The sequence below is a fragment of the Thioalkalivibrio sp. XN279 genome, assembly GCF_011089885.1.
Lineage (GTDB): Bacteria > Pseudomonadota > Gammaproteobacteria > Steroidobacterales > XN24 > XN24.
In genome coordinates this window covers 505,173-555,672 of record NZ_JAANBD010000027.1, presented here as the reverse complement: position 1 = coordinate 555,672, position 50,500 = coordinate 505,173, and the positions used below count along the sequence as shown (strand labels likewise).

Here is a 50,500-nt window from a genome sequence, read left to right as displayed (position 1 = left end):
TGTCCAAGGCGAAATTCGAACGTACGAAGCCGCATGTGAATGTGGGGACGATTGGTCATGTTGATCATGGCAAGACGACCTTGACGGCGGCGTTGACGAAGGTGATGGCGGAGAAGTTTGGTGGTGAGGTGAGTGCTTACGACCAGATTGACAAGGCGCCGGAGGAGAAGGCGCGCGGCATCACGATTGCGACGGCGCACGTGGAGTATCAGTCGGCGGCGCGTCATTACGCGCACGTGGACTGTCCTGGGCATGCGGACTACATCAAGAACATGATCACGGGTGCGGCGCAGATGGACGGCGCGATCCTGGTGGTGTCGGCGGCGGATGGTCCGATGCCGCAGACGCGCGAGCATATTTTGCTGGCGCGGCAGGTGGGTGTGCCTTACATCGTGGTGTACCTGAACAAGGCGGACATGGTGGACGATGCTGAGCTTCTGGAGCTGGTTGAGCTCGAGGTTCGGGATCTTTTGAGCACGTACGAGTTCCCTGGCGATGACACGCCGATCATTACTGGTTCGGCGCTGAAGGCGTTTGACGGTGACACGAGCGAGATCGGGGTGCCCTCGATCGAGAAGCTGGTGGCGGCGATGGACGATTACATTCCGGAGCCGGAGCGTGCTGTGGATGGTGCCTTCCTGATGCCGATCGAGGACGTGTTCTCGATTTCGGGTCGTGGCACGGTGGTGACGGGGCGCATTGAGCGCGGCATCGTGAAGGTGGGTGACGAGGTGTCGATTGTAGGCATCCGTGACACCACGAAGACGACGGTGACGGGTGTGGAGATGTTCCGCAAGCTGCTGGACCAGGGCCAGGCGGGTGACAACGTGGGTGTGCTGCTGCGCGGCACGAAGCGTGATGACGTGGAGCGTGGCCAGGTGCTGGCGAAGCCGAACTCGATCACGCCGCACACCAAGTTCCAGGCCGAGGTTTACATCCTGACGAAGGAAGAGGGTGGACGTCATACGCCGTTCTTCAAGGGATACCGGCCGCAGTTTTATTTCCGCACCACGGACGTGACCGGGATGGTCGAGCTGCCGGAGGGTGTGGAGATGGTGATGCCTGGCGACAACGTGCAGATGCAGGTGGAGCTGATTGCGCCGATCGCGATGGAAGAAGGCTTGCGCTTCGCCATCCGCGAGGGCGGCCGCACCGTCGGCGCCGGCGTCGTGGCGAAGATTTACGAATAAGCCCGCAGGGCTCACTGGATACAGACCATGGCTAACCAGAACATCCGCATCCGGCTCAAGTCTTTCGATCACCGGCTGATCGACACCTCCGCCAAGGAGATCGTCGAGACCGCGCGGCGCACGGGCGCCCAGGTCCGGGGTCCGATCCCCCTGCCGAGCAAGACGGAGCGGTTCACCGTCCTGGTCTCCCCGCACGTCAACAAGGACGCGCGGGACCAGTATGAGCTGATCACGCACAAGCGCTTGATGGACATCCTCGATCCCACCGACAAGACGGTCGACGCCCTGATGAAGCTGGAGCTTCCGGCCGGGGTGGATGTGCAAATCAAGCTGAACTAGGTATTGAACCTGAGGGGTCGCCCGCGTATAGTAGCGGGCTCCCTGCGGCCCGGTGCGGAAAACCCCGCGCCGGGCCGCTGATTTCCGGGCGCAGCGGCGCCTGAACCCGCCCCCCGCCATGGGCGGCCCGGTTTTCGGGCGCATGCGGGAGACGGCATGAACCCAAGGTGCAGCGCCGGCCAAACGAAGTCGGCGCGGTGATAGAGGAACAGACAAGATGGCAATCGGTCTGGTAGGCCGCAAGTGCGGCATGACCCGCGTGTTCACGGAAGACGGCGCCTCGGTGCCGGTCACCGTGATCGAGGCGTTGCCCAACCGGGTCGCGCAGGTCAAGACGGAAGAGACGGACGGCTACCGGGCCGTGCAGGTCACCATGGGCAGCCGCAAGCCGTCCCGCGTGACCAAGGCCCAGGCCGGTCACTACGCGCGCGCCGGCATCGACGCGGGCGAAGGGCTGTGGGAGTTCCGCCTCGGGGCCGACGAGGGCGCCGACCTGGCCCCGGGCGCCGAGATCAAGGTCGACGCTTTCAGCGACGGCCAGGTGGTGGACGTCTCCGGCGTCACCATCGGCAAGGGCTTTGCCGGCACCGTCAAGCGCCACAACTTCCGCATGCAGGACGCCACTCACGGCAACTCGGTGTCGCACCGCGTGCCGGGCTCCATCGGTCAGAACCAGACGCCGGGCCGCGTGTTCAAGGGCAAGCGGATGGCCGGCCACATGGGCGCTGCCAAGGCGACCGCCCAGAACCTCACCGTGGTCCGCGTCGACGCGGAACGCAACCTTCTCCTGGTCAAGGGCGCCGTGCCAGGCGCGCGTGGCGGACGCGTGATCGTCCGTCCGGCCGCCAAGGCGCGGGGTTAAGGACATGGCGATGAAACTGCAGCTGCATGGCGCCGACGGCAAGGACCTGCAGGTCTCCGAGCTGGCCTTCGGCAAGGAATACAACGAGCCCCTGGTGCACCAGGTCGTGACCGCCTACATGGCGGCCGGCCGTGCCGGCACCAAGGCGCAGAAGAACCGTTCCGAGGTGTCGGGCGGCGGCATCAAGCCGTGGCGCCAGAAGGGCACCGGCCGGGCCCGCGCCGGCTCCATCCGCAGCCCCATCTGGGTCGGCGGCGGGCGCGCCTTTGCCGCCAAGCCGCGGAGCTTCGAGCAGAAGGTCAACCGCAAGATGTACCGGGGCGCGATGTGCGCCCTGCTGTCCGAGCTGATCCGGCAGGAACGCCTCCACGTGGTGGAGTCGCTGGAGCTGGCGGAGCCGAAGACCAAGCAGTTCGTGGCGCTGATGAAGGGCCTGGGCGTGGATTCCGGCCTGTTCGTCATCGAGGCCTTCGAAGAGAAGGTCTGGCTGGCCTCGCGCAACCTGCCCCGCGTCGAGGTGCTGGAAGCGGCCGCGCTGGACCCGGTCAGCCTGCTGCGCCACGAGCACGTCGTCATGACCGTCGCCGCGCTGCGCAGTGTCGAGGAGAAGCTGGGATGAGCCAGGAACGACTGATGACCGTGCTGCTCGAGCCGCACGTTTCCGAAAAGGCGACCCTGGCCAACGAGCAGGGCAACCAGGTCGTGTTCAAGGTGCGCCGCGACGCCACCAAGGCGGAGATCGGCAAGGCCGTCGAACTGATGTTCGAGGTCAAGGTCGAGGCCGTGCAGATCGCCGTGGTCAAGGGCAAGACCAAGCGCTTCGGCGCCATGACCGGGCGTCGCTCGGACTGGAAGAAGGCCTACGTCAGCCTGGCTGCAGGCCAGACCATCGATTTCCTGGGCGGCGAATAACCCCGTCGCGCAAGGACAGGACTGAGACTCATGGCAGTACATAAGACAAAACCGACGTCGGCAGGCCGCCGCTTCGTCGTGCAGGTGAAGACCCCGGGCCTCCACAAGGGCGAGCCCTACGGCCCGCTGCTGGCGAAGAAGAACCGCAGCGGTGCCCGCAACAACGTGGGCCGGATCACCGTGCGCCACCAGGGCGGCGGTCACAAGCAGCGCTACCGGATCGTGGACTTCAAGCGCGACAAGGACGGCATCCCGGCCCGCGTCGAGCGCCTCGAGTACGACCCGAACCGCAGCGCACACCTGGCACTGCTGCTGTACGCCGACGGCGAGCGCCGTTACATCATCGCGCCGAAGGGCCTGCAGGACGGCGATACCGTGCTGTCCGGCACCGAGGCGCCGATCAAGACGGGCAACACGCTGCCGCTGCGCAACATCCCGGTCGGTTCGACCGTGCATTGCGTCGAGATGAAGCCGGGCAAGGGCGCCCAGCTGGCCCGCAGCGCCGGCGCGTCGGTGATGATCGCCGCGCGCGAGGGTATTTACGCCACGCTGCGCCTGCGTTCAGGCGAGACCCGCAAGGTGCACGTCGACTGCCGCGCCACGGTGGGCGAGGTCGGCAACGGCGAGCACTCGCTGCGCAAGCTCGGCAAGGCGGGCGCGACGCGCTGGCGGGGTATTCGCCCGACCGTGCGCGGTACCGTCATGAACCCCGTCGACCACCCGCACGGTGGTGGCGAGGGTCGCAACTTCGGCAAGCATCCCACCACCCCGTGGGGCGTGCCGACCAAGGGTTACAAGACCCGCAAGAACAAGCGCACCGACGCGATGATCGTTCGTCGTCGGGGCCGCAAGTAAGGGAACGGAGAGGTAATAGCCGTGCCACGTTCGGTCAAGAAGGGCCCATTCATAGACGCCGCGCTGCTGAAGAAGGCGCGCGAGGCGCAGGACAGGAACGATCGTCGCCCGATCAAGACCTGGTCGCGTCGCTCGATGGTCGTCCCCAACATGGTGGGACTGACGATTGCCGTACACAACGGCCGGCAGCACGTGCCGGTGCTCATCTCGGAAAACATGGTGGGGCACAAGCTGGGCGAGTTCGCGCAGACCCGCACCTTCAAGAGCCACTCCGGCGATCGCAAGGCCAAGTAGGAGTCATTGAGATGCAGGTAGCAGCCAGGCTTCGCTACGCCAGGATCTCGCCGCAGAAGTGCCGGCTGGTCGCGGACATGGTCCGCGGCAAGCCCGTCGGCGCCGCGCTGCAGACCCTCGAGTACACGCCGAAGAAAGCGGCGCGCATCGTGAAGAAGGTGCTGGAGTCGGCCATTGCCAACGCCGAGCACAATCACGGCGCGGACATCGATGAGCTGAAGGTCGCGACGATCATGGTTGACGAGGCGCCGACCTTCAAGCGCTTCCGCGCGCGGGCCAAGGGCCGCGGCAACCGCATCATCAAGCGCAACAGCCACATCACCATCCAGGTGGCGGACGAGTAGACGGGAAAGTATCCATGGGTCAGAAAGTACATCCGGTAGGCATTCGGCTCGGCATCACGCGGGAGTGGGACTCTCGCTGGTTCGCCGACACGAAGAACTTCCCCGACTACGTGCAGAGCGATTTCCAGATCCGCGAGCTGCTGCGCAAGCGCCTGGCGCAGGCGTCGGTGAGCCGGATCCAGATCGAGCGTCCCGCGCGCAAGGCCCACATCACCATCCACACGGCGCGGCCGGGGATCGTGATCGGCAAGAAGGGCGAGGACATCGAGAAGCTGCGCACCGAGGTGGCCCAGATGCTGGGCCTGCCGATGGGCGACGTGCGCATCAACATCGCCGAGATCCGCAAGCCGGAGCTCGACGCCCAGCTGGTGGCCGAGGGTATCGCCCAGCAGCTGGAGCGCCGCGTGATGTTCCGCCGCGCCATGAAGCGCGCCGTGACCAACACCATGCGCCTGGGCGCGCAGGGCGTGAAGATCAAGGTCGGCGGCCGCCTGAACGGCGCCGAGATCGCACGCTCGGAGTGGTATCGCGAGGGGCGCGTGCCCCTGCACACCTTCCGGGCCGACATTGACTACGGCTTCGCCGAGGCGAAGACCACCTACGGCGTCATCGGCGTCAAGGTGTGGATCTTCAAGGGCGAGGTCATCGAGAAGCCCGCGGCCGCGCCGGCTGAAGCCGCGGCCAGCTAGGAGTTACGAGGATGCTGCAACCAAAGCGCACCAAGTACCGCAAGCAGTTCAAGGGCAAGAACCGTGGTCTCGCCCAGCGCGGCGCGGACGTGTCCTTCGGCGAGTTCGGCCTGAAGGCGACCACCCGCGGGCGGCTGACTGCGCGCCAGATCGAGGCCGCTCGTCGCGCCATGACGCGCCACGTCAAGCGCGGCGGCAAGATCTGGATCCGCGTGTTCCCGGACAAGCCGATCACCGCCAAGCCCATCGAGGTCCGCATGGGCAAGGGCAAGGGCAACGTCGAGTACTGGGTGGCCGAGATCAAGCCCGGCAAGGTGCTGTACGAGATGGAAGGCGTGTCGGAAGAGATCGCGCGCGAGGCGTTCCGGCTGGCGGCCTCCAAGCTGCCCTTCGGCACCACGTTCGTGTCCAGGCAGGTGATGTGATGGAAGCGAAGGATCTGCGCGGCAAGACCGCGATCGAGCTGAACGAGGAGCTCATCAAGCTCCGCCGCGAGCAGTTCAACCTGCGCATGCAGCGGGCCACCGGCCAGATGGCCCGCCCGGACCAGTTCGGCAAGGTGCGCAAGGACATCGCGCGTGTGAAGACGGTGCTCGGCGAGAAGGCCCGGGCCGAAGTAAAGGATAAGGCGTGATGAGCGAGACCATCGAGAAGGCGGCCGAGACGACGGCGCGGACCCTGACGGGCCGCGTAGTCAGCGACCGCATGGACAAGACGGCCGCGGTGTCGGTGGAGCGCCGGGTAAAGCACCCGGTTTACGGCAAGTACATCCGCCGCACCACCAAGCTGCTGGCCCACGATGAAAACAACGAGTGCCGCATCGGCGACACGGTGAGCATCGCCGAGACCCGGCCCCAGTCCAAGCGCAAGGCGTGGCGGGTGGTCGAGATCCTCGAGCGGGCCCCCGAGCGTTGAACGGAAGCGGGACGACTTAAGAGAGTGCAGTCATGATCCAGATGCAGACCGTACTGACGGTGGCCGACAACAGCGGGGCGCGTCGCGTCCAGTGCATCAAGGTGCTGGGCGGGTCGAAGCGCCGCTACGCCGGTGTCGGCGACGTCATCAAGGTGAGCGTCAAGGACGCCATCCCGCGCGGCAAGGTGAAGAAGGGCGAGGTCTACAACGCCGTCGTGGTGCGTACGCGCAAGGGCGTGCGCCGTCCGGACGGTTCGCTGATCCGCTTCGACGGCAATGCGGCCGTGCTCCTGAACAACAAGCTGGAGCCGATCGGCACGCGTATTTTCGGGCCCGTTACGCGCGAACTGCGTACCGGGAATTTCATGAAGATCATCTCGCTCGCGCCTGAAGTTATCTAGGGCGCCGGGGAGCCAGGAATGAACAGGATCAGGAAAGGCGACGAAGTCATCGTCATCGCGGGGCGCGACAAGGGTCGGCGCGGGACGGTGCTGCGGGTTTTCGACGACGAACGTGTGCTCGTGGAGAACATCAACGTCGTCAAGAAGCACCAGCGCCCCAACCCGCAGCGTGGCGTGGCCGGCGGCATCGTCGAGAAGGAGATGCCCCTGCACGCGTCCAACGTGATGCTGTGGAACCCCGTCGCCAAGAAGGGCGACCGGGTCGGCATCCGCGCGCTCCAGGACGGCAAGAAAGTGCGTTACTTCAAGTCGAACAACGAGGTCGTGGACGTCTGACGGCGTCCGGGTGAAACATGGCCAGGCTGAAAGAACATTACGAGCAGAAACTCACCCCCGCGCTGATGGAGCGCCTTGGGCTGAAGAACCCCATGGAAGTGCCGCGGATCAGCAAGATCACGGTGAACATGGGCGTGGGCGAGGCCGTTGCCGACAAGAAGATCGTCGACAACGCCGTCAAGGACATGGAGGCGATCACCGGCCAGAAGGCCGTGATCACCAAGGCCCGCAAGTCCGTGGCCGCCTTCAAGCTGCGCGACGGCATGCCGATCGGCTGCAAGGTCACGCTGCGCCGGGAGCGCATGTACGAGTTCCTGGACCGGCTGATCAACGTCGCCATCCCGCGCGTGCGCGATTTCCGCGGCCTGTCGGTGAAGTCCTTCGACGGCCGTGGCAACTACAGCCTGGGCGTGAAGGAACAGATTATTTTCCCGGAGATCGACTACGACCAGGTCGATGCCATCCGGGGCATGGACATCACGATTACGACGACGGCGAAGGACGACGTGGCGGGCAGGGCTCTGCTCGAAGCGTTTGAATTCCCCTTCAGGAAGTAGAGGACCGCAAGCCTATGGCCAAGAAATCCATGCTCGAGCGCGAGGTTCGCCGTGCGAAGCTGGTGGCGAAGTACGCCGCCAAGCGCGCGAAGCTCAAGGCGATCATCGTCGACGAGAACACCACCGACGAGGAGCGCCTCGAGGCGGTCGCCAAGCTCGCCGCGTTGCCGCGCGACGCCAGCCCGTCGCGGATGCGCAACCGGTGCTCGATCACGGGACGGTCACGGGGTTACTACCGCAAGTTCGGGCTCGGCCGCAACAAGCTGCGCGAGAGCACGATGAGCGGCCAGATCCCGGGCCTGCGCAAGGCCAGCTGGTAAGCAGGCGAGAGACAGGGCAAGGATTCTGACATGAGCATGACCGATCCCATCGCGGACCTCCTGACGCGGATTCGCAACGGCCAGAAGGCGGGCAAGGCGCAGGTGCGCATTCCTTCCTCCGGCGTCAAGCAGGCCATCCTGAAGGTGCTGCAGGACGAAGGCTACATCGACGGTTTCAGCGTCGAGGAGGCCGGTCCCGGCAAGCAGGACCTGGTCGTGGCGCTGCGTTACCACGACGGCCGGCCCGTGATCGACGCGGTGCAGCGCGTGAGCCGGCCCGGCCGGCGCGTGTACAAGAGCAAGGATGAGCTGCCGACGGTGTTCGGCGGCCTGGGGGTGGCCATCGTGTCGACCTCCGAAGGATTGATGAGCGACCGCCAGGCGCGCGCCAAGGGTCGCGGCGGTGAAATTATCTGCGTCGTGTCCTGATCCGGACCGACCACGGAAAGCGAGATAGAACGATGTCCAGAGTCGCCAAGATGCCGGTGCAGCTGCCCAAGGGTGTCGAGTTCAAGCTCGACGGCCGGCGCGCCGTGCTCAAGGGGCCGAAGGGAGAGCTCTCCCTCGAGGTGGATGCCTCGGTCGAGGTGGTGCAGGAAGGCGCCGAACTCCACGTGCGCACGCCCGGCACCGAGAAGCCGAAGGGCGCCATGGCCGGTACCGTCCGCGCCCTGCTCGCCAACATGGCGAAGGGTGTCTCCGAGGGGTTCCAGAAGAAGCTCGAGCTGGTCGGCGTGGGATACCGCGCCCAGGCGCAGGGCAAGGTGCTGAACCTCACCCTCGGCTTTTCGCATCCGGTGGCCTACCAGGTCCCGGAGGGCATCACCATCGAGACGCCCAGCCAGACGGAAGTCCTGGTGACGGGAATTGACCGGCAGAAGGTCGGTCAGGTGGCCGCCGATATCCGCGGTTATCGCCCGCCCGAGCCCTACAAGGGCAAGGGCGTGCGCTACTCGGATGAGCGCGTGGTCCTGAAGGAAGCGAAGAAGAAGTAAGGCAGGGCGAGGCATGGAAAAGAAAGTTGCACGCATCCGGCGCGCGCGCCGCGCCCGGTCAAAGATCCGGGAGTTGGGATATAACCGTCTCAGCATCCACCGCACGCCGCGCCACATTTACGCGCAGGTCCTGTCGCCCGACGGCGGCAAGGTGCTCGCGACGGCGTCGACGTTGCAGCCGGCGGTGCGCGAAGGCATCGAGAAGACCGGCAACATCGCAGCCGCCCAGGCCGTGGGTCGTGCGATCGCCGAGGCCGCAAAGGCGGCCGGCGTGAGCAAGGTGGCATTCGACCGTTCCGGGTTCCGCTATCACGGCAGGGTCAAGGCCCTGGCCGACGCGGCCCGCGAAAACGGTCTCGAGTTCTAGGCATACGCCCGGGGACAGTTGAACAATGGCAGCACCAGAAAGAAATAGCGCCGGCGACGACCTGATTGAAAAGCTCGTCACCGTCAACCGCGTCGCCAAGGTCGTGAAGGGCGGCCGCCAGTTCGGTTTCACCGCCCTCACGGTGGTGGGCGACGGCGCCGGCCGGGTCGGCTACGGCTACGGCAAGGCCCGCGAGGTACCGGTCGCCATCCAGAAGGCGATGCAGTCCGCGCGCAAGAACATGCGCCGCATCCAGCTCAGGGACGACACCCTGCAGTACGCCACCGAGGGCCATCACGGCGCCACCAAGGTGTACATGCAGCCGGCCTCGGACGGTACCGGCGTCATCGCCGGCGGCGCCATGCGCGCCGTGTTCGAGTGCGCCGGGGTGCGCAACGTGCTGGCCAAGAGTTACGGCTCGCGCAACCCGATCAACGTGGTGCAGGCCACCATCAACGGACTGTCGGGCATCCGCTCGCCGGAGCAGATCGCGGCGAAGCGCGGCAAGACCGTCGCAGAGATCCTGGGTTAATACCATGGCTGACAACAACGCAAACCCCCGCCAGGTCCGCGTGAAGCTGGTGAAGAGCATCAACGGCCGCAGCGCCAAGCACAAGGCTTGCGTGTCCGGCCTGGGTCTGCGGCGCATGCATCACAGCGTGGTCGTGGCCGATACCCCCGAGAACCGGGGCATGATCAACAAGGTCTCGTACCTGTTGCAGGTAGAGGAAGTCTGAGATGCGTCTCAATGAAATCAAGCCCGCCGAGGGCAGCCGCAAGGAGCCTAAGCGGCTCGGTCGCGGCCATTCCGCCGGCCAGGGCAAGACCAGCGGCCGCGGCGTCAAGGGCCAGCACGCCCGTTCCGGCGGCTACCACAAGGTCGGCTTCGAAGGCGGCCAGATGCCGCTGCAGCGCCGCCTGCCGAAGGTCGGCTTCAACTCGCGCAAGAGCCGCTACGCCGGCGAGTTGCGCCTGGGCGAGCTGGCCAAGCTGGACGGCGAGGTCGACCTGCTGGCGCTCAAGGCTGCCGGCCTGGTGGGCCAGGAAGTCAAGCGCGTGAAGATCATCGCCTCCGGCAAGATCGAGAAGGCTGTAACCGTCAAGGGGCTGGCCGTGACGGCCGGCGCGCGTGCGGCGATCGAGGCCGCCGGCGGCAAGATCGAGGAATAGAGTGGCGAAGTCACCCTCCAACATGAACCCGGCTGCGGCCCTCGGCCAGGCTGCCCGCCTGGGCGACCTGCGCAAGCGGATCTTTTTCCTGCTTGGCGCCCTGGTCGTTTACCGCATCGGGACTTTCATCCCGGTGCCGGGCATCGATCCGGTGGCGTTGGCCCGCTTCTTCCAGGAGCAGCAGGGCACCATCCTGAGCGTGTTCAACATGTTCTCGGGCGGCGCGTTGGAGCGCCTGTCGATTTTCGCCCTCGGCATCATGCCCTACATCTCCGCCTCCATCATCATGCAGATGATGGCGGTCGTGGTGCCGTCGCTGGCCGCCATGAAGAAGGAAGGCGAGTCCGGGCGCCGCAAGATCACCCAGTACACCCGCTACGGCACGCTCGGACTGGCGACCTTCCAGTCCATCGGCGCGGCCGTCGCGTTCCAGAACCAGGGCGTGGTGATCGCGCCCGGCCCGCAGTTCGTGTTCATCGCCTGCGTCACCATGGTGACCGGCACCATGTTCCTCATGTGGCTGGGCGAGCAGGTCACGGAGCGCGGTATCGGCAACGGTATCTCCATGATCATCCTCGCCGGCATCGTGGCCGGCCTGCCTTCCGCCCTCGGCGGGACGCTCGAGCTGGTGCGTAACGGCGAAATGCCCGCGGCGCTGGCGCTGATCCTGTTCTTCCTGGTGCTGGCCGTGACCGCCTTCGTCGCCTTCGTCGAGCGCGGGCAGCGCCGCATCGCGGTGAACTACGCCAAGCGCCAGCAGGGCCGGCGCATGTACCAGGGCCAGACCACCCACCTGCCGTTCAAGCTGAACATGGCCGGCGTGATCCCGCCCATTTTCGCCAGCAGCCTGATCCTGTTCCCGGCGACCGTGGCGCAGTGGTTCGGCACTGCCGACAGCATGGGCTGGCTGCAGGTGATGGCTTCCAGCCTGTCGCCGGGGCAGCCGGTATACACGCTGATCTATGCGGCCCTGATCATCTTCTTCTGTTTCTTCTACACCGCGCTGGTGTTCAACTCGCGCGAGACGGCGGACAACCTGAAGCGGTCCGGCGCCTTCATCCCGGGCATCCGCCCCGGGCAGCAGACGGCGGAGTACATCGACAGCGTGCTGACGCGCCTGACTTTCTGGGGCGCCATGTACATCACGGCGATCTGCCTGCTGCCGGAATTCATGATCATGTACTGGAACGTGCCGTTCTACTTCGGCGGCACGTCCCTGCTCATCATCGTGGTCGTCAGCATGGACTTCATGTCCCAGCTGCAGGCGCACATGATGAGTCACCAGTACGACGGCCTGCTGAAGAAGGCCAACCTCAAGGGCTACGGCCGTGCCGGGCAGATTCGCTGAGCGGCGCGGAACCAGGAGAGAAAGATGAAAGTGCGTGCATCGGTCAAGAAGATCTGCAGGAACTGCAAGATCATTCGCCGCGGCGGGGTCATCCGGGTGATTTGCTCGGATCCGCGCCACAAGCAGCGGCAAGGCTGAAAGACATTGAAGGCGACTGCCGAATCAGGCACAATGATCGGCTTCGCGTGAGCGATAGGAGACGGCGTTAATGGCCCGTATTGCCGGGATAAATATCCCAGCCAACAAGCACACTGTGATTGCGCTGACCCACATTTATGGGGTCGGCAACACGCGCGCGAAGCAGATTTGCGAAGCCGCCGGCATCCCGCCCGACACCAAGGTGAAGGACCTGACGGAGCCGGAGGTGGAAAAGCTGCGTGCCGAGGTGGCGCGGATGGTCGTGGAAGGCGACCTGCGTCGCGAGACCTCCATGAACATCAAGCGCCTGATGGACCTCGGTTGTTACCGCGGTATCCGTCATCGCCGCGGCCTGCCGATGCGCGGGCAGCGTACGCGCACCAACGCCCGGACGCGGAAGGGTCCGCGCCGCCCGGTGAGGAAGTAAGGAATGGCGAAGCAAGCCCCCAGGGTGAGAAAGAAGGTCAAGAAGCAGGTGGTGGATGCCATCGCGCACATCCACGCCTCTTTCAACAACACCATCATCACCATCACCGACCGCCAGGGGAACACCCTGTCGTGGGCGACCTCCGGCGGCTGCGGCTTCCGTGGTTCGCGCAAGAGCACGCCCTTCGCCGCCCAGGTGGCGGCCGAGAAGGCCGGCAATGCTGCGGCCGAGTACGGCGTCAAGAACGTGGAAGTCCGGGTCAAGGGCCCGGGCCCGGGCCGCGAGTCGGCCGTCCGCTCCCTCAATGCCGTGGGATTTCGCGTCACGAACATCGAGGACGTGACCCCGATTCCCCACAATGGCTGCCGGCCGCCCAAGAAGCGCCGCGTCTGATCCCCAGAGGCTCGAATTATGGCTAGATATCTCGGACCGAAGTGCAAGCTCTCCCGCCGGGAGGGTACGGACCTGTTCCTCAAGAGCAGCGTCCGTCCGCTCGAGTCCAAGTGCAAACTCGAGGTGCCGCCCGGCGGTGCTCCCCAGCGTCGTCCGCGCGTTTCGGACTACGGCCTGCAGCTGCGCGAGAAGCAGAAGCTGCGCCGCATGTACGGGGTGCTGGAGCGGCAGTTCCGCAACTACTACAAGCGGGCCGCCCAGCAGAAGGGCTCCACCGGTGAGAACCTGCTGAAGCTCCTCGAGGGGCGCCTGGACAACGTGGCCTATCGGATGGGCTTTGCCTCCACCCGTGCCGAAGCGCGCCAGCTCGTGAGCCACAAGGGCGTCACGGTGAACGGCCAGGTGGTGAACATTCCGTCCTACCAGGTCAGCCCGGGCGACGAGATCGCTGTCCGGGAAAAAGCCAAGAAGCAGCAGCGGGTGCAGAACGCCCTGCAGCTGGCCGGGGAGGCAGGCTTCCCGGAGTGGGTCGAAGTGGATCAGACCAAGATGAGCGGCGTGCTCAAGCAGCTGCCCGATCGCGACGACATCCTGCCCGACATCAACGAGAACCTGGTCGTCGAGCTCTATTCCAAGTAATTGCGAGGCACGAAGCCCATGCAGGCATCGGTCAACGAATTTCTGCGTCCCCGCGTCGTCAAGGTCCAGCCGCAAGGCCGGACCACGGCCCGGGTCACCATCGAGCCGCTCGAGCGCGGCTTCGGACACACGCTGGGCAACGCCCTGCGTCGCATCCTGCTGTCTTCCATGCCGGGGTGCGCGGTGGTCGAGGTCGAGATCGACGGGGTGCTCCACGAGTACACCAGCATCGAGGGCGTGCAGGAGGATGTCGTCGACATCCTGCTGAACCTCAAGCAGCTGGCCGTGAAGATGCACCAGCGCGACGAGATCGAGCTCACCCTGGCCAAGAAGGGCCCGGGCGTGGTGACCGCGGCGGACATCGAGACCGGACACGACGTCGAGATCATCAATCCCGACCTGGTCATCGCGACGCTGACCAAGGCCGGCCAGCTGTCCATGCGCCTCAAGGTGCGTCGCGGCCGCGGTTACCAGCCGGTGACCCAGGTCGAGGACGAAGGCGGCCCGATCGGCCGGCTGCAGCTCGATGCCTCCTTCAGCCCGGTGCGCCGCGTCTCCTACACGGTCGACGCCGCCCGCGTGGAGCAGCGTACCGACCTGGACAAGCTGATCATCGACGTCGAGACCAACGGCACCATCGACTCGGAAGAGGCGATTCGTCGCGCCGGCGCCATCCTCAAGGACCAGCTGGCCGTGTTCGTCGACCTGCAGGGCGAGGGCCTCGGCCCCGAGCCGGGCGACAAGGCCATCGATCCGATCCTGCTGAAGCCGGTGGACGAGCTCGAGCTGACCGTGCGCTCGGCCAACTGCCTCAAGGCCGAGAACATCAACTACATCGGCGACCTGGTCCAGAAGACGGAAGTGGAGTTGCTCCGCACCCCGAACCTGGGCAAGAAGTCGCTCACCGAGATCAAGCAGGTGCTGGACAACCACGGCCTGCAGCTCGGCATGCGCCTCGATGGCTGGCCGCCGGCCACTCTCAGGCACGACGACGACCGGGTCGCCTGAGGCGTCCCAGGCAACAGGATAACGAGTCATGCGTCACCGCAAAGCAGGCCGCCAACTGGGCCGCAACAGTTCCCACCGCAGGGCCATGTACCGCAACATGGCCTCGTCGCTCTTGCTGCACGAGACCATCAAGACCACGCTGCCCAAGGCCAAGGAGCTGCGGCGGGTGGTCGAGCCGCTCATCACCATGGCCAAGGAAGACGGCGTGGCCCAGCGCCGCCGTGCCTTCGACCGCCTGCGTGACAAGGCCGTGGTCGGCAAGCTGTTCAACGAGCTGGGGCCGCGCTACCAGGCGCGTCCGGGCGGCTACCTGCGCATCCTCAAGATGGGCAACCGTCCCGGCGACAACGCCCCCATGGCGCTGGTGCAGCTGGTCGACCAGCCGGAGAAGGCGGAGGCTGCAGGCGAGTAAGCGCGAGCCGCTGGAGCAGACGAAGGAAGGCCGGGCCCACGCCCGGCCTTTTCTTTTCTGGCTGCCCGGCTTTGTACGCCTGGCGGCAGTGGATGCCATAATCCCTGCATGGAGCGGAACATTGGCTGAAGATCTCTCCGAGTGCCTGGTCGTGGGCATTTCTTCGCGCGCCCTGTTCGACCTGCGCCGGGAGGACGCCCTGTTCGTCTCCGCCGGTCTCGACGCTTACCGCGAGGAGCAGCTCAGCCGCGAAGACGAAATCCTGCCCCCGGGCACCGGGTTTCCCCTCGCCCAGGCCGTGCTGGCGCTGAACACCCCGGACGCCCCGCGCCGGGCCGAGGTGGTGGTCATGTCGCGCAACTCCACGGAGACCAGCCTGCGCATCTTCAACTCCATCCGCCACTACGGCCTCGACATCACCCGCGCGGCGTTGTCGGGCGGGGCCTCCTTGGCGCCTTACCTCAAGGCCTTCCACGTCGACCTGTTCCTGTCGGGCTACGAGGACGACGTGCGGCGCGCCCTCGACGGCGGCGTGGCGGCGGCGCTGCTCTACGATCGTCCCGACGACCCGCTGGAGCCGGCGGAGGAGATCCGCATCGCCTTCGACGGCGACGCCATCCTGTTCTCCGACGAGGCGGAGCGCGTCTTCCAGGCCGACGGCCTGGAAGCCTTCGCCCGGCACGAGGCGGAGCGGGCGCGAGAGCCGCTCCCTGCCGGTCCCTTCGCCAACCTCCTGCACAAGCTTTCTCATTTGCAGCAGGCGGCACGGCGCGAAGGCGTGACGCCAATCCGCACCGCGCTGGTGACGGCGCGCGGCGGCCCGGCTCACGAGCGCGTCATCCGCACTCTGCTGGCCTGGGGCGTGGAGGTCGACGAGGCGTTCTTTCTCGGCGGCGTGCCCAAGACCGAGATCCTCGCGGCTTTCCGGCCGCACATTTTTTTCGACGACCAGGCGGCGCATTGCGAGCGGGCGGCGCCGCGCGTGCCCACCGGCCGTGTGCCCCCGGTCGCCGCAGACGGCGAGAGGTGAGTCCATGAGCATCCCCGACCCGCGCGAGTACCGCGCCCTCGGCTACATGATCGACGGCACGCCGTTCTTCCTGCGCGCTGTGCGCGAGTGGGACCGCGAAGTCCTGCGCGACCTGTTCGAACGTTCCAGCCAGCAGTCGCGCTACTTCCGCTATTTCGAGAACAAGAACTCGCTTTCCGACAAGGAACTGGATTACTACACGCGGCTCGATTTCGAGCACCATGCCGCCCTCGCGGCCGAGGCGCCTGAGGAGGACGGCATCATCGCCGTCGGGCGCTACATCGAGATCCAGCCATTAACGGAGCCGCGCCGGGCCGAGGTGGCTTTCCTGGTGCGCGACGACTACCAGGGCAAGGGCGTGGCGACGCAGTTGCTGAAACATCTCACCCGGATTGCGCGTGACAACAACATCGTCGAGTTCGAAGCCGAGATGCTGCCGTCCAACCGCAAGATGATCGAGGTCTTCGACCATTCCGGCTACGAGATGAAACGCAGCCGCGAGCCCGACAGCGTGCGGGTCGTCTTCCCCATCCACGACGAGCGCATCCCCTTCTGAGCCTACGCCCGGAGCACCGAATGTCCCGTAGAATGTCCCGCATCACCGCAACCCTGGTCCTGGGCCTCGCCAGCAGCATGTCCCTGAGCGCCGATCGCGTCACCGGTCCGGAATTCGTCACCCGCTCGGAGGTCATGGCGCCCGGCGTCATGGCGGCGACCAGCCAGCCGCTGGCGACGCAGATCGCGCTTGAAGTGATGCGCAAGGGCGGCAACGCCATCGACGCGGCCATCGCCGCCAACGCGGCGCTCGGCCTGATGGAGCCGACCGGCTGCGGCATCGGCGGCGACCTGTTCGCCATCGTGTGGGACGCGCAGAGCAAGGAGCTGCATGGCCTGAACGCCAGCGGCCGCTCGCCGCGCGGGCTGTCGCTGCAGTGGTTCAAGGACAACGACTACCAGAGCATCCCGCGCTTCGGCCCCTTGCCGGTCAGCGTGCCGGGCGCCGTGGACGGCTGGTTCGAGCTGCATGGCCGCTTCGGGCGCCTGCCCATGAAGGACGTGCTGGCGCCGGCCATCCGTTACGCGCGCGAGGGCTTCCCCGTCACCGAGGTGATCGCGCACTACTGGGCGCTGAACGCGGAGCGCATCGGCGAGTACCCGGGCTTCGCCGCGGTGTTCCTGCCCGGCGGTCGCGCCCCGAAGAAGGGAGAAATCTTCCGCAACCCGGCGCTCGCCGACACCTACGAGAAGATCGCCGCCGGCGGCCGCGACGCTTTCTACAAGGGCGAGATCGCCCGCACCATCGCCGACTACATGCAGGCCAACGGCGGCTTCCTGTCCTACGAGGACCTGGCGACGCACAGTTCCGACTGGGTCGAGCCGGTCGCGGTGAATTACCGTGGCTACGACGTCTGGCAGCTGCCGCCCAACGGCCAGGGCATCGCCGGGCTGCAGATCCTGCAGCTGCTCGAGGGCTACGACGTCGCGAGCATGGGCTTCGGCAGCGCCGATTTCATGCACCTGTTCGTCGAGGCGAAGAAGCTGGCTTTCGAGGACCGGGCACGGTTCTACGCCGACCCCGACTTCATGGACGTGAGCGTGGCGAAACTCATCTCCGACCAGTACGCGGATGCGCGGCGTGCCCTGATCGACCCGGAAAAGGCGGCGGCCATGTACCCGCACGGCGACCCGGAGGTGCTGCGTGACGGCGACACCATTTACCTCACGGTGGCCGACGCCGAGGGCAACATGGTCTCTCTCATTCAGAGCAACTACCGCGGCATGGGCTCGGGCATGACCCCGCCCGGGCTCGGCTTCGTGCTGCAGGATCGCGGCGAGATGTTCAGCCTCGACCCGGCTCATCCCAACGCCTTCGCCCCGGGCAAGCGGCCCTTCCATACCATCATCCCGGCCTTCGTGACGAAGGACGGCGAGCCCTGGCTGAGCTTCGGCGTCATGGGCGGCGGCATGCAGCCGCAGGGACACGCGCAGGTGCTGGTGAACATGATCGATTTCGGCATGGACCTGCAGGCCGCGGGCGATGCGCCCCGCATCCGCCATGACGGTTCCAGCGAGCCCACCGGCGAGCGCATGACCGACGGTGGCGTGGTGCGGCTGGAGCGGGGCTTCCCGCCGGAGGCCATTGCCGAGCTCGAGCGCCGCGGGCATCGCGTCGAGGTGCGCAACGACGGCGGCTACGGCGGTTACCAGGCCATCCGCAAGGACGAGGGCAGCTGGACCGGGGCGTCGGAGTCGCGCAAGGACGGGCACGCTGCGGGTTACTGAAGGCGGCCCGCCGCGGACGCTGCAAAAGGAGCTTGACGAGTATGAAATCGCTGCCGGTGCACCAGGGTGCGTTCAATGTCTTGCTGGTCTTCGACTGCAAGCCAGGTGAGAGCGAGCAATTCGCCAACGAACTGGGGGACTTCGTCGCGCAGCGCATGCGCTTCCATCCGGGTTTCATTTCCGGGCTGGTCTACCTGAGCGAGGACGCCCGCAAGGTCGTAGAGGTGTTCCAGTGGGCGCGTGCGGAGGACTGGCAGGCCTACCGCAGGAGCGAAGACGGCCAGGAAGGGCTGCGCTGGCTGGCTGCGCGCACGCCCACCACCGATTTCCTCGAACTGGTGCGCTGCGTGGACGCGCCGGCGCCCGGCGACTATGCTGGGTCTCCGTATACCATCGAGGAATGAAGCCATGACTCTCTGCCCCGTCGCTCTGGCCACAGGGTGCAAGAACTGCGCAATTTTCTCGATGTGCCCGGTCAAGGGCCTGATTGGCGACTACCGCAAGGATTCCGGCGACGCGCCCAGGGGCGGGGCCGGCTCCGGCAAGAAACCGCGTTGAACTCCGTCCGGACGCGCCAGTGAGCGCGCCCGCGCATAGCCTGGCGTCCGACCTCCGCGGCGCCAGCCGCCTGCTGGTCGACGCGGCGACCGGCGTGACCGACCTGGTGGAATCGATGCACGGCACGATCGCCGGGCTCGCGGGCATCCTGCCTGGATCCAGCAACCAGCGCACGCGCGGCATCACCGGGCTCGTCTATCGCTGTGTCGGCGGCGGCATCCGCCTGGTCGGCGCAGGTATTGACCGGGCGCTCGCGCCCATCTCGGACTGGCACCAGGCCGGCAACGACTTGGCGCAACGCGCGTCGCAACATGAAGCAGTGCTGGGCGTGATCAACGGCGTGCTCGGTGATCACCTGGCCGCCACCGGCAACCCGTTGGCGGTCCGCATGGGGCTGCGCCGGGACGGCGTGCCGCTAGAACTCAGCCGCGCCGCGCTGCGCGAGACGGTGCCCTGTGCCGGTCCCCGCATCCTGCTCCAGGCGCACGGCCTGTGCATGCATTCCGCGCACTGGGGGCGCGCCGGTCGCGACGAGATTGCGGCAGCCGGCGCCGGGCTGGGCTACACCTCCCTGCAGCTGCATTACAACACCGGCCTGCATATCGCGGCCAACGGGCGGGCGCTCGCGGCACTGCTGGAAAACCTGCTTGGGCAGTGGCCGGTCGAGGTCCAGGAGCTCGCCATCGTCGGCCACAGCATGGGTGGACTGGTGGCACGCAGCGCGCATCACTACGGCACGGCCGCGGGTCACGCCTGGCCGGCGCGGCTGCGAAAGCTGGTTTTCCTCGGCACGCCGCACCATGGTTCGCCGCTGGAGCGCGCCGGCAACGGGTTGGACACGCTGCTGGGGTTGAGTCCTTACACCCGGCCGTTCACGCGCCTCGGCCGCATCCGCAGCCACGGCATCACCGACCTGCGCTTCGGCATCCTGCTGGAACAGGACTGGGCAGCGCGCGATCGCTATGCGCCGATGCGCAAGGATCCGCGCACGCCGCTGCCACTGCCGGCGGGGGTGGAGTGTTACACCGCCGCCGCACTGCGCGCGGAAAGTGACGCAGCGCGGTCCGCGCGCCTGCTCGGCGACGGCCTGGTGCCGCTGGCCAGCGCGCTGGGCGAGCATGAGGACGAGCGTTTCGCGCTGGGCTTCCCGCGTAGCAACCGCTGGGTCGGCACGGGACTGAGCCATTTCGACCTGGTGTCGAGCCCGCGCATTCTGGCGCAGCTGGAGCGCTGGCTCGGGAACTAGCGCTCGCCGTCCCGCAGCCGGGAGCGGCTCAGCCTCGCAGCACCGCCTGGCCAGTGGCCCGGGCCGCGTCGAAACTCTCCACCCGCAGGTCGATGAGCTGGTCCACCTGCCCGGGCGCGGCCCCCGTAACCTGCAGCACGGTGTCGCCGATGCGCGCCGTGCCCTGGCCGGTGGCGGGGTCGAAGCCCGTCAGGTAGGCGCGGATTTCATCGCCCGCCGCGAACCCGGGCCGGCTGCTGCGGAAGCGCCAGTTGGCGAACAAGCCCCTGATCACAGCGTGGCCCCTCCCTTGCTCACCCGGTCGGTGGTGTATTCACGGCCGAAGCCGGTCCAGGCGGAGAATAGGAACACGGCGACCAGCAGCCAGCCATGGAACACCCAGGGCCAGGCCTGGATCGGTTCCACCACCATGTCCGGCGTGAACCACTCGTAGGTCGTCGCCAGCGCCTGCATCTGGGTGTAGCCCACCAGCACGCCGCCGGCCCAGGGGAAGATGTAGCCCAGCGCCGAGGTGTTGGCGTCCAGTATGTTCGCGCGGCGGTAGCCGTTCAGGTTGAAGCGCTTGCCGATGGTGGCAATGTAGGGCGCGATGGCGATCTGCGCCGCGGTGTTGATGGTGATGGCGGCGTTGATGCCGGCGGTCACCGTGACCATGGTGACTTCCGCGGAGCGCACCGAGCGGGCCACTTTTCTCAGCAGCCAGTCCTGCAGCGCCTGGAAACCACCGCCGCGGATCATCACCTGGGCGCCGCCGAGCACCAGCAGGATCAGCACCGCCAGGGTGGCGAAGCCGACGGGCCCGTCGTACAGGCTGCCGCCGACGCCGGCCGCAGCGGCGGGGACCACCTGCACCAGCGGCCAGCCGCCGAAGATCGCGGCGGCCCAGCTGTCCGCGGCGACGCGGAAGGCCAGCATGTCCGTCCCGGCGGCCAGGCCAAAGACGAGGTTGATGACAATGGCGAGGATCAGGCCGGCGGAAATCGCCTCGATGATGTGCCGGCCGCGAATGGCGAGACCGATCACCAGCGCGATCGGCAGCAGGTGCAGCAGCCCGGCGGCATTGCTCTGGGCGCGGAACAGGGCGGCCGCATCGGCGTCGACGGCTGCGCCGCTCGAGGCCAGGCCGAAGCCCAGGTAGGCGATGAAGGCCAGCACTGCGGCGATGATGGCGTACTTGAAGCGGCTTGCGACCACGCCGCCGACGTCGGAGTCCTGCGTCACGGCGCTGACGATGGTGGTGTCGCTCACGGGGGCGAGGTTGTCGCCGAACACGGCGCCGGACAGGATCGCCCCGAACATCAGCACGGGATCTGCGCCCAGCGCCACGCCGGCCGGGAAGAACAGGGCGACGAAGGCGATCACCGTGCCGTAGCCGGTGCCGATGCCGGTGGCGAGCAGGGCGGCGAGCAGGAAGGTCACGGCGGGGAAGAGGGCCGGCCCCAGCCCCAGCGCGTCGGCGAGCCAGCCGAGCCCGTCCACGAAGCCCCCGACCTGCAGCGTGGCGGCGAACATGCCGGCCCACAGCCAGGCCACGATCGCGGTCACCGCCACCTTCTGCGCCATGCCCTCGACCACGGCATCGGCGTACGTTGCCCAGTCACCCTTCACCAGCAGCATGCCGAGCACCAGTCCCACCAGCATGCCCACCACCAGGCCGGCGGTGTCGCCGATGCCCAGGAGGCCGGATTGCACGATGGCCCACGCGATAAAGAACAGGATCGGCACGGCGCTGACGGCCTTGCCGCCGCGAAACCGGATCGGCGCCGGGTGTGGCTGCGCTGCGCCGGCGGTGGGGCCAGTGGCCTGGATCATGTGCTTTCCTTTGCGCCGCTGATGAACACCCAGAAGGGCGTGTTGTGCTCGCGCCAGCCGCGCGCTGCAGCAGCGAACACCTCGGTGACCGTGGCGTAGTCGTGCGCTGCGGCGCGCCGCAGGTCGTCGGCGCCCTCGAGCAGGAGCACGTAACCCGCGGCCGGCAGCCACTCGAGATCGCCCAGGCAGTCTGCCAGTGCGTCCCAATTCTGGCCGAACCACCAGGGGAACTCCAGCGCATCGGCGATGCGTGCCAGCAGTTCGGCCTTGCTGCGGCAGCCTGCAAGATCGATGCGCACGCTGCACAAGCCCGCGGCGGCGGCGGCCTCGAGCACCCTCTCGGTGTCCCCGGGGGCGACTTCGATCACGCCGCCGGCTGCCGCGTCCCGCAGCAGCTGCGGGGTGACGGGCGGGTTCACGGCGACAGCTCCAGCTGCCGGAAACTGCGGTAGTGGTCCTCGGTGTAGTAGTACACCTCGGGTGGGTCGCCGCCGGTGACGATGCGGCGCGCGCCGCGATGAGTTACGCCCGGCGTGCGCACCGTGAATTCGCGATAGTAGCCGGTGGGTCGCTGCGGCAGCAGCCGCTCGCGGTTGTGGAACACGGTGCCGTCCTGGCGGTGCGGGAACGGGCCGCCCTGTGCGATGAGCTGCAGGGTGGCGCGGGCTTCCGGCGGCAGGCTTGCCGCGGCGCCCGTGTCCGGCGCCGGGCGCCAGACGCTGAGCAGCGCCGCCACGGCGAGCAGGAGCAACAGCAGCGGCAGGCGCAGGCGCATCAGGCTAGCCGCTGTTCCGCCGTCGGCGCGGCCTGGCCGGCGCGGCCGCCGCAGCGAGGATCGGGCCGAGGAACTGGCCGGTGAAGGAGGCCTTGTTGGCGGCCACCTGCTCCGGCGTGCCCGCGGCGACGAGCGTGCCGCCGCCGGCGCCGCCCTCCGGGCCGAGGTCGATGATCCAGTCGGCGGTCTTGATGACGTCGAGGTTGTGCTCGATCACCACCACCGTGTTGCCGTGGTCGCGCAGCCGGCCCAGCACGCCGAGCAGCTGGGCGATGTCGTGGAAATGCAGGCCGGTGGTGGGCTCGTCGAGGATGTACAGCGTCTTGCCGGTGTCCCGCTTGGACAGTTCCTTGGCCAGCTTCACGCGCTGCGCCTCGCCGCCGGACAGGGTGGTGGCGTTCTGGCCGAGGCGGACGTAGGACAGGCCGACGTCCATCAGCGTCTGCAGCTTGCGCTTGACCACCGGCACGTTGGCGAAGAAGGCCAGCGCATCCTCGATGGTCATCTCGAGGATCTCGTGGATGTTCTTGCCCTTGTAGCGGATCTCCAGCGTCTCGCGGTTGTAGCGCTGCCCGTGGCAGGCGTCGCAGGCGACGTAGATGTCCGGCAGGAAATGCATCTCGACCTTGAGCACGCCGTCGCCCTGGCAGGCCTCGCAGCGGCCGCCCTTGACGTTGAAGCTGAAGCGGCCCGCCTTGTAGCCGCGCGAGCGGGCTTCGGGGGTGCCGGCGAACAGCTCGCGGATGGGGGTAAACAGCCCGCTGTACGTCGCCGGGTTGGAGCGGGGTGTGCGGCCGATGGGGCTCTGGCTGATATCGATGACCTTGTCGATGTGCTCCAGGCCCTCGATGCGCTCGTGCGGCGCGGGCGTCACCGCGGCGCCGTTGAGCTTCTGCGCGGCCGCCAGGTAGAGCGTGTCGTTGATCAAGGTCGACTTGCCTGAGCCGGACACCCCGGTAACGCAGGTGAGCAGGCCGATCGGGATGGCCACGTCGATGGCCGCAAGGTTGTTGCCGTGCGCGCCCCGCACGACGATGTCGCGGCCCTTCTGGCGTGGTGTCCGGGCCGCGGGCACGGCGATGGACTTGCGCCCGGACAGGTAATCCCCGGTGAGCGAGTCGGTACTGGCCATGATGTCCGCCGGCTTGCCCTGCGCCACGATGCGGCCGCCATGCACGCCGGCGCCGGGGCCGATGTCGACGATGTGGTCTGCGGTGGCGATCGCTTCCTCGTCATGCTCGACCACGATCACGGTGTTGCCCAGGTCGCGCAGGTGCAGGAGGGTGTTGAGCAGGCGCCGGTTGTCGCGCTGGTGCAGGCCGATGGAGGGCTCGTCCAGGATGTACATGACGCCGACCAGCCCCGAGCCGATCTGGCTTGCCAGGCGGATGCGCTGTGCCTCGCCGCCCGACAGGGTCTCGGCGCTGCGATCCAGCGTCAGGTAGTCCAGCCCCACGTCCACCAGGAAGCGCAGCCGGTCGTTGATCTCCTTGATGATCTTGCGCGCCACTTCACCGCGCCAGCCGGGCAGCTCGAGGGTCTCGAAAAAACGCAGCGCCTCGCCCACGGCGTCCGCGGTGACCTCGGCCAGGCCGCGCTCGGCGACGAAGACGTGGCGGGCCGCCTCGTTCAGGCGCGTACCCTTGCAGCTCGGGCAGGGATGGGTGCCGAGGTACTTCGACAGCTCGTCGCGCACGGCGCCGGACTCGGTCTCGCGGTAGCGCCGCTCCATGTTGGGGATCACGCCCTCGAAGCGGTGCTTGCGCCGGGTCACGCCGCCGCGGCCGTTGAAGTAGGAGAACTCGATCTCCTCCTCGCCCGAGCCGAACAGGATGGTCTTGCGGGTACGCGCCGGCAGCTTTTCGAACGGGGTTTCGACGTCGAAGCGGTAGTGCTCGGCGAGGTTGCGGATGAGCTGGAAGTAATAGGCGTTGCGCCGGTCCCAGCCGCGCACGGCGCCGCCGGCGAGGGAGAGGTGCGGATGGGCGACCACGCGCGCGGGGTCGAAGAACTGCTGCACCCCGAGCCCGTCGCAGGTGGGGCAGGCGCCGGCGGGGTTGTTGAAGGAAAACAGCCGCGGCTCGAGCTGCGGGATGCTGTAGCCGCACACGGGACAGGCGAAGCGGTCCGAGAACACCATCGGCTCGCGTTCGGGCTCGTCCATGAAGGCCACGGTGGCGCTGCCGTCGGCCAGCTTGAGGGCGGTCTCGAAAGACTCGGCGAGGCGCAGCCGCAGGTCGCTGCGCACGCGGAAGCGGTCGATCACCGCCTCGATGGTGTGCTTGCGATGCAGGTCCAGGTCGGGTGGGTCGTCGAGCTCGCAGACCTCGCCGTCGATGCGGGCGCGGATGAAGCCGCGGCTGCGCAGTTCCGCGATCAGCTGGGCATGCTCGCCCTTGCGATCGCGCACCACCGGCGCCAGCAGGATCAGGCGGGTGCCCTCCGGCAGCGCCAGCACCTGGTCCACCATCTGGGTGACCGTCTGCGCCTCCAGCTTCTCGGCGTGGCGCGGGCAGCGCGGCGTGCCGGCGCGGGCATAGAGCAGGCGCAGGTAATCGTAGATCTCCGTCACCGTGCCCACGGTCGAGCGCGGGTTGTGCGAGGTGGACTTCTGCTCGATGGAGATGGCCGGTGACAGTCCCTCGATGGATTCCACGTCGGGTTTTTCCATCATCGACAGGAACTGGCGCGCGTAGGCGGAGAGCGACTCCACGTAGCGCCGCTGCCCCTCGGCGTAGATGGTGTCGAAGGCGAGCGAGGACTTCCCGGAGCCCGACAGGCCGGTGATCACGATGAGGCGGTCGCGCGGCAGCTCGAGGTCCACCGACTTGAGATTGTGGGTGCGGGCGCCGCGGATGCGGATGGTGTCCATGGGTACCGTGTGACTGGGCCGAACTCGTTACTATACGCACAAATGTCGCCGCGGCGCTCACCGCGTCCCAGCCTCCCGTTTCGACCCCGGTCAAGGGCCGGTTTCCGGCCGGCGCGCGTGAGATTCGGGGCTGTTCAGGCTAGACTAGACGGCTATTCTTTGAGTCCGGGCGAGCGGCCCGGCAACACGACGAGCGAGGGACGCACATGGCGCGCGGTATCAACAAGGTCATCCTGGTGGGCAACCTGGGCGCGGATCCGGAGTCACGGACCACTCCCGGCGGGCTGACCGTCACCAACTTCAACGTCGCGACCAGCGACCGGCGCCGGGACAAGCAGAGCGGCGACTGGGTCGAGGAGACCGAGTGGCATCGCATCGTGATGTTCGACAAGCTGGCCGAGACCGCGCGCGAATACCTGCGCAAGGGCTCCCAGGTGTACGTCGAGGGTCGCCTGCAGACGCGCAAGTGGCAGGACAAGGACGGCAACGATCGGTACACCACCGAGATCGTCGCCCGCGACATGCAGATGCTCGGCGGCCGGCCTGGCGGCGGCGCCCCGGCGAGCCGGGACGACGACTACCGCTCGTCCGCGGGCAGTTCCTCTTCGGGCGGCCGCAAGGAAGAGCCCTTCGAGGACGACATTCCTTTCTGACCGGGGACCGATGAACGCGCACAAGCCCGGCGGCAAGCTCTTCATCCGCACCTTCGGGTGCCAGATGAACGAGTACGACTCCTCGAAGATGGCGGACGTCCTGCGCGAGTCGCACGGCTTCGAGCCGGCGGCGTCGCCCGAGGAAGCCGACGTCCTGCTGCTGAACACCTGCTCCATCCGCGAGAAGGCACAGGAGAAGGTGTTCTCCCTGCTGGGCCGCTGGCGCGAACTGAAGGCGGCGCGGCCCGGGGTGGTGATCGGGGTCGGCGGCTGCGTGGCGAGCCAGGAGGGCGAGGCCATCCTGGAGCGTGCGCCTTTCGTCGACGTCGTTTTCGGCCCGCAGACCCTGCATCGCCTGCCGGCGATGCTCGAGGATGTGCGCCGCAGCCGCAAGCCGGCGGTGGACATCTCCTTCCCGGAGATCGAGAAATTCGACCGCCTGCCTGAGCCGCGCGCGGAGGGTCCGACGGCGTTCGTCTCCGTGATGGAAGGCTGCAGCAAGTACTGCAGCTTCTGCGTCGTGCCCTACACGCGCGGCGAGGAGGTCAGCCGGCCCTTCGACGACGTCATCGTGGAAGTGGCGCAGCTGGCGGCCCAGGGCGTGCGCGAGATCAACCTGCTCGGCCAGAACGTGAACGCCTACCGCGGCCCCATGCACGACGGCACGACGGCGGACCTCGCCGCCCTGATCCGCTTCGTCGCCGCCGTGGACGGGATCGACCGGATTCGCTTCACCACCTCGCACCCGGTCGAGTTCACCGACAGCCTGGTGCAGGCCTATGCGGAGGTGCCGGAACTGGCGCCGTACCTGCATCTCCCCGTGCAGAGCGGCTCGGACCGCGTGCTGGCGATGATGAAACGCGGCCACACGGCGCTCGAGTACCGCCAGAAGATCCGCCGCGTGCGCGAGGCGCGCCCCGGCATCAGCATCAGCTCGGACTTCATCGTCGGCTTCCCCGGCGAGACGGCGCAGGATTTCGACTACACCATGAAGCTCATCGAGGACGTCGGCTTCGACCAGTCCTTCAGCTTCATTTACAGCCGCCGCCCCGGTACGCCCGCGGCCTCGCTGCCCGACGACGTCACCACGGCCGAGAAGCAGCGTCGCCTGGCGCTGCTCCAGCACCGTATCAACCAGCACGCTGCGGCGATCAGTGCCGCCATGGTCGGCGGCGTGGAGCGCGTGCTGGTGGAGCGCCCGTCGCGCAAGAGTCCGCGCCAGCTGGCGGGACGCACCGGCAACATGCGCTGGGTGAACTTCGACGGCGAGCCGGGCCTGGTCGGCCGCTTCGTCGACGTGCTGGTCACCGAGGCCCTGCCCAATTCCTTGCGCGGCCGCGTGGTCGGCGTCGAGGACGTCCTGCCCCGTTCAGCCTGAGGTCCGACAGCGAACTTGAACGCCAACCTCGTCAGGGACCTGGTACTCGAGCCAGATGACAACCAGCGTCTCGCCAACCTGTGCGGCCAGTTCGACGAGCACCTGAAGCAGATCGAGCGCCGCCTCGGTGTGCAGGTCCGCCCGCGCGGCAACCTGTTCCAGCTCGAGGGCCCGACGCCCGCAGTGGAGGCGGCAGAACGGCTGCTGGTGTCGCTGTTCGAGCAGGCGGCAGAGGAGAACATCAGCCCGCAGGTCGTGCACACGGCCTTGCAGGAATCTGGCCTCTACGCGGCGCCCGACGAACATGCGCCGGGGGAAATCCGCACCCGCCGCGGCGTCATTCGCGGCCGCGGCCCGAACCAGGGCCGGTACCTGGAGTCCATGCGCGAGCACGACCTGTGCTTCGGCATCGGGCCCGCGGGCACCGGGAAGACCTACCTCGCCGTGGCGCGCGCGGTGGAAGCGCTGGAAAGCGACGAGGTGCGGCGCATCGTGCTGGTGCGTCCGGCGGTCGAGGCCGGCGAGCGGCTCGGTTTCCTGCCCGGTGACATGTCGCAGAAGGTCGATCCCTACCTGCGCCCCATGTACGACGCACTGTACGAGATGCTCGGCTTCGAGCGCGTCGCGAAGCTCATGGAGCGCCACGTCATCGAGGTGGCGCCGCTGGCCTTCATGCGCGGCCGCACCCTGAACGAGGCCTTCGTGATCCTCGACGAGGCGCAGAACTCGACTGTCGAGCAGATGAAGATGTTCCTCACGCGCATCGGCTTCGGTTCGCGCGCGGTAGTGACTGGCGACGTGACCCAGACCGACCTGCCCGCCAACAAGGTCTCGGGCCTGCGCCATGCCTCGCGCGTGCTGCAGGACGTGGAGGGCGTCGGCTTCACCTGGTTCACCGCGCGCGACGTGGTGCGTCATCCGCTGGTGCAGCGGATCGTCGAGGCCTACCAGCGGCACCAGGAGGACGAGGCGTGAGCGTGCGCATCGACGTGCAGGTGAGCGGCACGCGCACGGGCCTGCCCGCGGTGGCCAAGCTGCGCCACTGGGCCCGTTCCGCACTTGCCGGCCGCCGCAGCGCGGCCGAGCTGAGCATCCGTATCGTGGACGCCGCCGAGAGCCAGGCCCTGAACCGCCAGTTTCGCGCCAAGGACAAGCCGACCAACGTGCTGGCGTTCCCCGCCGACCTGCCGCCCGAGCTGGGGCTGCCCCTGCTCGGTGACGTGGTCATCTGCCGCGAGGTGGTGGCGGCCGAAGCTGCGGCGCAGGGCAAGGCGCCGGAGGCACATTGGGCCCACATGGTGATTCACGGTACCCTTCACCTGCTTGGGTTCGACCACCAGGATCCGGCGCAGGCGGCGGAGATGGAGGCCCTGGAGACGGAGCTTCTCGCCGAGCTGGGCTGGCCCGACCCCTACCAGGAGACGGACGCGCACGATGGCTGACGACCAACCTCCGAGTACCGGCGGGCGCCGCACGGGCCTGATGGCCCGCCTTGCCGGCGCCTTGCGCACTGCACCGCGCGATCGCGCCGACCTGCTCGAAATACTGCAGCAGGCGCGTGCCCAGCAGATCCTGGACGCCGACGAACACCAGATGCTCGAGGGCGTGCTCGAGGTCTCCACCATGCAGGTGCGCGACATCATGATCCCGCGCGGCCAGATGGTCGTGCTGGAACGTGACGCCACCCCGCAGGAGATGCTCGAAGTCATCATCGAATCCGGGCATTCTCGTTTCCCCGTCATCGCGGACGACCGCGACGAGGTCACCGGCATCCTGCTCGCGAAGGACCTGCTGCGCTTCTTCGCCGAAGGCGACCGCACTCGTTTCCGCATCAAGGAATGCCTGCGCCCCGCGGTGTTCATCCCCGAGAGCAAGCGTCTCAACGTGTTGCTGAAGGAGTTCCGCCACAGCCACAACCACATGGCCATCGTGGTGGACGAGTACGGCGGCGTCTCCGGCCTGCTCACCATCGAGGACGTGCTGGAGCAGATCGTGGGCGAAATCGACGACGAGCACGACCCGGACGAGGAGGTCCTGATCGTGCCCGAGCGGGAAGACATCTGGCGGGTCGATGCCCTCGCGCGCATCGAGGACCTGAACGAGGAGCTCGGCACTGACTTCAGCGACGAGGACTACGACACCGTCGGCGGGCTGGTGATGCACGAGCTCGGCCGCTTGCCGCGCAAGGGCGAGTCGCTGTCCTTCGGCGGCATGCGTTTCACCGTGCTGCGCGCCGACCGGCGCCGCATCCACGCGGTGCGACTGCGCCGCCTCACCGACTGAGGTGATGTTCCCGCGGTCGCAACTGCCGGCCTGGTACCGGTCGCGCCTCATCGAGCTTTGCGTCGTCACGGCGGGCCTGTTGCTGGTGCTGTCCTTTGCGCCGCAGGGCTGGTGGCCTGTTGCCCTGCTGTCGCCGGCCGTCCTGTTCCTGTGCTGGCAGGGGGCAAGCCCGGGGCGGGCGGCATGGCTGGGCTTCCTCTACGGCTTTGCGGCCTTCCTTGCCGGCACCTGGTGGACCTTCGTCTCGGTGCACGATTTCGGCCAGGCGCCGGCCGTGCTGGCCGGCTTCCTGACCGTGGCGCTGGCCGCGCTGATGGCGGCCTACTATGCGCTGCTCGGCTGGGCTGCGGCGCGCTGGCTGCCGGCCGCCGGCACGACGCGCTGGCTGATCGGGCTGCCGGCCGCCTGGGTGTTGCTGGAGTGGGTCCGGGGCTGGTTCCTGAGCGGCTTCCCCTGGCTCAGTCTCGGCTACAGCCAGGCCGATTCCGTGCTGGGAACCCTGGCGCCGCTCGGCGGCGTGTATGGCCTGGGCTGGGCCTGTGCGCTGGGCGCGGGCGCGCTGGTGACGCTGCTGCGCGAGGACCTGCCGCGTCGCGCTGCGGCCATCGCCGTGCTGTTCGCGCTGTTCGCGGCCGCCGGCGCCGCCGCGCGGCAGGCGTGGACGCAGCCGGCCGGCCCGCCGCTGCAGGTGGCGATGATCCAGGGCGCCGTGGGCCAGGACGAGAAATGGCTGCAGACGCAGCTCGAGCCCACCCGCGAGCTTTACCTGCGGCTGACCGAGCCCTACTGGGGCACCGACCTCCTGATCTGGCCTGAGGCGGCGCTGCCGGCGCTGCTGCACGAGGAGATCGAGTTCCTCGAAACGCTCGACGCGCGGGCCCGCGAGGCGGGCAGCGAACTGCTCATGGGCATCCTCGAGCGGGACCCGCGCGACGGGCGCTACTACAACACCCTGGTGTCCCTCGGCGGCGAGCCGGAGATCTACCGCAAGCGCCAGCTGGTGCCCTTCGGCGAGTATTTCCCGGTGCCGGGTTTCGTGCGCGAGGTGATGCGCATGATGAGCCTGCCCTACAGTGACATCGCACCGGGGCCGCCCGACCCGGGGCCGATGACGCTGGCCGGTGTGCCGGTCGCCCCCACGATCTGCTACGAGGACGCTTTCGGCGCCCAGCAGCGCGTGTTCTTCCCGGCCGCACAGCTCCTGGTCAACGTCAGCAACGACGCCTGGTTCGGCGACACCATCGCGCCCCACCAGCACCTGCAGATCGCCCGCATGCGGGCCATGGAGACCGGGCGCTGGATGCTGCGCGCCACCAACAACGGCATCACGGCCGTGATCGATCCCCATGGCCAGGTGGTGGCGCGCTCCCGGCAGTTCGAGCCCGAGGTCGTCATCGGCGCGGTGGTCCCCATGCAGGGCATGACGCCGTGGCTGCGCATGGGCGATACACCCCTGGCGGGGGCGGCGGCGCTGCTGTTCCTGCTCGCGGCTTTGCGCCGCAACAGCGCGGGGCGGTAATCTTGGCAGCTTGATTTGAGCGAAGCCGCCATGGACCCCATCTACAAGCCGGAAATCATCGAGCCCGAGGCCCAGCGTCACTGGGACGACACGGGATGTTTCGAGGCGCATGAAGACGCATCGAAAGAGAAGTTCTATTGCCTGTGCATGTTCCCCTATCCCAGCGGGCGGCTGCACATGGGCCACGTGCGCAACTACACCATCGGCGACGTGGTCAGCCGCTACCAGCGCATGCAGGGCAGGAACGTGCTGCAGCCCATGGGCTGGGACGCCTTCGGCCTCCCGGCCGAGAACGCCGCCATCAAGAACCAGGTGCCGCCGGGCAAATGGACGCGCGAGAACATCGCCCACATGCGCGCCCAGCTGCGCCGGCTCGGCTTCGCCTACGACTGGCGCCGCGAACTGGCGACCTGCGACCCCGACTACTATCGCTGGGAACAGTGGTTTTTCCTGCGTCTGTACGAGAAGGGGCTGGTCTACAAGTCCTCTTCCACCGTCAACTGGGACCCCGTGGACCAGACCGTGCTCGCCAACGAGCAGGTCATCGACGGTCGCGGCTGGCGTTCCGGTGCGCTGGTGGAGCGGCGCGAGATCCCGCAGTGGTTCCTCAGGATCACGGCCTATGCCGACGAACTGCTGGAGTGCCTGGACAAGCTGCCCGGCTGGCCGGAGCAGGTGCGCGCCATGCAGGCGAACTGGATCGGCCGTTCCGAGGGCCTGGAGCTGGATTTCGCCCTCGCGGGCGGACCGGTCGCCGGTTATGAGGCGCTCACCGTTTACACCACCCGCCCGGACACGTTGCACGGTGTGACCTACATGGCGGTCGCGGCCGAGCACCCGCTGGCGGTCCAGGCCGCCGAGGGCCGCCCCGAGCTGGGCGAGTTCCTCGCCGAGTGCCGCCGCGCGCACACCACCGAGGCGGCCTTGGAGACCATGGAAAAGCGCGGCATGCCGCTCGGCGTGAACGTGGTCCACCCGCTGACCGGGCAGGAAGTCCCGGTCTGGGTCGCCAACTTCGTGCTCATGGGCTACGGCACCGGCGCCGTGATGGCCGTGCCGGGCCACGACAAGCGCGACTGGGAGTTCGCCACCAAGTACGGCTTGCCGATCCGCCAGGTCATCGCGCCGGCCGACGGTGCCGCGGTCGACCTGTCCCAGGGCGCTTACGTCGAGTACGGCGTGCTGGTGAACTCGGGCGAGCTGGACGGCAAGACCTCGGCCGAGGCCTTCGTGGCCCTGGCGGACAAGCTTGGGGCCGAGGGTCGCGGCCGCCGCCGGGTGAATTACCGCCTGCGCGACTGGAGCGTGTCGCGGCAGCGCTACTGGGGCTGCCCGGTGCCCATGATCGACTGCCCGTCCTGCGGCTCGGTGCCGGTGCCGGACGACCAGCTGCCGGTGCGCCTGCCGGAGGACGTGACCCTCTCCGGCGCCGGCTCGCCGCTGAAGCACATGGACGACTTCGTCAAGGTGGACTGCCCACGCTGCGGCGGACCGGCACGGCGCGAGACCGACACCTTCGACACTTTCTTCGAGTCGTCCTGGTACTACGCGCGCTACTGCTGCGCCGACCAGGACCAGGCCATGCTGGACGAGCGGGCGCGCTACTGGCTGCCCGTGGACCAGTACATCGGCGGCATCGAGCACGCCATCCTGCACCTGCTGTACTCGCGTTTCTTCCACAAGCTGATGCGCGACGAGGGCCTGGTGGACAGCGACGAGCCGTTCACCAACCTGCTGACCCAGGGGATGGTGCTGGCCGACTCCTTCTACCGCGAGGACGAGAAGGGGGGGCGCACCTGGTACAACCCGGCCGAGGTCGAGGTGCAGCGCGACGAGAAGGGCCGCGTGGTGAGTGCCACGCTGGCCGCCGACGGCGCGCCGGTGCAGCTGGGCGGCATGGGCACCATGTCGAAGTCGAAGAACAACGGCGTCGACCCGCAGGCGCTCATCGATCGTTACGGCGCCGACACCGTGCGCCTGTTCACCATGTTCGCCGCGCCGCCGGAGCAGAGCCTGGAGTGGTCCGACACCGGCGTGGAGGGCGCGCATCGCTTCATGAAGCGGCTGTGGCGCCTGGTGCACGAGCACGTCAGCGCCGGCCCGGCGGCTGCACTGGACGTGGACGCCCTGGATGACGCCCAGCGCGAGCTGCGCCGCCAGCTGCATGCCGCCATCGCCAAGGTCAGCGACGACGTCGGCCGGCGCTACACCTTCAACACCGCCATCGCCGCGGTGATGGAGCTGCTCAACGCCCTCGGCCGCCACGCTGGCGACGGCCCCCAGGACCGCGCCCTGCGCCAGGAGATCTGCGAGGCCGTGGTGCTATTGCTCTCGCCCATCGTGCCGCATGCCTGCCATGCGCTGTGGGCAGCCCTGGGCAAGAGCGGCTCGGTGGTCGACCAGCCCTGGCCCCGGCACGATCCCGCTGCGCTGGTGCAGGACGAGGTCGAGCTGGTGGTGCAGGTGCAGGGCAAGCTGCGCGGCCGTATTCGCATGGCGCGCGACGCCTCCGAGGAGTCCATCCGCGCCGCCGCGCTGGCGGAGGACAACGTGGCGCGCTTCGTCGACGGCCGGTCGGTGCGCAAGGTGATCATCGTGCCCGGTCGTCTCGTCAACATCGTGGTCTGACGCATGCGCCGCATCATCGCCCTGCCGCTGGCCTGTCTCGCCCTTGCCGCCTCGGCCTGTGGTTTCCAGCTGCAGGGCGTCAGCAGCTTTCCGCCGGAGCTCGCCAAGGTCTACCTGGCCGTGCCGGATCCGAACTCCGACCTGGCGGTGCAGCTGCGCCGCTCGCTGGCGGCGGCGGGGGTGGTGCTGACCCAGGATGCAACTGCGGGGACGGCGACGTTGCGCATCGTCGACGAGCGCTACGGCCGCCGGGTGAAGTCGGTGTCGGCGCAGAACCGGCCGACCGAGTACGAGGTCTTTTACGTCGCCCAGTACGAGGTCGAAGGCACGGCAGGGATCCTGCTCGCCCCGCAGCGCGTGAGCCGCAGCCGGGTGTTCCCCTACAACGAGCGTGACATCCTCGGCAAGCAGCAGGAGGAAGAGATGTTGCGCGAGGCGCTCGCGCGCGACATCGCCGGGCTGATTACGCGCCAGCTGGCGGGTCTCGATCCTTGAGCGAGCCGGAAGTCGTCGTGCTCGGCGACGGTTTCGAATCAGGCGTGCAACGACTCCTCGCCCGCTACGGCATGACGCTGGCCCGGGTTCCTGCCGGTGCCGAGATCCCGGGCTCGTGGTGGGGCGAGCGCGAGGCGGGCCTGCGCGGCGACGTGCTGTATGCACGTGCGGATACGCCGCTGCACTCGGTGCTCCACGAAGCATGCCACTATGTCTGCATGTCGCCCGAGCGACGGTCAGCGCTGGATACCGACGCCGGCGGCGGTTACGACGAGGAGAACGGGGTCTGTTACCTGCAGGTCCTGCTCGCGGACGAGCTGCCCGGCTTCGGCCGGGCGCGCATGTTCGCGGACATGGATGCCTGGGGCTACTCTTTCAGGCTCGGCGCGACGCGCGCCTGGTTCGAGCAGGACGCCGACGACGCGCTGCAGTGGCTCCAGCAATATCACCTGGCGGATGCCGACGGCCGCCCGACCTGGCGGCTGCGGGAGAGCTGAAGGCTGCCGGCCCTTACTGTTCCAGGGTGCCGCTGCGATCGAAAGGAATGCTGCGCAGGAACATCCCGCCAAGGTGCAGCCGGCCACGCAAGCGGTATTCCAGGGCCTCTTCCTGGCTGCCCAGCTGCATGGCCTGGCGCAGCACGTCGAACAGCGAGGTGGTGACCACCACGGTAGTCTCCGCCTCGCCGAGCCGCGGCAGCAGGAAGCCGCTATCGCTCACGCCGCGCGCGAGGCGGCGGCCGTTCAGGTCGAGACTGAAGTCCAGGCCCTGGATGTCGATGTCGCGGTTGTTGGGATTGATCACCCGCAAGCCGACCGCGAAGCGCTGTTCGAGGGCGTCCTGCTCGTGCTCGAGCACGCGAAAGCTCGTCAGCTGCAGTTCGGGCGTCTCCAGCGAGCTCACGCTGGCGCAGCCGCCGGCGGACAGCAACAGCCCCAGGGCGGCAAGCAATGCAATCAACCTCGACATGGCGTTCTCCGGTGCGCTCAAGACCGCCATTATAGGTCGCGGGCGCGCGTTGCGGGCGCGGGGCGGCGCTGCCACACTCCGGGCTGGCATCCACGGCAGCGACAAGGAGAGCGACGCATGCCCACTTTGTTCGAAAAGATCATTGCCGGCGAACTGCCCGCGGATTTCGTCTACCGCGACGAGCGGGTCGTGGCCTTCCGCGACATCCATCCCCAGGCCCCCGTGCACGTGCTCATCATCCCGGTGAAACCGATCCCCACGGCCAACGACATCGAGGACGGTGACGCGGAGCTGGTCGGGCACATGTTCTGCGTGGCCCGCGACATCGCGCGCCAGGAGGGCCTGGCCGAGGACGGCTACCGGCTCATCATCAACTGCAATGCGCATGGCGGCCAGGAGGTGTATCACCTGCACCTGCACCTGGTGGGCGGTCGCCCGCTCGGCCGCATGCTGCAGCCGCAATGAGCGTCGCGGCACTGGCGCTGGCCGGCATGATGCTCGATCCCTCGGTCGCGGGGCGCTTCGCGGAGCTGGCGCTGTCCTGCGTGCATCGCGAATACCCCAACAAGATCGCGCACGTGCTCAACGATGACGCGGACGCGAGGCCGCCGCGCGAGCTGACGCCCGTGTTCTGGGGTTGCTTCGACTGGCACTCCTCGGTGCATGGTCACTGGCTGCTCGCCCGGCTGGCGCGGCTGGAGCCCGACGCCGCGTTCGCGCCCGCGGCGCGCGCCGCGCTGGCGCGCAGCCTCACGGCCGCGGGCATCCTGGCTGAAGTGGCGTATCTCGAGGCCCCGGGACGGGAGGGGTTCGAGCGCCCCTACGGACTGGCCTGGCTGTTGCAGCTCGGCGCGGAGCTGCGCGAGTGGGACGACCCCGAGGCGCGCCGCTGGTCACAGGCGCTCGCCCCGCTGGAAGCCGTCGCCGCGCAGCGCCTGAAGACATGGTTGCCGAAGCTGGCCTATCCCATCCGCTCCGGCGAACACTCGCAGACGGCCTTCGCCTTCGGGCTGGCCCTGGACTGGGCGCGCCTGGCGGGCGACGCCGAGCTTGCCGCGCTCATCGAGGACACTTCGCGCACACTGTACCTCGGCGACCGGGACTGCCCGCTGGCCTACGAGCCCTCGGGCCACGATTTTCTTTCGCCCTGCCTGGCCGAGGCCGACCTGGTGCGCCGCCTGCTGCCGCCGGCAGAATTTGCGGCGTGGCTGGCGAATTTCATGCCCGGCCTGCCGGAGGACGGCGACGCGGAGTGGCTCCCGGTGGCGCGGGTCACCGATCGCACGGACGGCAAGCTGGCGCACATCGACGGCCTGAACCTGAGCCGCGCGTGGATGCTGGAGGGCATCGCCGCCGGGTTGCCGGCCGGCGACCCCAGGCGCATCAGCCTGCGCGCCGCGGCCGCGGCGCACGCCCGGTCGGGCCTGGCCGGCGTGAGTGATGCGCATTACGCCGGCAGCCACTGGCTCGGCAGTTTCGCCACCTACCTGGTGACGGGGCGGGGTTTGCCCTCAGGCGCCGAGGCGCGTGGGCAGGAGGCGCAGCGGGACGAGTAGCGCCAGCACCGCGGTGAGGGTGGGCCCGAACGGCAGGTCCAGGCCCAGCGCCAGCAGGAAGCCGGCCATGCACGCGACCAGGCCGAGGGCGGCGCTGAGCGCCAGCGCCCGGTACCAGCCACGGGCCAGGCGGAAGGCCACCCACGGTGGCAGCAACATCATGGCGAAAGTGGCCATCACGCCCATGGTGCTGATTCCGAGCACCACGCCGCACGCCACCAGGGCCTCGAAGCCGAACTCGTGCGGCCAGGTCGGCAGGCGGTTGGCGGTGTAGTGATCGGGAAACAGGCGGCCCAGCACGAGCCGCCGCGACAGCCACCGCCCCCCCGCCAGCAGGCATCCCAGCAGCGCCGCCGCGCCGGCCAGGTGCGCGGCGGTGGTGAAGTACAGCTGGCCGTTGAGCAGCCGGGTCGCCACCAGGTCGGCGTGGTGTCCGCGCGTCGCCAGCAGCAGCACGGCCGCCCAGCCCGCCAGCAGCATCACGGCGTAGTGCTCGTTACGCGCCCGGCCGGTGAAGAAACGCACCAGGCCCGCGGCCAGGGCGCCGAGCAGCGCGAAGACGAGCACCGGCGCGTGCAGCAGGGCGCCCGCCACGCCGCCGGCGGCAGCTGCCTGGGCGACGCCGAGGCTGGACAACCACTGTTCCCGCAAGCGCAGCCCGGCGCCGAGCAGGGGCAGGGCGAGCGCCAGCAGCAGCCCGGTTGCCAGCGGCAAGCGGAACAGCGGGTCCCAGGCGAGGCTCAGGGACATGGCGACACGATCCGGTGGCAGGCGGCCTCGAGAAACCCGGCGTCGTGGCTCACCATCAGTACCGCGCGCTGCGGCGACAGGCGGGCGATCTCCGCCAGCAGCAGGTCGATGGCGTCGGGGTCGAGGTTGTTGGTCGGCTCGTCCAGCAGCACCAGTCTCGCCGGCCCGGTGAGGCAGGCCCAGGCGTGCAGCAGCTGGAACTCGCCGCCGCTCATTTCCTCCAGGCAACGCCCGAGCAGGCCTGCCAGCCGCAGCGGCAGCGACTCGCTGCGGGCACCCGCGGCGCGCAGCACCTCCCGGCCGGTGAGCGGCAACTCCGGGGGGCGCTCGGGCCGCTGCCGATGATGCGCCACCGTGAGCCCGGGCGCGCGCTCGAGCCGGCCGCCGTGCAGCACCGCAGTGCCGGTGATGAGACGCAGCAGCGTGGTCTTGCCCTGGCCGTTGGCGCCGCTCAGCCCCAGGACTTCGCCGGGCTCGATGCGGAAGGACACGGGCCCGACCACCGGCCGGGCGTACCCGGCCCGTGCGGCCACCAGTTCCAGCAGCGGGTGCCCGGCGTTCAGTTGCCCTCCAGCCGCAGCACCCAGCTTTCGATGAGCGCCACGTAGTCGTCGGCGGTGCCGTCCACCGGCACATTGTTGCGCATGCGGTGCACCGGCCAGCCCAGCGCAGCGCCGACCCGCTGTGCCCCTTCGGCCGGCTCGTACTCCATGTGGAACACCACGCCGTCGCGGCCTTGCAGCTCGGTCACGAGCGCGGCGATGTGCCGCGCCGTCGGGGGTATGCCGGGCAGGGGCTCGAGATAACCCAGCACCTCGACGCCCAGCCTGCGCATCAGGTACACCGCGTCCTTGTGGTGCAGCAACACCCCGGGGGCGCCGGCGGCCCGCTGCCGCCATCCCTCGGTCTCCTCGCGCATGCGCGCGGCGAAGGCCGCGGCGTTGGCGCTGAAGAGCGCGGCATGCGCCGGATCCAGCACCGCCAGCTGGGCGGCCAGCGCCTCCGCCGCTACTCCCATGCGCAGCGGGTCGAAGTAGACGTGCGGATTGCCCATGGGGTGCACGTCGCCCAGCGCCCGGTCCGCCGGCGTCCCGGCATCCTCCAGCGTCACCGCGGCGGCCGCCTCGAAGTAGCCGGGCCGGCCGGGCAGGACGCCCGGATTGCGCGCGGCCTGCAACGCGGCGGGGAGCCAGCCGAGCTCGAGCTCGGCACCCACCGCCACGGCCAGGTCGGCCTGTCGCAGGGCCACCATCATGCTGGGACGCGCCTCGAAGTGATGCACGTCGCGGTCGCCCGGGGCGAGCACGACGACCTCGACGTGCTCGCCCCCGACGGTGCGCGCCAGCATGGCCATGTTGGGCGTGGTGGCCGCCACCTGCAGCGCGGCCGCGGCCGGCAGCGCGCTCGCGAGCAGCGCGCATCCGGCCAGCAGTCGTTTCAGCACATGCATGCCTGGCTCCTAGAACGTGTGTGCGCCGTGCGCGCCGAAGTTCATCTGGAACTGGAGGAAGACCTGGTTATAGGTCTCCCGCTCGCCGTCGTCCACCGAGATGTCGCCGCGGCTGAGCTGCAGGCGCAGGCGCGAGTACTCCGTGGGCAGGAAGTTCAGCGCTGCCGTATAGCGCTTCGAGCTGTCCCATTCCTCGCCGCCGGCGCGGCCTGTGCTGTTGGTGAGGCCGACCTCGTCGTAGCGCAGGCCCACCGTCCAGCGCTGGGCGATGCCGTACACGCCCTGCACGTAGAACCCGTCCTGCTTCTCCTCGAAGGATTCCTCGACGCCGATGTCGCCGACCTGGAACTCGTTCAGCGGGTCGTCGCATGCCAGGTCTTCCGGCTCGCAGGCGAAGAAGACGTCGCGCCGGTCGATGTCGCGCGTGCGGTAGTAGTACTCGCCCTGCAGCTTGAAGGCGCCGCGCAACCCCGTGCCGCCGGAGGGCAGGTACTTGTAGACCGCGTCGAGGCCCCAGAAGGTGGCGCTGCCTTCATGATCCTCGTAGAAAGTCTCGCGCTCGATACTGTTCTGGAAGCTGCTGGCGTACCCTGCCGAGGCGCCGAGCTGCAGCGCATGCTCGAAGCCGAGGTCGGGCGCGTACTTGGCGAAGCCGGTGAACAGCCGCGGGCCTGCCGCGTCCTCCAGGATACGTGCCGTCCCCTCGACGTCGTCCTGCTCGCCGAGATGGTTCGCGATGCCGGCGGTCTCGCCCTGCAGGGCTTCCACCCCGAGGCGCAGGTATTGCGAGGTCGGTGCCAGCCAGCTCAGCTGGACGCCGGTCTCCTGGAGGCCGTGGTCGCCGAACAGCAGCTCGTTGACCAGCGGGCGGTCGAAGAAATCCCAGCTGTGCGGGTGCTGCTTGTTGATATAGCCGACATCGCTGAGGAACTTGCCGAACTTCGCCTGCAGGCCCGCCGGCAGCGCGCGCGTGGTGATGAACGCTTCCTCCAGCTCGACCTCGTCGCCGTCGAAGACGAACATCACGAAGGCGTCGAAATAGGGATCGACCGTGGCGGCCAACGCGATCTCGACTTCGCGCAGATTGAAGCCGCGCTCCAGCTCGCCGTGGCCATGGTCGTGTTCGTCCTCGTGTCCGCCGCCGTGCTCCTCGCCTTCCTCCTCGTGGCCGTGGCCGGCGGAAAAGCCGTCCGCCTCGGAGAGAATCTCGAAGGCTTCGCCGCCGACGTTGTCGCTGTAATAGACGCCGTCGACGATCACCGAGATCGCCGGGTTGAAGCGCGAGCCCGCGCTGACCTGCTTGCCCAGCGGTTGCGGGGCGGGACGCAGGTTGGCTGGGTCCAGCGGATCCTTCTGCGGGCCGGATGCTGCGGCGGGGGACGCGGTCATGCAAAGCGCGGCGGCGATGCCGCCGATGAGAATACGGTTCATGTCTCTGCCTCTCGGATCAGTCTTGGTCTTGTGCGGCAGCCTGCCACCGCCGCGAGCGACCGCGGGCGCGATCGCTCCACCGGCAAGGTGGCGAGCTGCGTGTCGCGGGGCCATGAGCCCCTTGGTGCGGCGCGTCGCGCCGCAGCGCTCAGCTGGAGAGGCGAGGGGGTCCCCGCGGCAGCGGGGTGAGCGCCGGCGCAACAGCCGTGGGCGCGGGCAAGAAGACCGGGTCGGCGTTTGCACGGAGCGGGACGAGCGAGGCGAAGCCTGGCGCAGGCAGCGCCTGGCCGCCGCGTTCGAGCACCAGGCAGGCTTCGCAGGTTTCTCCGGGACCGTGGGTCTCGAGGACATGGTGCAGCTCGGCGCCGACGAAACGCAGCACCAGCACCAGCGCCCCGATCCAGGCGAGGCGGGCGAGATACTGCGGTACTTTGGCGTGGCGCTGCGACATGGACCCTCCGGGGCGCACTAAGATACCCCGCCGACCGACATGCTCCAAGCCCTTGTTTGTGTGGCTTGCGCCGGGATTGGGCGTGCTACACTGCCGCTGCGATGAAAAACCCCGGGAACATCCTACCAACCCGTGTCACTCTCGCCTGAACAGCTTGAGGCCGGCCTCGCCCGTCGCCTCGCGCCCGCCTACCTGATCGCCGGAGACGAGCCCCTGCTCACGCAGGAGTGCGCGGACGCCGTGCGTCGTCGCGCCCGGCAGGATGGCTTCAGCGAGCGCGAAGTGCATTACGTGGAGCGCGGCTTCGACTGGAATGCGCTGGCCGGAAGCCTGTCCAGCATGTCGCTGTTCGCCTCCCGGCGTCTGGTGGAGCTGCGCTTCCGCACGCCCGGTGCCGGTGAAGGCGGGACCGACCTGTTCGCGCGCCTCGCGCAGTCGCCGCCGGACGACGTGGTGCTGCTGGGCATGGCGCCGAAGATGGACCGTCGGCAGCAGCAGAGCGCATGGGTGCAGGCTTTTGTCGGCGGCGGTGTCCTGGTGGAGGCGCGGCCCGTCGAGCCGCCCGCGCTGCCGGCATGGATCGAGGCTCGCTTGCGACGTGCCGGCCTGCGCGCCGACGCCGAGGCGGTACGGCTCCTGGCCGAGCGCGTCGAGGGCAACCTGCTGGCGGCGCACCAGGAGATCGAGAAGCTGCGCCTGCTGTACGACCAGGGCGACCTCGACGCCGAGCGCGTGCGTGCCGCGGTGGCAGACAGTGCGCGCTACGACATTTTCAAGCTCGCCGATGCGGCTCTCGCGGGCGACCTTGGCCGCGCATTGCGCATCCTGGCAGGGCTGCGGGCCGAGGGACTGGCGATCCCGCAGGTGCTGTGGCCCCTGGTGCGGGAGATCCGCAGCCTGGTGCGCCTGCGCTGGTTCCTGGACGAGGGCATGTCGGCGCAGGCCGCGATGGCCAAGGCCGGCGTCTGGCGCAACCGGGCCGGGATGGTGCAGCGGGCGGTGGCGCGGCATGATGCCGCCGCCCTGCGCGCCCTGGCGCGCAAGGCGGCGCTGGTCGACAGGGTGGCGAAGGGCGACTTGCCGGGCAATGCCTTGCGGCTGCCGCCGGGCCTCGGCGGCGTGCGCACCACGGCACTGGCGGACGGCTGGCTGGAACTGTCCGAGCTGGTGATCCAGCTGGCCGGACCGGTGCGGCGGGCCGCGTGAGCAGCGCGCAGGGCTCCGGCGCCATGGGCGTCTTCGGCGGCACTTTCGATCCCGTGCATTACGGCCACCTGCGCACGGCGCTGGAGTTGCTGGAGTACGCGGAGCTGGCGCAAATGCGTTTCATGCCGGCCGGCGTACCGCCGCATCGCGCCACGCCGCACGCCGACGCCCGCACGCGGGTGGCGCTGGTGCAGGCGGCCATAGAGGGCGAGTCGCGCTTCTGCGTCGACGACCGCGAGCTGCGCCGCGACGGGCCGTCCTGGACGGTGGATACGTTGCGCGAACTGCGCTCCGAGCATGGCGCGAGGCCGATCTGCCTCGTCGTCGGCATGGACGCGTTCATCGGCCTGACCTCGTGGCACCGGTGGGAGGAGATCCTGGACCTCGCCCACCTCCTGGTGGCACACCGTCCGGGCTGGCAGGCGCCGGCCGACGGCGTGCTCGGGCAGCTGCTGCGCGAACGCCGCGTCGACACGGGAGCCGCGCTGCACGCGTCGCGCGCGGGGCGCATCGGCATCTGCGCGGTGACCCAGCTGGAAATCTCTTCCAGCGCCATTCGCGAACTCGTGAGGGCGGGGCGGGAGCCTCGTTACCTGGTACCCGATCCGGTCTGCCGGCTGCTGGCCGCCTCGGGATGTTACAAGGCAGCCGCAGAGAGGCATTGATGACGGAAGATTCCTTGCAGGATACGGTGGTCGCGGCGCTGGAGGACCTCAAGGCGCGCGACGTCAAGGTGCTTGACGTGCGCGGCCTGACCAGCATCGCCGACAGCATGATCATCGCCAGCGGCACCTCCGACCGGCACGTGCGCTCGCTGGCGGAGAACGTGATCGAGAAATGCAAGGAGGGCGGCCATCGACCGTATGGTGTCGAGGGGTTGAAGGAGGGCGAGTGGGTGCTCGTCGACCTGCACGACATCGTGGTGCACGTGATGCTGCCGCGCATGCGGGACTTCTACAACCTGGAGAAGCTCTGGGCCGTTCCGGCTGGCGCAGACCGGGTCAAGGTCGAGGCCTGAGGGCGTGCGGCTGCGGCTGGTGGCCGTGGGCACCCGCATGCCGTCGTGGGTGGAGCAGGGCTTCGCGGAGTATGCCGGGCGCATGCCGCGCGAATGCCGCCTCGAGCTGCGCGAGCTGCCGCTGGGCAAGCGCAGCAAGCAGTCCGATCCGGCGCAGGCGGTCGCCGACGAGGGTCGCCGGCTGCTCGCTGCTGCCGACGGCTGCACCCGGGTCTGCCTCGACGTGCGTGGCCGTGCCGTGGATACCGCGGCACTGGCGCAGCGGCTCGCTGCCTGGCTGCAGTCGGGCCGCGACGTGGCCCTGCTGGTGGGTGGCCCGGACGGGCTGGCCCCGGAATGCCTTGCCGGCGCCGACTGGCGCTGGTCTCTGACGCCCCTGACCCTGCCGCACGGGCTGGTGAGGGTGATGGTCGCTGAGCAGCTCTACCGCGCCTGGACCGTGCTGTCGGGCCATCCCTACCATCGCGCCTGAGGCCGGTGCGGTCCCGCTTGTAACCACGCTCCGCAGCGGGGAAACTGGCGCCATGAATTCCTGCGCGCTGGTGCTCGCCTCGGCTTCGCCGCGGCGCCTCCACCTCCTGTCTTCGCTCGGGCTGCAGCTCGATGTATCGCCCGTGGATATCGACGAGACGCCGGGTGCCGGGGAAGACCCGGCCGCCCTGGCGCTGCGCCTGGCGGAGGCGAAAGCTGCAGTCGCCGCCGCGCGTCATCCCGGCCGGGTGGTCCTGGCCGCCGACACGGTGGTCGCGCTGGGCGCGGACACGCTGGGCAAGCCGGCCGACGCTGTCGAGGCGAACCGCATGCTGCAGCGCCTTTCCGGGGTGCGCCACGAAGTGTTCACCGCCGTGGCGGCGCGCCGGGACCGTCAGGCCGGGTCCCGCCTGTCGCGCAGCGAGGTCGACTTTCGTGTTCTCGCGCCGGAGGAGATCGAGACCTATGTCGGCACGGGCGAGCCGCTGGACAAGGCGGGCGCCTACGGCATCCAGGGCGTGGCCGCGGTCTTCATATCACGACTGTGCGGGAGCTACAGCGGGGTGGTCGGCATTCCCCTGCACGATACCGCGGAGCTGCTGCGTGATTTCGGCATCGACGTGCTGCGCTGCGCCGGGGGGGGGAGGTGAGCGAAGAGATCCTGGTCAACGTCAACCCGCGCGAGACGCGTGCCGCGCTGCTGGAGAACGGTGTGGTGCAGGAGGTGTTCATCGAGCGCGACAGCCGCCGCGGCCTCACCGGCAACGTCTACAAGGGCCGCGTGCGCCGCGTGTTGCCCGGCATGCAGGCTGCCTTCGTCGATATCGGGCTGGAGCGCACCGCCTTCCTGCATGCCTCGGACATCCTGCGCGCGGAGGAAGTGGTGGCGGAGGGCCTGGAGCCTGCAGCAGAGGTCGGCATCCGCGACCTCCTCGTCGAGGGCCAGGAGATCCTGGTGCAGGTGGTCAAGGACCCGCTCGGCAGCAAGGGGGCGCGCCTGACCACCTTCGTCACCATTCCCTCGCGTTACCTGGTGTACCTGCCGTTCGGCTCCGGTATCGGGGTCTCCGCGCGCATCGACGAGGAAACAGAGCGCGCCAGGCTGCGCGACATCATGGCAGACATCGTCACCGGTCCGGGCGGCTGGATCGTGCGCACGGCGGCGGAGGGCGCGCCGCGCGACGCCCTGCGCGCCGACATGATTTTCCTTTGCCGGCTGTGGGAGGCCGTGTCGCGACAGGGCCGCACCGCGGCGCCCGGCACGCTGGTGCACGCCGACCTCGACCTGTCGCTGCGCCTGTTGCGCGACCTGCTGGCGCCGCGGGTGGAGCGCGTCCGGGTCGACGACGCCGACGCCTACGCCCGCATGAAGCGCTTTGCCACCACTTTCATCCCGGAGATGGCGCCGAAAATCGAGATGTACGCGGAGGCGCGACCGATCTTCGACCTGCATGGTGTCGAGGACGAGATCGTGCGTGCGCTGGAGCGCAAGGTGCCGCTGAAGTCCGGCGGCTACCTGGTGATCGACCAGACCGAGGCGATGACGACCATCGACGTGAACACGGGCGCCTACGTCGGCCACCGCAATCTCGAGGAGACCATTTTTCGCACCAACCTCGAGGCCGCGCAGGCCATCGCGCGGCAGGTACGCCTGAGGAACCTCGGCGGCATCATCATTGTCGATTTCATCGACATGGAGGAAGAGGAACATCGCGAACAGGTGCTCGCCGCGCTGGAACGCGCGCTGCAGGGCGACCACGCACGCAACCAGATCACCGAGGTGTCGCGGCTCGGGCTCGTCGAGATGACGCGCAAGCGCACGCGCGAGAGCCTCGAGCACGTGCTCTGCCACGCCTGTCCGAGCTGTCGCGGGCGCGGCTCCGTGAAGACGCCCGAGACCGTCTGCTACGAAATCTTTCGCGACATCCTGCGCCAGGCGCGCCAGTTCGACTTCCAGGAGTTGCTGGTGCTGGCGCATGCGGAAGTGCTCGACCTGCTGGTGGACGAGGAGGCAGCCGGACTCGCCGAGCTGGAGTCGCTCACGGGCAAGCCGATCCGCCTGCAGGCCGAATCGGGCTATTCACACGACCAGTACGATGTCGTGCCCATCTAGCGCCGGCCCGGCGCGAGGCACAGGCTGCGGAAGGCGATGCGCGGAGTGATACGCAAGCTCTGGCGCATCCTGGGCGCCACTGTCGCCGTGCTGGTCATCCTGGCTGCAGTGCTGCTCGGGGTGTTGCGCCTGCTGCTGGTGCAGGTGCCGGAATATCGCGCCGATGTCGAAGCGCGCGCGGAGGCGCTGCTGGGTTTCCCGGTCGCGATCGGCGCCATCGATGCACGCCTCGGTTTCAGCGGCCCGGAGTTCCGCTTTGAGCGCATCAGGGTCCTGACCCGGGACGGGGCCCGCACCTTGTTCCTCGCCGAGCACGGCGCGATCCAGTTCGACCCCTGGTCCCTGCTGCGCGGCCGGCCGAGCCCCGAGCTGGTGGGACTGACAGGGGTCTCCCTGCGGGTGGAACGCGCTGCCGAGGGTCGCTGGCAGCTCTACAGCGAAGGTGAGCCGCTGCTGCCGGACAGCGCCGGTGCGGAGGGGCGCGGGCCGCTGCCGCGGCTCGACCACCTGCCTGCAGGGCAGTTGCAGCTGAGCGAAGTCACCCTCGAATTCGAGGACCTGCAGCGCGGCACGGGGCCATGGACACTGTTCCTGGAGGAGTTCGACCTCGACCTGCAGCCCGGGCGCGTGGCACTGGCCGCGAGCGGGCGCTTGCCGGGGGAGCTCGGCAATGCCCTGGACCTGTCGCTGGCGGTCACGGCACAGGACGAACGCGGCTGGCCGCGCGACTGGGAGGGTGGCGTCTCCGCCACCGCGCTCGACCTGGCAGTCCTCGCCGCGGCGCTGGGCCCCGACGGCGAATGGCCGCAGGCCGGGATCGTGGATGTAAGCATCTCGGCCGCCGTCGCAGGCGGCGTGCCGGAGCGCGTTGCCGGCGACCTGCGGGCACGCCAGCTTCAGTTGCCTGTTGCGCAGAGCCTTGCAGCAGGTGCGCCCGGGGTCGCCGCTCCGGCCTACGGCCAGCTCGGATCCAGTTTCGAGTGGACGCGCTCTCCCGGCGGCTGGACGCTGGTCCTGGGCGAGCTGGAAGTGGGGCGCGAGGGACGTCGCTGGCGCAGCCCGTCCGCCACACTGGCGCTGGGGAACGACGGCGGCATCCGGCGCCTGTTGTGGTCGGCCGACCGCCTGCAGCTGGAGGACCTGCTCCCCGCGGCCCGCTGGCTGCCGGAAGCCTGGCGCGACCCGGTGCTTGCCCTGGCCCCGGCGGGACAGCTCGAAGGCCTCGAAGGGCGGGCAGCCTGGCCTGCCGGTGGTGGCCGCCTGCAGGAGCTCGGTGTCGAGGCGCGCTTCGCGGCGCTCGAGGTGGCGCCCTTCGGGCGCTGGCCCGGCGTGAGCAACCTGTCCGGCATGATCGCGGGCGACCTCGACGGCGGCTCGGGAGAGATCTCGAGCCAGGCGAGCCGCCTTGAACTGCCGCAGATGTTCCGGGCGCCGCTGGCGCTCGACAGGCTGCAAGCCGCTTTCGAATGGCGCCGCGAACCGGGTGCGCTGCTGCTGCGCCTGCCGCAACTGGAGGCCGGGAACGCGGACGCCGTGGTGAGCGGGCGCGCGCTGTTGAAGCTCCCCGAGGGGGATGCTTCTCCCGAACTGGACATGAACGCCGTGGCGCGCCAGGTATCCATGGCGGCCGCGCCGGGCTATCTGCCGGTAGGGGTCATGCCGGAGCGGGTCGTGGCCTGGCTCGACCGCGCCTTGCAGGGGGGGCGCGTGCCGGAGGCTCGCTTCGAGTTGCGCGGCCCGACGCGTGCATTTCCATTCCGGGACGAGACGGGCGTTTTTCGTGTCGACTTCGACTGGGAGGACGGCGTCCTCGACTTCAGCCCCGGCTGGCCGGCGGCCACGGCGCTCGCGGCAGCGGTGCGCTTCGAGAACGAGGGCTTGTACGCGGAGGTTGCGCGCGGCGAGCTTGCCGGGGTGCAAGCCGGCCCCGTGGAGGTCGCGATTCCGGACCTTGCGCGCGGCGAGCTCCGGGTGCAGGGACGGGCGGCGGGAAGCCTCGCTGCGATGCGCGAGTTCGTCCTCGCAGCCGACCTGCTCGAACGCACCATCGGCCCGGGGCTGGCCCCGGCGCAGATCCAGGGCGGGTCGGCCGAGGCGCAGGTGGACCTGGAGTTGCCCTTGCGTGCACTGGCGCAGAGCCGCGCCCGCGTCGAACTGGACGTGCGCGACGGCGCGATCGCGTACGGATTCCTCGGCGCGCCCCTGGAAGAGATCAACGCGCGCCTGAGTATCGACAATGCGCGCGTGACCGCGGAGAGCGTCAGCGCCACGCTGGCGGGCGCAGCGGTTTCCGCTGCTGTGTCGGTCCAGCCGGACGGGGCGGTCCGCGTGGACGGCAGCGGGCGCATGACCGATGCCCGGCTTGCCCGCGTGCTGCGCCTGCCCCTGGAGCGGTGGCTGGCAGGCGAATCGCCATGGCAGGGGCATATCGTTTTCCCTGCCCCCGGTACCGACGAGCCGCTGCGGATGGAGGTCGTGTCGGGGCTCGAGGGCATGGTGGTGGGCCTGCCGCAGCCCTTCCGCAAGGCGTCCGCAGGACAGCGCAGGCTGCGGGTGCAGGCCGAGTTCGCCGACCCGGCGTATTACGACGCCGTGCTGGAATGGGACGAGGCCCTGCGCGCGAAAGTCCGCGTGGAGCGTACGGGGCCGGAACCGCGACTTGGCGTCGTGCCGGGCGGTGTCGACAACACTGTGCCCGGCGTGGTGCTCAGCGGGGCCGTCGCCGAGCTGGACCTCGGCGGCTGGTTCGGGCTCGACTGGCCGGAACAAGTCGACGGCGATGGCCTGGGACAGGCGATTGCCGGGGGGCGCCTGCTCATCGGCCGGCTCGTCACGCCGTGGGCGGAATTCGAAGACCTGCTGCTCGAGGCGACGCACGAAGAATCCCATTGGCGCTTGGCCGTGGATGCGGAGCGCGCGGCGGGACAGCTGCGCTTCCCGCACGCACTTTACGGCGACGATCCCGTGATCGTGAGGCTGGACCGACTGTGGCTCGCATCGCCCGCGCGGGAGGAGGCCACGTCCGGGTCAAAGGACACCACGCCGGAGGGGATCGCGCCGTCGCTGGTGCCGGGCCTGGACCTGCAGGTGGACGACCTGCGCTGGGGCAACATCCGCGCCGGAAGCGTGTCGGGACTGGTGCTGCACGAGGGTGACGGCTTCGAGCTGGTCGGACTGGAAGGCATGGGCGACGGGTTCCTGCTCAAGGCCCAGGGTCGCTCGCGCCTTTCCGATGCGGTCGACGCGTCCAGCCTCGCCCTGGAGCTGGAGAGCGAAGACGTCGGGCAAGCACTGGAGTTCCTAGGCTTCAAGCGCAGCATGGACGCCCGCAGCGGGCGCTTCGAAGCCAGCGTCGAGTGGCAGGGCGGCCTGCGTCGTGACTGGCTGGGCGCCATCGAGGGCACGGCGCGAATCGACATCCGCGACGGTGCGCTGGTGGGGGTCGAGCCGGGCGCCGGGCGGGTGTTCGGCCTGCTCAGTATCCAGGCGCTGCCGCGCCGGCTGGCGCTCGATTTCAAGGACGTATTCGGCGCAGGCACGGCTTTCGATCGCATCACGGGGGACTTCAGCATCGAGGGGGGCGACGCCTACACGGAGAACCTGGTCATGCGTGGCCCCGCGGCAGACATGGGCGTGGTCGGGCGGACCGGCCTCGTCGCGCGCGACTACGACCAGACCGCGGTGATCGCGGCCGACCTGGGGCGCACCCTGCCGGTGGCCGGCACGGTCGTCGGCGGCCCGGTGGTGGGCGCCGCCCTGTTCATTCTTTCCGAGATGCTGCGCAAGCCCTTCGAGGCCCAGCTGACTTACCGCATCACCGGGCCCTGGGAGGACCCCGTGATCGAGCGCCTGGGCGCCGCGCAAGCGCCATCGGGGCCCCGCGACGCTGCGCCTGAAGCGCCGCGCGAGGAACCTCGATGAGCACGCGGGTCGCCGTGGTTCAGATGTGCTCGGGCCAGGACCGGGAGGCCAACCTGGCATCGGCAGCCAGCCTGCTCGAGTCGGCGGCGCGCCAGGGGGCGCAGCTGGTCGTGCTGCCGGAGAACTTCGCTTTTCTCGGTCGCAGCGAGACCGACCGCATTGCGATGGCGGAGTCGCCCGGCGCCGGCCCGGCGCAGGATTTCCTCGCCGCGCAGGCGCGCGAACTCGGGGTGTGGATCGTCGGCGGCACGCTGCCGGTGCTCGAGGCGGGCGAGTCGCGCCCGCGTGCGGCCTGCCTGTTGTTCGACGACCAGGGGCGGCTCGCCGCGCGCTATGACAAGGTGCACCTGTTCGACGTCAGCGTGCCCGGTGCGGGCGAGGGCTACCGCGAGTCCGCGGGCACGGCGCCGGGGACGGCGGCCGTGGTGGCGCAAGTGCCTCTTGGCCGGCTCGGCCTCGCGGTCTGCTACGATGTGCGCTTTCCCGAGCTGTTCCGGGTCATGTCGGCCGCCGGCATGGATGCCGTGGCGTTGCCTGCGGCCTTCACCGCGCCGACCGGCCGCGCCCACTGGGAGTTGTTGGTGCGGGCGCGTGCCGTCGACAACCTTGCCTGCGTGCTTGCCGCCGCCCAGTGGGGCGAGCACCCCGGCGGGCGGCGGACCTGGGGCGACTCGATGATCGTCAACCACTGGGGCGAAGTGCTGGCGCGTCGCCGCGAAGG

The 50,500-nt window shown here is 68.8% G+C and carries 64 protein-coding genes (1 of these 64 running past the window's edge); 53 read left to right on the top strand and 11 right to left on the bottom strand.

All coding sequences use genetic code 11. The annotated features are described in order from the left end of the window. From tuf to G8346_RS15135, 34 genes are all read left to right on the top strand, one after another. On the top strand, nucleotides 1-1,190 hold a 1,190-nt coding region (tuf, locus tag G8346_RS09635), incomplete at its 5' end, for an elongation factor Tu (protein WP_166049569.1). Nucleotides 1,191-1,217: 27 nt separating this feature from the next. Next, nucleotides 1,218-1,529, top strand: coding sequence for a 30S ribosomal protein S10 (rpsJ, locus tag G8346_RS09630; protein WP_166050585.1), 312 nt, complete (start codon nucleotides 1,218-1,220; stop codon nucleotides 1,527-1,529). 217 nt (nucleotides 1,530-1,746) lie between these two features. Then, nucleotides 1,747-2,391, top strand: coding sequence for a 50S ribosomal protein L3 (gene rplC, locus G8346_RS09625; RefSeq protein ID WP_166050583.1), 645 nt, complete (start codon nucleotides 1,747-1,749; stop codon nucleotides 2,389-2,391). A 10-nt stretch (nucleotides 2,392-2,401) separates the two neighbouring features. After that, nucleotides 2,402-3,010 (top strand): 50S ribosomal protein L4, encoded by a 609-nt coding sequence (gene rplD, locus G8346_RS09620; RefSeq protein ID WP_166050580.1) that lies wholly within the window; start codon nucleotides 2,402-2,404, stop codon nucleotides 3,008-3,010. Continuing rightward, a complete protein-coding gene (rplW, locus tag G8346_RS09615) occupies nucleotides 3,007-3,303 on the top strand; it encodes a 50S ribosomal protein L23 (protein ID WP_166050578.1) in 297 nt (98 codons plus the stop codon). Before rplD ends, rplW begins: the two co-directional genes overlap by 4 nt. Nucleotides 3,304-3,333: 30 nt before the next feature. After that, entirely contained in the window at nucleotides 3,334-4,158 is an 825-nt protein-coding gene (gene rplB, locus G8346_RS09610; RefSeq protein WP_166050576.1) for a 50S ribosomal protein L2, read from the top strand. Between the two features lie 21 nt (nucleotides 4,159-4,179). Then, on the top strand, nucleotides 4,180-4,452 hold the full coding sequence (gene rpsS, locus G8346_RS09605) for a 30S ribosomal protein S19 (RefSeq protein ID WP_166050574.1): 273 nt from the start codon (nucleotides 4,180-4,182) through the stop codon (nucleotides 4,450-4,452). 11 nt (nucleotides 4,453-4,463) lie between these two features. After that, complete coding sequence (gene rplV / locus G8346_RS09600) at nucleotides 4,464-4,796, top strand: 50S ribosomal protein L22 (RefSeq protein ID WP_166050572.1); 333 nt, start codon at nucleotides 4,464-4,466, stop codon at nucleotides 4,794-4,796. 14 nt (nucleotides 4,797-4,810) lie between these two features. Then, nucleotides 4,811-5,485: a 30S ribosomal protein S3 gene (gene rpsC / locus G8346_RS09595; protein ID WP_166050570.1), complete on the top strand. Its 675-nt coding sequence runs from the start codon at nucleotides 4,811-4,813 to the stop codon at nucleotides 5,483-5,485. Between the two features lie 11 nt (nucleotides 5,486-5,496). Further along, nucleotides 5,497-5,910, top strand: a complete 414-nt coding sequence (rplP, locus tag G8346_RS09590; RefSeq protein WP_166050568.1) for a 50S ribosomal protein L16 — start codon at nucleotides 5,497-5,499, stop codon at nucleotides 5,908-5,910. Then, nucleotides 5,910-6,119 (top strand): 50S ribosomal protein L29, encoded by a 210-nt coding sequence (rpmC, locus tag G8346_RS09585; protein WP_166050676.1) that lies wholly within the window; start codon nucleotides 5,910-5,912, stop codon nucleotides 6,117-6,119. Before rplP ends, rpmC begins: the two co-directional genes overlap by 1 nt. Continuing rightward, nucleotides 6,119-6,400, top strand: coding sequence for a 30S ribosomal protein S17 (gene rpsQ / locus G8346_RS09580; protein WP_166050566.1), 282 nt, complete (start codon nucleotides 6,119-6,121; stop codon nucleotides 6,398-6,400). The genes rpmC and rpsQ overlap by 1 nt, the downstream gene beginning before the upstream one ends. A 32-nt stretch (nucleotides 6,401-6,432) precedes the next feature. After that, nucleotides 6,433-6,801, top strand: coding sequence for a 50S ribosomal protein L14 (gene rplN / locus G8346_RS09575; RefSeq protein ID WP_165347657.1), 369 nt, complete (start codon nucleotides 6,433-6,435; stop codon nucleotides 6,799-6,801). An 18-nt stretch (nucleotides 6,802-6,819) separates the two neighbouring features. Beyond that, complete coding sequence (gene rplX, locus G8346_RS09570) at nucleotides 6,820-7,137, top strand: 50S ribosomal protein L24 (RefSeq protein WP_166050564.1); 318 nt, start codon at nucleotides 6,820-6,822, stop codon at nucleotides 7,135-7,137. A gap of 17 nt (nucleotides 7,138-7,154) precedes the next feature. Then, nucleotides 7,155-7,694 carry a 50S ribosomal protein L5 gene (rplE, locus tag G8346_RS09565; protein ID WP_166050562.1) on the top strand — a complete coding sequence of 180 codons (540 nt, stop codon included), beginning with the start codon at nucleotides 7,155-7,157 and terminating at the stop codon, nucleotides 7,692-7,694. Nucleotides 7,695-7,708: 14 nt separating this feature from the next. Beyond that, a complete protein-coding gene (gene rpsN, locus G8346_RS09560) occupies nucleotides 7,709-8,014 on the top strand; it encodes a 30S ribosomal protein S14 (RefSeq protein ID WP_166050560.1) in 306 nt (101 codons plus the stop codon). Between the two features lie 30 nt (nucleotides 8,015-8,044). Then, the gene (gene rpsH / locus G8346_RS09555) at nucleotides 8,045-8,443 is read left to right on the top strand and encodes a 30S ribosomal protein S8 (RefSeq protein WP_166050558.1); all 399 of its coding nucleotides are present in this window, start codon (nucleotides 8,045-8,047) and stop codon (nucleotides 8,441-8,443) included. A gap of 32 nt (nucleotides 8,444-8,475) precedes the next feature. Continuing rightward, a complete protein-coding gene (gene rplF, locus G8346_RS09550) occupies nucleotides 8,476-9,009 on the top strand; it encodes a 50S ribosomal protein L6 (protein ID WP_166050556.1) in 534 nt (177 codons plus the stop codon). Between the two features lie 13 nt (nucleotides 9,010-9,022). Next, nucleotides 9,023-9,376 (top strand): 50S ribosomal protein L18, encoded by a 354-nt coding sequence (rplR, locus tag G8346_RS09545; protein ID WP_166050554.1) that lies wholly within the window; start codon nucleotides 9,023-9,025, stop codon nucleotides 9,374-9,376. A gap of 25 nt (nucleotides 9,377-9,401) precedes the next feature. Then, nucleotides 9,402-9,908, top strand: a complete 507-nt coding sequence (rpsE, locus tag G8346_RS09540; RefSeq protein ID WP_166050552.1) for a 30S ribosomal protein S5 — start codon at nucleotides 9,402-9,404, stop codon at nucleotides 9,906-9,908. 4 nt (nucleotides 9,909-9,912) lie between these two features. Then, a complete protein-coding gene (gene rpmD / locus G8346_RS09535) occupies nucleotides 9,913-10,113 on the top strand; it encodes a 50S ribosomal protein L30 (protein ID WP_166050551.1) in 201 nt (66 codons plus the stop codon). A 1-nt stretch (nucleotide 10,114) separates the two neighbouring features. After that, nucleotides 10,115-10,546: a 50S ribosomal protein L15 gene (gene rplO, locus G8346_RS09530; protein ID WP_166050549.1), complete on the top strand. Its 432-nt coding sequence runs from the start codon at nucleotides 10,115-10,117 to the stop codon at nucleotides 10,544-10,546. 22 nt (nucleotides 10,547-10,568) lie between these two features. Then, nucleotides 10,569-11,894: a preprotein translocase subunit SecY gene (gene secY / locus G8346_RS09525; protein ID WP_166050674.1), complete on the top strand. Its 1,326-nt coding sequence runs from the start codon at nucleotides 10,569-10,571 to the stop codon at nucleotides 11,892-11,894. 24 nt (nucleotides 11,895-11,918) lie between these two features. Beyond that, nucleotides 11,919-12,032 (top strand): 50S ribosomal protein L36, encoded by a 114-nt coding sequence (gene rpmJ, locus G8346_RS09520; RefSeq protein ID WP_165281505.1) that lies wholly within the window; start codon nucleotides 11,919-11,921, stop codon nucleotides 12,030-12,032. A gap of 70 nt (nucleotides 12,033-12,102) precedes the next feature. Continuing rightward, nucleotides 12,103-12,459, top strand: a complete 357-nt coding sequence (gene rpsM / locus G8346_RS09515) for a 30S ribosomal protein S13 (protein WP_166050547.1) — start codon at nucleotides 12,103-12,105, stop codon at nucleotides 12,457-12,459. Nucleotides 12,460-12,462: 3 nt separating this feature from the next. Further along, on the top strand, nucleotides 12,463-12,852 hold the full coding sequence (gene rpsK, locus G8346_RS09510) for a 30S ribosomal protein S11 (protein ID WP_165347668.1): 390 nt from the start codon (nucleotides 12,463-12,465) through the stop codon (nucleotides 12,850-12,852). An 18-nt stretch (nucleotides 12,853-12,870) separates the two neighbouring features. Continuing rightward, entirely contained in the window at nucleotides 12,871-13,491 is a 621-nt protein-coding gene (rpsD, locus tag G8346_RS09505) for a 30S ribosomal protein S4 (protein ID WP_166050545.1), read from the top strand. A gap of 18 nt (nucleotides 13,492-13,509) precedes the next feature. Next, complete coding sequence (gene rpoA, locus G8346_RS09500; protein ID WP_166050542.1) at nucleotides 13,510-14,499, top strand: DNA-directed RNA polymerase subunit alpha; 990 nt, start codon at nucleotides 13,510-13,512, stop codon at nucleotides 14,497-14,499. 28 nt (nucleotides 14,500-14,527) lie between these two features. Continuing rightward, nucleotides 14,528-14,911: a 50S ribosomal protein L17 gene (gene rplQ, locus G8346_RS09495; protein ID WP_166050540.1), complete on the top strand. Its 384-nt coding sequence runs from the start codon at nucleotides 14,528-14,530 to the stop codon at nucleotides 14,909-14,911. A gap of 121 nt (nucleotides 14,912-15,032) precedes the next feature. Beyond that, a complete protein-coding gene (locus G8346_RS09490; RefSeq protein ID WP_166050538.1) occupies nucleotides 15,033-15,941 on the top strand; it encodes a 5'-nucleotidase in 909 nt (302 codons plus the stop codon). 4 nt (nucleotides 15,942-15,945) lie between these two features. After that, nucleotides 15,946-16,497, top strand: a complete 552-nt coding sequence (locus G8346_RS09485) for a GNAT family N-acetyltransferase (RefSeq protein ID WP_166050535.1) — start codon at nucleotides 15,946-15,948, stop codon at nucleotides 16,495-16,497. Between the two features lie 20 nt (nucleotides 16,498-16,517). Further along, the gene (ggt, locus tag G8346_RS09480) at nucleotides 16,518-18,224 is read left to right on the top strand and encodes a gamma-glutamyltransferase (protein ID WP_166050533.1); all 1,707 of its coding nucleotides are present in this window, start codon (nucleotides 16,518-16,520) and stop codon (nucleotides 18,222-18,224) included. 41 nt (nucleotides 18,225-18,265) lie between these two features. Further along, a complete protein-coding gene (locus tag G8346_RS09475; protein ID WP_166050531.1) occupies nucleotides 18,266-18,628 on the top strand; it encodes an antibiotic biosynthesis monooxygenase in 363 nt (120 codons plus the stop codon). Nucleotides 18,629-18,801: 173 nt separating this feature from the next. Next, a complete protein-coding gene (locus G8346_RS15135) occupies nucleotides 18,802-20,028 on the top strand; it encodes a hypothetical protein (protein ID WP_206202654.1) in 1,227 nt (408 codons plus the stop codon). Between the two features lie 28 nt (nucleotides 20,029-20,056). Here G8346_RS15135 and G8346_RS09465 read toward each other — a convergent pair whose 3' ends face one another. Genes G8346_RS09465 through uvrA form a run of 5 tightly spaced genes read right to left on the bottom strand, consistent with a single transcriptional unit; the run spans nucleotide 20,057 to nucleotide 25,487 of the window. Further along, entirely contained in the window at nucleotides 20,057-20,302 is a 246-nt protein-coding gene (locus G8346_RS09465) for a hypothetical protein (protein WP_166050529.1), read from the bottom strand. Further along, nucleotides 20,299-21,840 carry a Na+/H+ antiporter NhaC family protein gene (locus tag G8346_RS09460; protein ID WP_166050527.1) on the bottom strand — a complete coding sequence of 514 codons (1,542 nt, stop codon included), beginning with the start codon at nucleotides 21,838-21,840 and terminating at the stop codon, nucleotides 20,299-20,301. The genes G8346_RS09465 and G8346_RS09460 overlap by 4 nt, the downstream gene beginning before the upstream one ends. Further along, entirely contained in the window at nucleotides 21,837-22,259 is a 423-nt protein-coding gene (locus G8346_RS09455) for a barstar family protein (RefSeq protein WP_166050525.1), read from the bottom strand. Before G8346_RS09455 ends, G8346_RS09460 begins: the two co-directional genes overlap by 4 nt. Next, nucleotides 22,256-22,615 carry a ribonuclease domain-containing protein gene (locus G8346_RS09450; RefSeq protein ID WP_166050523.1) on the bottom strand — a complete coding sequence of 120 codons (360 nt, stop codon included), beginning with the start codon at nucleotides 22,613-22,615 and terminating at the stop codon, nucleotides 22,256-22,258. The genes G8346_RS09455 and G8346_RS09450 overlap by 4 nt, the downstream gene beginning before the upstream one ends. Nucleotides 22,616-22,619: 4 nt before the next feature. Next, nucleotides 22,620-25,487 (bottom strand): excinuclease ABC subunit UvrA, encoded by a 2,868-nt coding sequence (gene uvrA / locus G8346_RS09445; protein WP_166050521.1) that lies wholly within the window; start codon nucleotides 25,485-25,487, stop codon nucleotides 22,620-22,622. 206 nt (nucleotides 25,488-25,693) lie between these two features. Between uvrA and ssb the strand changes: the two genes are divergently transcribed. From ssb to G8346_RS09400, 9 genes are all read left to right on the top strand, one after another. Then, the gene (gene ssb, locus G8346_RS09440) at nucleotides 25,694-26,140 is read left to right on the top strand and encodes a single-stranded DNA-binding protein (protein WP_166050519.1); all 447 of its coding nucleotides are present in this window, start codon (nucleotides 25,694-25,696) and stop codon (nucleotides 26,138-26,140) included. 10 nt (nucleotides 26,141-26,150) lie between these two features. Beyond that, nucleotides 26,151-27,518, top strand: a complete 1,368-nt coding sequence (gene miaB / locus G8346_RS09435) for a tRNA (N6-isopentenyl adenosine(37)-C2)-methylthiotransferase MiaB (protein ID WP_166050517.1) — start codon at nucleotides 26,151-26,153, stop codon at nucleotides 27,516-27,518. Nucleotides 27,519-27,533: 15 nt separating this feature from the next. Beyond that, the gene (locus tag G8346_RS09430) at nucleotides 27,534-28,493 is read left to right on the top strand and encodes a PhoH family protein (RefSeq protein WP_166050515.1); all 960 of its coding nucleotides are present in this window, start codon (nucleotides 27,534-27,536) and stop codon (nucleotides 28,491-28,493) included. After that, nucleotides 28,490-28,960 (top strand): rRNA maturation RNase YbeY, encoded by a 471-nt coding sequence (ybeY, locus tag G8346_RS09425; RefSeq protein ID WP_370520579.1) that lies wholly within the window; start codon nucleotides 28,490-28,492, stop codon nucleotides 28,958-28,960. Before G8346_RS09430 ends, ybeY begins: the two co-directional genes overlap by 4 nt. Next, nucleotides 28,953-29,801: an HlyC/CorC family transporter gene (locus G8346_RS09420; RefSeq protein ID WP_166050513.1), complete on the top strand. Its 849-nt coding sequence runs from the start codon at nucleotides 28,953-28,955 to the stop codon at nucleotides 29,799-29,801. Before ybeY ends, G8346_RS09420 begins: the two co-directional genes overlap by 8 nt. A gap of 4 nt (nucleotides 29,802-29,805) precedes the next feature. Beyond that, nucleotides 29,806-31,320 (top strand): apolipoprotein N-acyltransferase, encoded by a 1,515-nt coding sequence (lnt, locus tag G8346_RS09415; protein WP_166050511.1) that lies wholly within the window; start codon nucleotides 29,806-29,808, stop codon nucleotides 31,318-31,320. A 30-nt stretch (nucleotides 31,321-31,350) separates the two neighbouring features. Beyond that, a complete protein-coding gene (gene leuS, locus G8346_RS09410; protein WP_166050509.1) occupies nucleotides 31,351-33,948 on the top strand; it encodes a leucine--tRNA ligase in 2,598 nt (865 codons plus the stop codon). Between the two features lie 3 nt (nucleotides 33,949-33,951). Then, complete coding sequence (gene lptE, locus G8346_RS09405) at nucleotides 33,952-34,443, top strand: LPS assembly lipoprotein LptE (protein ID WP_166050507.1); 492 nt, start codon at nucleotides 33,952-33,954, stop codon at nucleotides 34,441-34,443. Nucleotides 34,444-34,514: 71 nt separating this feature from the next. Then, nucleotides 34,515-34,940: a hypothetical protein gene (locus G8346_RS09400; protein WP_240901425.1), complete on the top strand. Its 426-nt coding sequence runs from the start codon at nucleotides 34,515-34,517 to the stop codon at nucleotides 34,938-34,940. Between the two features lie 13 nt (nucleotides 34,941-34,953). Here the strand turns inward: G8346_RS09400 and G8346_RS09395 are convergent, their stop codons facing one another. Next, entirely contained in the window at nucleotides 34,954-35,412 is a 459-nt protein-coding gene (locus G8346_RS09395) for an LEA type 2 family protein (RefSeq protein ID WP_166050503.1), read from the bottom strand. A gap of 117 nt (nucleotides 35,413-35,529) precedes the next feature. Here G8346_RS09395 and G8346_RS09390 point away from each other — a divergent pair, with 117 nt between their 5' ends. Together G8346_RS09390 and G8346_RS09385 are read left to right on the top strand one after the other, a co-directional pair. Continuing rightward, nucleotides 35,530-35,877, top strand: a complete 348-nt coding sequence (locus G8346_RS09390; RefSeq protein ID WP_166050501.1) for a histidine triad nucleotide-binding protein — start codon at nucleotides 35,530-35,532, stop codon at nucleotides 35,875-35,877. After that, the gene (locus tag G8346_RS09385; protein ID WP_166050499.1) at nucleotides 35,874-36,968 is read left to right on the top strand and encodes a DUF2891 domain-containing protein; all 1,095 of its coding nucleotides are present in this window, start codon (nucleotides 35,874-35,876) and stop codon (nucleotides 36,966-36,968) included. Before G8346_RS09390 ends, G8346_RS09385 begins: the two co-directional genes overlap by 4 nt. On the opposite strand, the gene G8346_RS09380 is transcribed toward G8346_RS09385, so the two are convergent. The 5 genes from G8346_RS09380 to G8346_RS09360 all read right to left on the bottom strand — a co-directional run bounded on the left by G8346_RS09380 (nucleotide 36,924) and on the right by G8346_RS09360 (nucleotide 41,050). Further along, nucleotides 36,924-37,718 (bottom strand): metal ABC transporter permease, encoded by a 795-nt coding sequence (locus G8346_RS09380; protein WP_166050497.1) that lies wholly within the window; start codon nucleotides 37,716-37,718, stop codon nucleotides 36,924-36,926. The genes G8346_RS09385 and G8346_RS09380 overlap by 45 nt on opposite strands. Then, nucleotides 37,709-38,251 (bottom strand): ATP-binding cassette domain-containing protein, encoded by a 543-nt coding sequence (locus G8346_RS09375; RefSeq protein WP_370520578.1) that lies wholly within the window; start codon nucleotides 38,249-38,251, stop codon nucleotides 37,709-37,711. Before G8346_RS09375 ends, G8346_RS09380 begins: the two co-directional genes overlap by 10 nt. Nucleotides 38,252-38,277: 26 nt before the next feature. After that, nucleotides 38,278-39,168, bottom strand: a complete 891-nt coding sequence (locus G8346_RS09370; RefSeq protein ID WP_166050493.1) for a metal ABC transporter solute-binding protein, Zn/Mn family — start codon at nucleotides 39,166-39,168, stop codon at nucleotides 38,278-38,280. A gap of 9 nt (nucleotides 39,169-39,177) precedes the next feature. Continuing rightward, the gene (locus tag G8346_RS09365; RefSeq protein ID WP_240901379.1) at nucleotides 39,178-40,599 is read right to left on the bottom strand and encodes a TonB-dependent receptor; all 1,422 of its coding nucleotides are present in this window, start codon (nucleotides 40,597-40,599) and stop codon (nucleotides 39,178-39,180) included. Between the two features lie 148 nt (nucleotides 40,600-40,747). Further along, nucleotides 40,748-41,050, bottom strand: coding sequence for a hypothetical protein (locus tag G8346_RS09360; RefSeq protein WP_166050491.1), 303 nt, complete (start codon nucleotides 41,048-41,050; stop codon nucleotides 40,748-40,750). Nucleotides 41,051-41,182: 132 nt separating this feature from the next. Between G8346_RS09360 and holA the strand changes: the two genes are divergently transcribed. The 8 genes in view from holA to G8346_RS09320 are tightly spaced (at most 52 nt apart) and all read left to right on the top strand, a layout consistent with a single transcriptional unit that may run on beyond the window. Next, nucleotides 41,183-42,256 carry a DNA polymerase III subunit delta gene (gene holA, locus G8346_RS09355; RefSeq protein ID WP_166050489.1) on the top strand — a complete coding sequence of 358 codons (1,074 nt, stop codon included), beginning with the start codon at nucleotides 41,183-41,185 and terminating at the stop codon, nucleotides 42,254-42,256. Further along, nucleotides 42,253-42,921 carry a nicotinate-nucleotide adenylyltransferase gene (nadD, locus tag G8346_RS09350; protein ID WP_370520577.1) on the top strand — a complete coding sequence of 223 codons (669 nt, stop codon included), beginning with the start codon at nucleotides 42,253-42,255 and terminating at the stop codon, nucleotides 42,919-42,921. Before holA ends, nadD begins: the two co-directional genes overlap by 4 nt. Beyond that, nucleotides 42,921-43,274: a ribosome silencing factor gene (gene rsfS, locus G8346_RS09345; protein ID WP_166050487.1), complete on the top strand. Its 354-nt coding sequence runs from the start codon at nucleotides 42,921-42,923 to the stop codon at nucleotides 43,272-43,274. The genes nadD and rsfS overlap by 1 nt, the downstream gene beginning before the upstream one ends. 4 nt (nucleotides 43,275-43,278) lie before the next feature. Next, nucleotides 43,279-43,746 carry a 23S rRNA (pseudouridine(1915)-N(3))-methyltransferase RlmH gene (gene rlmH / locus G8346_RS09340; RefSeq protein ID WP_166050484.1) on the top strand — a complete coding sequence of 156 codons (468 nt, stop codon included), beginning with the start codon at nucleotides 43,279-43,281 and terminating at the stop codon, nucleotides 43,744-43,746. A 52-nt stretch (nucleotides 43,747-43,798) separates the two neighbouring features. Further along, nucleotides 43,799-44,395, top strand: coding sequence for a nucleoside triphosphate pyrophosphatase (locus G8346_RS09335; RefSeq protein WP_166050482.1), 597 nt, complete (start codon nucleotides 43,799-43,801; stop codon nucleotides 44,393-44,395). After that, nucleotides 44,392-45,858: a ribonuclease G gene (gene rng, locus G8346_RS09330; protein WP_166050480.1), complete on the top strand. Its 1,467-nt coding sequence runs from the start codon at nucleotides 44,392-44,394 to the stop codon at nucleotides 45,856-45,858. The genes G8346_RS09335 and rng overlap by 4 nt, the downstream gene beginning before the upstream one ends. Nucleotides 45,859-45,903: 45 nt before the next feature. Next, nucleotides 45,904-49,779, top strand: a complete 3,876-nt coding sequence (locus G8346_RS09325; protein ID WP_166050477.1) for a YhdP family protein — start codon at nucleotides 45,904-45,906, stop codon at nucleotides 49,777-49,779. Continuing rightward, a protein-coding gene (locus G8346_RS09320; protein WP_166050475.1) for a carbon-nitrogen hydrolase family protein crosses the window boundary here: on the top strand, nucleotides 49,776-50,500 show its 5' portion. It continues 121 nt past the right edge of the window; the window shows 725 of its 846 coding nt (coding positions 1-725); it begins with the start codon at nucleotides 49,776-49,778; its stop codon lies off the right edge, out of view. The genes G8346_RS09325 and G8346_RS09320 overlap by 4 nt, the downstream gene beginning before the upstream one ends.

What these genes read in the sequence shown, in the direction of transcription:
- rpsJ (WP_166050585.1), top strand. Translation starts at nt 1,218, where the DNA reads ATGGCTAACCAGAACATCCGCATCCGGCTCAAGTCTTTCGATCACCGG.
- rplC (WP_166050583.1), top strand. Translation starts at nt 1,747, where the DNA reads ATGGCAATCGGTCTGGTAGGCCGCAAGTGCGGCATGACCCGCGTGTTC.
- rplD (WP_166050580.1), top strand. Translation starts at nt 2,402, where the DNA reads ATGAAACTGCAGCTGCATGGCGCCGACGGCAAGGACCTGCAGGTCTCC.
- rplW (WP_166050578.1), top strand. Translation starts at nt 3,007, where the DNA reads ATGAGCCAGGAACGACTGATGACCGTGCTGCTCGAGCCGCACGTTTCC.
- rplB (WP_166050576.1), top strand. Translation starts at nt 3,334, where the DNA reads ATGGCAGTACATAAGACAAAACCGACGTCGGCAGGCCGCCGCTTCGTC.
- rplV (WP_166050572.1), top strand. Translation starts at nt 4,464, where the DNA reads ATGCAGGTAGCAGCCAGGCTTCGCTACGCCAGGATCTCGCCGCAGAAG.
- rpsC (WP_166050570.1), top strand. Translation starts at nt 4,811, where the DNA reads ATGGGTCAGAAAGTACATCCGGTAGGCATTCGGCTCGGCATCACGCGG.
- rplP (WP_166050568.1), top strand. Translation starts at nt 5,497, where the DNA reads ATGCTGCAACCAAAGCGCACCAAGTACCGCAAGCAGTTCAAGGGCAAG.
- rpmC (WP_166050676.1), top strand. Translation starts at nt 5,910, where the DNA reads ATGGAAGCGAAGGATCTGCGCGGCAAGACCGCGATCGAGCTGAACGAG.
- rpsQ (WP_166050566.1), top strand. Translation starts at nt 6,119, where the DNA reads ATGAGCGAGACCATCGAGAAGGCGGCCGAGACGACGGCGCGGACCCTG.
- rplN (WP_165347657.1), top strand. Translation starts at nt 6,433, where the DNA reads ATGATCCAGATGCAGACCGTACTGACGGTGGCCGACAACAGCGGGGCG.
- rplX (WP_166050564.1), top strand. Translation starts at nt 6,820, where the DNA reads ATGAACAGGATCAGGAAAGGCGACGAAGTCATCGTCATCGCGGGGCGC.
- rplE (WP_166050562.1), top strand. Translation starts at nt 7,155, where the DNA reads ATGGCCAGGCTGAAAGAACATTACGAGCAGAAACTCACCCCCGCGCTG.
- rpsN (WP_166050560.1), top strand. Translation starts at nt 7,709, where the DNA reads ATGGCCAAGAAATCCATGCTCGAGCGCGAGGTTCGCCGTGCGAAGCTG.
- rpsH (WP_166050558.1), top strand. Translation starts at nt 8,045, where the DNA reads ATGAGCATGACCGATCCCATCGCGGACCTCCTGACGCGGATTCGCAAC.
- rplF (WP_166050556.1), top strand. Translation starts at nt 8,476, where the DNA reads ATGTCCAGAGTCGCCAAGATGCCGGTGCAGCTGCCCAAGGGTGTCGAG.
- rplR (WP_166050554.1), top strand. Translation starts at nt 9,023, where the DNA reads ATGGAAAAGAAAGTTGCACGCATCCGGCGCGCGCGCCGCGCCCGGTCA.
- rpsE (WP_166050552.1), top strand. Translation starts at nt 9,402, where the DNA reads ATGGCAGCACCAGAAAGAAATAGCGCCGGCGACGACCTGATTGAAAAG.
- rpmD (WP_166050551.1), top strand. Translation starts at nt 9,913, where the DNA reads ATGGCTGACAACAACGCAAACCCCCGCCAGGTCCGCGTGAAGCTGGTG.
- rplO (WP_166050549.1), top strand. Translation starts at nt 10,115, where the DNA reads ATGCGTCTCAATGAAATCAAGCCCGCCGAGGGCAGCCGCAAGGAGCCT.
- secY (WP_166050674.1), top strand. Translation starts at nt 10,569, where the DNA reads ATGAACCCGGCTGCGGCCCTCGGCCAGGCTGCCCGCCTGGGCGACCTG.
- rpmJ (WP_165281505.1), top strand. Translation starts at nt 11,919, where the DNA reads ATGAAAGTGCGTGCATCGGTCAAGAAGATCTGCAGGAACTGCAAGATC.
- rpsM (WP_166050547.1), top strand. Translation starts at nt 12,103, where the DNA reads ATGGCCCGTATTGCCGGGATAAATATCCCAGCCAACAAGCACACTGTG.
- rpsK (WP_165347668.1), top strand. Translation starts at nt 12,463, where the DNA reads ATGGCGAAGCAAGCCCCCAGGGTGAGAAAGAAGGTCAAGAAGCAGGTG.
- rpsD (WP_166050545.1), top strand. Translation starts at nt 12,871, where the DNA reads ATGGCTAGATATCTCGGACCGAAGTGCAAGCTCTCCCGCCGGGAGGGT.
- rpoA (WP_166050542.1), top strand. Translation starts at nt 13,510, where the DNA reads ATGCAGGCATCGGTCAACGAATTTCTGCGTCCCCGCGTCGTCAAGGTC.
- rplQ (WP_166050540.1), top strand. Translation starts at nt 14,528, where the DNA reads ATGCGTCACCGCAAAGCAGGCCGCCAACTGGGCCGCAACAGTTCCCAC.
- G8346_RS09485 (WP_166050535.1), top strand. Translation starts at nt 15,946, where the DNA reads ATGAGCATCCCCGACCCGCGCGAGTACCGCGCCCTCGGCTACATGATC.
- ggt (WP_166050533.1), top strand. Translation starts at nt 16,518, where the DNA reads ATGTCCCGTAGAATGTCCCGCATCACCGCAACCCTGGTCCTGGGCCTC.
- G8346_RS09475 (WP_166050531.1), top strand. Translation starts at nt 18,266, where the DNA reads ATGAAATCGCTGCCGGTGCACCAGGGTGCGTTCAATGTCTTGCTGGTC.
- G8346_RS09460 (WP_166050527.1), bottom strand. Translation starts at nt 21,840, where the DNA reads ATGATCCAGGCCACTGGCCCCACCGCCGGCGCAGCGCAGCCACACCCG.
- G8346_RS09450 (WP_166050523.1), bottom strand. Translation starts at nt 22,615, where the DNA reads ATGCGCCTGCGCCTGCCGCTGCTGTTGCTCCTGCTCGCCGTGGCGGCG.
- uvrA (WP_166050521.1), bottom strand. Translation starts at nt 25,487, where the DNA reads ATGGACACCATCCGCATCCGCGGCGCCCGCACCCACAATCTCAAGTCG.
- ssb (WP_166050519.1), top strand. Translation starts at nt 25,694, where the DNA reads ATGGCGCGCGGTATCAACAAGGTCATCCTGGTGGGCAACCTGGGCGCG.
- miaB (WP_166050517.1), top strand. Translation starts at nt 26,151, where the DNA reads ATGAACGCGCACAAGCCCGGCGGCAAGCTCTTCATCCGCACCTTCGGG.
- G8346_RS09420 (WP_166050513.1), top strand. Translation starts at nt 28,953, where the DNA reads ATGGCTGACGACCAACCTCCGAGTACCGGCGGGCGCCGCACGGGCCTG.
- lnt (WP_166050511.1), top strand. Translation starts at nt 29,806, where the DNA reads ATGTTCCCGCGGTCGCAACTGCCGGCCTGGTACCGGTCGCGCCTCATC.
- leuS (WP_166050509.1), top strand. Translation starts at nt 31,351, where the DNA reads ATGGACCCCATCTACAAGCCGGAAATCATCGAGCCCGAGGCCCAGCGT.
- lptE (WP_166050507.1), top strand. Translation starts at nt 33,952, where the DNA reads ATGCGCCGCATCATCGCCCTGCCGCTGGCCTGTCTCGCCCTTGCCGCC.
- G8346_RS09400 (WP_240901425.1), top strand. Translation starts at nt 34,515, where the DNA reads ATGACGCTGGCCCGGGTTCCTGCCGGTGCCGAGATCCCGGGCTCGTGG.
- G8346_RS09395 (WP_166050503.1), bottom strand. Translation starts at nt 35,412, where the DNA reads ATGTCGAGGTTGATTGCATTGCTTGCCGCCCTGGGGCTGTTGCTGTCC.
- G8346_RS09390 (WP_166050501.1), top strand. Translation starts at nt 35,530, where the DNA reads ATGCCCACTTTGTTCGAAAAGATCATTGCCGGCGAACTGCCCGCGGAT.
- G8346_RS09385 (WP_166050499.1), top strand. Translation starts at nt 35,874, where the DNA reads ATGAGCGTCGCGGCACTGGCGCTGGCCGGCATGATGCTCGATCCCTCG.
- G8346_RS09380 (WP_166050497.1), bottom strand. Translation starts at nt 37,718, where the DNA reads ATGTCCCTGAGCCTCGCCTGGGACCCGCTGTTCCGCTTGCCGCTGGCA.
- G8346_RS09370 (WP_166050493.1), bottom strand. Translation starts at nt 39,168, where the DNA reads ATGCATGTGCTGAAACGACTGCTGGCCGGATGCGCGCTGCTCGCGAGC.
- G8346_RS09365 (WP_240901379.1), bottom strand. Translation starts at nt 40,599, where the DNA reads ATGAACCGTATTCTCATCGGCGGCATCGCCGCCGCGCTTTGCATGACC.
- G8346_RS09360 (WP_166050491.1), bottom strand. Translation starts at nt 41,050, where the DNA reads ATGTCGCAGCGCCACGCCAAAGTACCGCAGTATCTCGCCCGCCTCGCC.
- rsfS (WP_166050487.1), top strand. Translation starts at nt 42,921, where the DNA reads ATGACGGAAGATTCCTTGCAGGATACGGTGGTCGCGGCGCTGGAGGAC.
- G8346_RS09335 (WP_166050482.1), top strand. Translation starts at nt 43,799, where the DNA reads ATGAATTCCTGCGCGCTGGTGCTCGCCTCGGCTTCGCCGCGGCGCCTC.